The organism is Pseudomonas sp. B2021 (genome assembly GCF_018135665.1).
Taxonomy (GTDB): Bacteria; Pseudomonadota; Gammaproteobacteria; order Pseudomonadales; family Pseudomonadaceae; genus Aquipseudomonas; species Aquipseudomonas lactis.
The window spans coordinates 2,896,718-2,940,932 of the sequence record NZ_SMOF01000001.1 but is presented as its reverse complement, the minus strand read 5'-3'; the positions used below and the strand labels follow the sequence as shown (position 1 = coordinate 2,940,932).

Annotated in this window: 36 protein-coding genes; 25 read left to right on the top strand and 11 right to left on the bottom strand. The window is 60.2% G+C overall.

The annotated features are described in order from the left end of the window. Positions 1-209: 209 nt before the first annotated feature. A complete protein-coding gene (locus tag E1K68_RS12980) occupies positions 210-995 on the bottom strand; it encodes a sulfite exporter TauE/SafE family protein (RefSeq protein ID WP_003190943.1) in 786 nt (261 codons plus the stop codon). Between the two features lie 193 nt (positions 996-1,188). Here E1K68_RS12980 and E1K68_RS12975 point away from each other — a divergent pair, with 193 nt between their 5' ends. The 3 genes from E1K68_RS12975 to E1K68_RS12965 all read left to right on the top strand — a co-directional run bounded on the left by E1K68_RS12975 (position 1,189) and on the right by E1K68_RS12965 (position 2,998). Continuing rightward, positions 1,189-1,710: a DUF3455 domain-containing protein gene (locus E1K68_RS12975; RefSeq protein ID WP_003190941.1), complete on the top strand. Its 522-nt coding sequence runs from the start codon at positions 1,189-1,191 to the stop codon at positions 1,708-1,710. Positions 1,711-1,796: 86 nt separating this feature from the next. Then, on the top strand, positions 1,797-2,327 hold the full coding sequence (locus E1K68_RS12970) for a sigma-70 family RNA polymerase sigma factor (protein WP_032892062.1): 531 nt from the start codon (positions 1,797-1,799) through the stop codon (positions 2,325-2,327). Then, complete coding sequence (locus tag E1K68_RS12965) at positions 2,324-2,998, top strand: anti-sigma factor (protein ID WP_094775456.1); 675 nt, start codon at positions 2,324-2,326, stop codon at positions 2,996-2,998. Before E1K68_RS12970 ends, E1K68_RS12965 begins: the two co-directional genes overlap by 4 nt. Here the strand turns inward: E1K68_RS12965 and E1K68_RS12960 are convergent, their stop codons facing one another. Together E1K68_RS12960 and E1K68_RS12955 are read right to left on the bottom strand one after the other, a co-directional pair. Continuing rightward, entirely contained in the window at positions 2,999-4,300 is a 1,302-nt protein-coding gene (locus E1K68_RS12960) for an ATP-binding protein (protein ID WP_003190936.1), read from the bottom strand. A 3-nt stretch (positions 4,301-4,303) separates the two neighbouring features. Next, complete coding sequence (locus E1K68_RS12955; protein WP_003190934.1) at positions 4,304-5,005, bottom strand: response regulator transcription factor; 702 nt, start codon at positions 5,003-5,005, stop codon at positions 4,304-4,306. A gap of 171 nt (positions 5,006-5,176) precedes the next feature. Here E1K68_RS12955 and E1K68_RS12950 point away from each other — a divergent pair, with 171 nt between their 5' ends. From E1K68_RS12950 to E1K68_RS12930, 5 genes are all read left to right on the top strand, one after another. Beyond that, a complete protein-coding gene (locus tag E1K68_RS12950; RefSeq protein WP_047710733.1) occupies positions 5,177-6,319 on the top strand; it encodes an efflux RND transporter periplasmic adaptor subunit in 1,143 nt (380 codons plus the stop codon). Positions 6,320-6,325: 6 nt separating this feature from the next. Continuing rightward, on the top strand, positions 6,326-9,424 hold the full coding sequence (locus E1K68_RS12945) for an efflux RND transporter permease subunit (protein WP_212614183.1): 3,099 nt from the start codon (positions 6,326-6,328) through the stop codon (positions 9,422-9,424). Between the two features lie 509 nt (positions 9,425-9,933). Beyond that, on the top strand, positions 9,934-10,575 hold the full coding sequence (locus E1K68_RS12940) for a DUF1345 domain-containing protein (protein ID WP_003190927.1): 642 nt from the start codon (positions 9,934-9,936) through the stop codon (positions 10,573-10,575). A 72-nt stretch (positions 10,576-10,647) separates the two neighbouring features. Next, a complete protein-coding gene (locus E1K68_RS12935; RefSeq protein ID WP_057709908.1) occupies positions 10,648-11,487 on the top strand; it encodes an AraC family transcriptional regulator in 840 nt (279 codons plus the stop codon). A 54-nt stretch (positions 11,488-11,541) separates the two neighbouring features. Continuing rightward, on the top strand, positions 11,542-12,135 hold the full coding sequence (locus tag E1K68_RS12930; RefSeq protein ID WP_212614182.1) for a LysE family translocator: 594 nt from the start codon (positions 11,542-11,544) through the stop codon (positions 12,133-12,135). Positions 12,136-12,186: 51 nt separating this feature from the next. Here the strand turns inward: E1K68_RS12930 and E1K68_RS12925 are convergent, their stop codons facing one another. From E1K68_RS12925 to E1K68_RS12915, 3 genes are all read right to left on the bottom strand, one after another. After that, entirely contained in the window at positions 12,187-14,451 is a 2,265-nt protein-coding gene (locus E1K68_RS12925; protein ID WP_003190924.1) for an autotransporter outer membrane beta-barrel domain-containing protein, read from the bottom strand. A 217-nt stretch (positions 14,452-14,668) separates the two neighbouring features. Further along, complete coding sequence (locus tag E1K68_RS12920) at positions 14,669-16,738, bottom strand: hypothetical protein (protein WP_241666035.1); 2,070 nt, start codon at positions 16,736-16,738, stop codon at positions 14,669-14,671. Positions 16,739-16,869: 131 nt separating this feature from the next. Next, the gene (locus tag E1K68_RS12915; RefSeq protein WP_212614181.1) at positions 16,870-18,861 is read right to left on the bottom strand and encodes a hypothetical protein; all 1,992 of its coding nucleotides are present in this window, start codon (positions 18,859-18,861) and stop codon (positions 16,870-16,872) included. 243 nt (positions 18,862-19,104) lie between these two features. On the opposite strand from E1K68_RS12915, the gene E1K68_RS12910 reads away from it, so the two are divergent. From E1K68_RS12910 to E1K68_RS12890, 5 genes are all read left to right on the top strand, one after another. Beyond that, complete coding sequence (locus E1K68_RS12910) at positions 19,105-20,166, top strand: LacI family DNA-binding transcriptional regulator (protein WP_346344342.1); 1,062 nt, start codon at positions 19,105-19,107, stop codon at positions 20,164-20,166. 84 nt (positions 20,167-20,250) lie between these two features. Next, positions 20,251-21,033, top strand: coding sequence for a TIM barrel protein (locus E1K68_RS12905; RefSeq protein WP_003190919.1), 783 nt, complete (start codon positions 20,251-20,253; stop codon positions 21,031-21,033). Next, positions 21,026-21,967 carry a sugar kinase gene (locus tag E1K68_RS12900; RefSeq protein WP_094775449.1) on the top strand — a complete coding sequence of 314 codons (942 nt, stop codon included), beginning with the start codon at positions 21,026-21,028 and terminating at the stop codon, positions 21,965-21,967. The genes E1K68_RS12905 and E1K68_RS12900 overlap by 8 nt, the downstream gene beginning before the upstream one ends. Before the next feature lie 45 nt (positions 21,968-22,012). Beyond that, a complete protein-coding gene (locus tag E1K68_RS12895) occupies positions 22,013-23,305 on the top strand; it encodes an MFS transporter (protein ID WP_014718725.1) in 1,293 nt (430 codons plus the stop codon). After that, positions 23,302-24,279, top strand: coding sequence for a bifunctional glyoxylate/hydroxypyruvate reductase B (locus E1K68_RS12890; protein WP_003190915.1), 978 nt, complete (start codon positions 23,302-23,304; stop codon positions 24,277-24,279). The genes E1K68_RS12895 and E1K68_RS12890 overlap by 4 nt, the downstream gene beginning before the upstream one ends. A 536-nt stretch (positions 24,280-24,815) precedes the next feature. On the opposite strand, the gene E1K68_RS12885 is transcribed toward E1K68_RS12890, so the two are convergent. Continuing rightward, on the bottom strand, positions 24,816-26,441 hold the full coding sequence (locus E1K68_RS12885) for a methyl-accepting chemotaxis protein (protein ID WP_034135476.1): 1,626 nt from the start codon (positions 26,439-26,441) through the stop codon (positions 24,816-24,818). Positions 26,442-26,674: 233 nt separating this feature from the next. Between E1K68_RS12885 and E1K68_RS12880 the strand changes: the two genes are divergently transcribed. Together E1K68_RS12880 and E1K68_RS12875 are read left to right on the top strand one after the other, a co-directional pair. Then, positions 26,675-28,105 (top strand): nucleobase:cation symporter-2 family protein, encoded by a 1,431-nt coding sequence (locus E1K68_RS12880; RefSeq protein WP_003190912.1) that lies wholly within the window; start codon positions 26,675-26,677, stop codon positions 28,103-28,105. Positions 28,106-28,117: 12 nt separating this feature from the next. Beyond that, positions 28,118-28,579 (top strand): LEA type 2 family protein, encoded by a 462-nt coding sequence (locus E1K68_RS12875; RefSeq protein ID WP_057709905.1) that lies wholly within the window; start codon positions 28,118-28,120, stop codon positions 28,577-28,579. A 56-nt stretch (positions 28,580-28,635) separates the two neighbouring features. Here the strand turns inward: E1K68_RS12875 and E1K68_RS12870 are convergent, their stop codons facing one another. Beyond that, the gene (locus tag E1K68_RS12870; RefSeq protein ID WP_212614180.1) at positions 28,636-29,562 is read right to left on the bottom strand and encodes a carbon-nitrogen hydrolase family protein; all 927 of its coding nucleotides are present in this window, start codon (positions 29,560-29,562) and stop codon (positions 28,636-28,638) included. A gap of 91 nt (positions 29,563-29,653) precedes the next feature. Here E1K68_RS12870 and E1K68_RS12865 point away from each other — a divergent pair, with 91 nt between their 5' ends. Further along, positions 29,654-30,574, top strand: a complete 921-nt coding sequence (locus tag E1K68_RS12865) for a LysR family transcriptional regulator (RefSeq protein ID WP_034135473.1) — start codon at positions 29,654-29,656, stop codon at positions 30,572-30,574. Here E1K68_RS12865 and E1K68_RS12860 read toward each other — a convergent pair. Beyond that, complete coding sequence (locus E1K68_RS12860; protein WP_003190904.1) at positions 30,546-30,800, bottom strand: hypothetical protein; 255 nt, start codon at positions 30,798-30,800, stop codon at positions 30,546-30,548. The two genes, E1K68_RS12865 and E1K68_RS12860, sit on opposite strands and share 29 nt — an antisense overlap. Positions 30,801-30,964: 164 nt before the next feature. Between E1K68_RS12860 and E1K68_RS12855 the strand changes: the two genes are divergently transcribed. Beyond that, on the top strand, positions 30,965-31,285 hold the full coding sequence (locus E1K68_RS12855; RefSeq protein WP_019817806.1) for a DUF883 family protein: 321 nt from the start codon (positions 30,965-30,967) through the stop codon (positions 31,283-31,285). Positions 31,286-31,318: 33 nt separating this feature from the next. Here the strand turns inward: E1K68_RS12855 and E1K68_RS12850 are convergent, their stop codons facing one another. Then, complete coding sequence (locus E1K68_RS12850; protein ID WP_003190901.1) at positions 31,319-32,356, bottom strand: Ldh family oxidoreductase; 1,038 nt, start codon at positions 32,354-32,356, stop codon at positions 31,319-31,321. Positions 32,357-32,526: 170 nt separating this feature from the next. Here E1K68_RS12850 and E1K68_RS12845 point away from each other — a divergent pair, with 170 nt between their 5' ends. Continuing rightward, positions 32,527-37,668, top strand: a complete 5,142-nt coding sequence (locus E1K68_RS12845) for a DUF6543 domain-containing protein (RefSeq protein WP_212614179.1) — start codon at positions 32,527-32,529, stop codon at positions 37,666-37,668. Positions 37,669-37,687: 19 nt separating this feature from the next. On the opposite strand, the gene E1K68_RS12840 is transcribed toward E1K68_RS12845, so the two are convergent. Further along, on the bottom strand, positions 37,688-37,957 hold the full coding sequence (locus E1K68_RS12840; protein WP_003190899.1) for a PepSY domain-containing protein: 270 nt from the start codon (positions 37,955-37,957) through the stop codon (positions 37,688-37,690). A gap of 148 nt (positions 37,958-38,105) precedes the next feature. On the opposite strand from E1K68_RS12840, the gene E1K68_RS12835 reads away from it, so the two are divergent. The 7 genes from E1K68_RS12835 (at position 38,106) to E1K68_RS12805 (ending at position 44,111) form a co-directional block, all read left to right on the top strand. Then, a complete protein-coding gene (locus E1K68_RS12835; RefSeq protein WP_212614178.1) occupies positions 38,106-39,104 on the top strand; it encodes a FecR family protein in 999 nt (332 codons plus the stop codon). 314 nt (positions 39,105-39,418) lie between these two features. Then, entirely contained in the window at positions 39,419-39,877 is a 459-nt protein-coding gene (locus E1K68_RS12830; protein WP_003190896.1) for a hypothetical protein, read from the top strand. Continuing rightward, positions 39,877-40,428 (top strand): hypothetical protein, encoded by a 552-nt coding sequence (locus tag E1K68_RS12825; protein WP_003190894.1) that lies wholly within the window; start codon positions 39,877-39,879, stop codon positions 40,426-40,428. Before E1K68_RS12830 ends, E1K68_RS12825 begins: the two co-directional genes overlap by 1 nt. Positions 40,429-40,496: 68 nt before the next feature. Continuing rightward, entirely contained in the window at positions 40,497-41,231 is a 735-nt protein-coding gene (locus E1K68_RS12820) for a hypothetical protein (RefSeq protein ID WP_003190893.1), read from the top strand. 61 nt (positions 41,232-41,292) lie between these two features. Continuing rightward, entirely contained in the window at positions 41,293-41,973 is a 681-nt protein-coding gene (locus E1K68_RS12815; protein ID WP_019817800.1) for a C39 family peptidase, read from the top strand. 37 nt (positions 41,974-42,010) lie between these two features. Further along, positions 42,011-42,754 (top strand): hypothetical protein, encoded by a 744-nt coding sequence (locus E1K68_RS12810; RefSeq protein WP_003190890.1) that lies wholly within the window; start codon positions 42,011-42,013, stop codon positions 42,752-42,754. A 49-nt stretch (positions 42,755-42,803) separates the two neighbouring features. Next, complete coding sequence (locus tag E1K68_RS12805) at positions 42,804-44,111, top strand: hypothetical protein (protein ID WP_003190888.1); 1,308 nt, start codon at positions 42,804-42,806, stop codon at positions 44,109-44,111. Positions 44,112-44,215: the final 104 nt, after the last annotated feature.

Below are 44,215 nucleotides of genomic sequence, written 5' to 3'. Positions count from 1 at the left end.
ACCGAGCCTAAGCGAGGTGCCGAGTGGTGGGGCAAGAGCGTTTTGCTTACTTTTGCGCTTTTCAAAAGTGAGCCGCTGTCAGAGCGGAACCCTAAGTGGCCGTTACCGCAGGAATGGATATGTACTCGGTATAACGGTGTCGACTGTGAGGCCGCCTTCGCAGGCAAGTCAGCTCCCACATTTGGATCGTGGGGTGTCAGGCCACGTACTCAGAACGCCAACTTGTACCCCACCGCCATCAACATCACCGCCAGGCACGGCCGCAATACCCCATCGGGAATCTTACCCGTCATATGGCTACCCACGTAGATCCCCGGCAACGACCCCATCAGCAAAAACCCCAGCAAATGCCAGTCCATATTCCCCATGCTGGCATGGCCCAGGCCCGCCACCAAGGTCAGGGGCACCGCATGGGCAATCTCGGTGCCAACCAGGCGCCGCGTGGCCAGGAACGGGTACAGAATAAACAACGCCACCGTGCCCAGAGCGCCGGCGCCGATCGAGGTCAGTGCCACCATGGTGCCGAGGATCGCACCTGTCACGACAGTGAGCACATTCAGATTGCGCGGGCGCAGATGGTAGGAATCGCCAGCATGACGCTGGGCAAAGGCCAACAAGCTTTTCTTGAACAGGATCGCCAGGGCCGTCAGCAGCAACACCACGCCAAGGGCCTGCTTGATCACCGCGTTCATCGCGCTGGGGTCGGTGTGCAGGCTGGCCAGGAACCATAACGTCAGCAACACCGCCGGTACGCTGCCCAGGGTGAGCCAGCCAGTGATGGTCCAGTCGATATTCTTGTTCTTGCTGTGCACCAGCACGCCACCGGACTTGGTAATGGCGGCGTACAGCAGGTCGGTGCCCACTGCGGTGGCCGGGTTGATGCCAAACCACAGCAGGATCGGGGTCATCAGCGAACCGCCGCCCACCCCCGTCATGCCCACAATAAAACCCACGATCAGGCCGGCAACCACGAAACCAATATTACCTACATCCATTCCAGCTACCCGTGGCCTTATAAATTTCTGGCCGCAGGATAGCGATTTTTCTTATAACCACTTATACCGATGCGATCTGAGTTTATGCATTTTTGGAATCTAAGATTTTTTTTGCCAAGAACTGCATCCAAAGGGCGGGCCTGTGCCGTAGTCATCAGCGTAACCCTGCTGTTCTACCCAATGGAGAAACACCATGAACGCTAAAACACTGCTGTGCTTGACCGGTCTGCTCATCGCCGCACCGTCGGCGTTTGCCCAGGCGGGCCTGCCGGACAGCATCAAGGTGCCGGATGGCCACAAGCTGGCGATGCAAACCACCGGCGTCGGCGAAATCACCTATGAATGCCGCGACAAGGCCAACGCCGCCGGCCAGACCGAGTGGACCTTCGTCGGCCCCAAAGCCGTGTTGAACGACCGTAATGGCCAGCAGGTCGGCACCTATTTCGGCCCACCCGCCACCTGGCAGGCCAAGGACGGCTCGACCATCACCGGCACGCAATTGGCCGTGGCGCCGTCAAGCCCGGGTAACCTGCCCTATCAACTGGTCAAGGCCAACCCGGCCGAAGGCAAAGGTGCAATGAGTGGCGTGACGTATATCCAGCGGGTAGCGCTCAAAGGCGGGGTCGCTCCCGCTACGCCCTGCACCACGGCGAACAAAGGCGCCAAGGAAGTGGTGAAATACCAAGCGGATTACCTCTTCTGGGCCGCCAACTGAGCAAACTCAGCTACGCTGGCCAGGTAGGCGCGAGCAACCTCGCGCCTACCACGCGTAGACGTCTCCTCAGTGGCAGGAATTCTGGTTTGGCTGAAATCATCTTTGATTATGAAGTGTGCCTGTTAGCCTGCGCCCGCGGCGATCAACGCGCCCTGCACCAGCTCTATGAGCAGGACAGCAGCCGTTTGCTCGGTGTGGCATTGCGCATTACCCGCAACAAGGCCCTGGCCGAGGACATTGTGCATGACGCCTTTATCAAGATCTGGCATGGCGCGCGCAGTTTCGACCCCCTGCGAGGCTCCGCACGGGGTTGGGTGTTCAGCGTGACCCGCCACCTGGCCCTGGACGTGGTACGCAGCGCCGGACGTGACGTGCCGCTGGACGATCAGTACGAACCGCTGGCAGAGCCTGCCCAGGCTATCGAGTTTGCCGCACGCTCCGGGCAGATCCACCAATGCCTGGAACGGCTCGACCCGACACGCCGCACCTGCATCCTGCACGCCTATGTGGACGGTTACTCCCACAGCGAAATCGCGCAAAAGCTCAGTACCCCATTAGGCACAGTCAAAGCCTGGATCAAACGCAGCCTCACCGCCTTGCGCGAGTGCATGGCATGAACGACAGCCTGGATGAACTAGCCAGCGAATACGTGCTGGGGACCCTGCCCGCCGAACAGCGCGCGCAGGTGCAACAACGCCTGGCCCATGATGCGGCGCTGCGCGCACAGGTGGATGCCTGGGAGCAGCGCTTGTTGCCTCTGGTGGCGCTGGCGCAACCGGTACCGCCTTCGGCACAGCTGTGGCGGCGCATTGAACGCCGCATCAAAGCCCCCGAAACGAGCGTGCCGTGGTGGAACCTGCTGGCGTTCTGGCGCGGGCTTTCTGCCGCGGGGCTGATGGCAAGCGTGGTGCTGGCGGCTTTATTACTGACGCGCCCGCCCATGCCCGCACCCAGCTTCGTGGTGGTGCTGATGGCGCCACAAAGCCAGGCACCGGGCTGGGTGGTGCAGGCCAGTGATAATCAGCAGATCCAGTTGATTCCACTGGGGGTGATGGAGATTCCCGCTGACAAAGCCCTGGAGTTCTGGACCAAAGGCGATGGCTGGCAGGGTCCCGTTTCATTGGGGCTGGTAAAGCCGGGGCAGACCTTGTCGATACCCCTGGACAAGCTGCCGCCGCTGGCGCCGAACCAGTTGTTTGAACTGACGCTGGAAGGGCCCAATGGCTCGCCCACTGGCAAACCCACCGGGCCAATTCACGGGATTGGCCGTGCAGTCAAAGTGCTTTGATCACGAAAGGTTAGGCAGCCACACACGAAACCGCGCCCCGCCCAGGGGCGACGCAAGAGCCGTCAAGGTGCCGCCCTGAGCCTCCAGGGCGCGCCGGCTGATCGCCAGGCCCAGGCCAAAGCCGCCGGTGGCGCGGTCGCGGCTACGGTCCAGGCGATAGAACGGCTCGAAGATGCGCTCGCGCTGGTCCGCTGGTATACCGATGCCATCGTCGTCCACCCAGATTTCACAGCCTTTAGGGCATACGCGCACGCCCACCTGGATGCGCTTGTCGCAGTAGCGCGTCGCGTTGCGCAGCAGGTTCTGCAAGGCTCGGGCGGTAAGGCGCGGGTCGAGGCTGAAGCGCTCCACAGCGCAATCGAGCACCACATCGATGACGATATCGGGGTTTTCCAGCTCATCGTCGACGCTGCCCAACACGCTGTCGATAAACTCATCGAGCGCCACCTCTACCCGCTCGGGCAACTGCGCCGGGTTTTGCAGGCGGCTGTAAGACAGCAATTCCAGCACCAGCTCATCCAGCTCCCGAATATGCGCCACCAGGCTTTGCAAGCGCTCCCGGCTGGCCGGGGGCATGTCTTCGGAAAGCGCCAGGGCCAGGCCGAAATCCAGGCGGGTGAGCGGCGTGCGCAGTTCATGGGAGACCGCATTGAGCAAGTCGCGCTGCTGGTTCAAAAGACGCTCGATGTCGTCGGCCATCGTGTCGAACACCGCCGCCAGGCCGCCGATGCTGGAGCTGGGTGCGAGCCCCGTACGCGCCTCCAGATGGCCCTTGCCCAATAACGCGGCGGTACCCTTCAAACGCTCCAGGTCACGCCAGTGCGGACGCAGCCACACCAGCAGGCACGCCAGCAAGGCGGCGCCGACCAGCACGTTCATCGACCAGTACAACAGGTTCATGTCCAGCGGGTCTGGCGGCACAGTCAACTTGACTGCGAACTGCTGGTTGATCGGCGAACTGATTTCTTCCATCCAGCCCCATTCGCCCAGGCGGATCACTGGCTTGCCTTGCTCCAGTAGCTGCTCTTCCTCAGGGGTATAGCGGGCGTCCTGGCGCAGCAACAGTTGCACCTTCAGCGGTGCAAAATCGTGGCTCAATTGGTCGGTCACCTGGGACCAGCGCTCCACTGGCGCCCGCTGGTACTGCTTGACCATGAGCTTTTGCAGGCCACGGGACTGTTCGATGTTGTAGTCCATGTAACGGTGTTCGAACAGCTGGATCACCAGCTTGGGAATCAGGTAAATCGCCGCACTGTAAGTGACGATGGTGATCAGGTAGAGGCGCAGCAGTACGCGAAACATGCTTCAGCATTCCCACTCGGAACGGCTGAACAGGTACCCCTTGCCCCACACCGTCTTGATCTTGCGCGCCTCGCCCGCATGGTCGTCGAACTTGCGCCGTAGCTTGGAGATGGCCACGTCCACCGAACGGTCGGTGCCGTTGAACTCGATACCGCGCAGGCGTTGCAGGATCTGATCGCGGCTGAGCACTTCGCCAGCATGCCGGGCCAGCACCACCAGCAGGTTGTATTCACCGCTGGACAGCTCCACCGCCTGCTCGCGCCAGGTCACGGTGCGCTCGGACAAATCAATGCACAGGTTGCCCATGACGATCTGGTCGCTGGCCACCTGGGGTTCGGACAGGCTGCTGCGCCGCAGCAATGTGCGCACCCGGGCCAGCAATACACGCGGCTCGCAGGGTTTGGTCACATAATCGTCGGCGCCCATTTCCAAGCCCAGTACCTGGTCGTGGCTGTCATCGCGGGCGGTCAGCATCAGGATCGGCAGGCCCGCCGAATCGGCGCGCAGCAAGCGGCACACCTGCAGGCCGTCGAGGCCCGGTAGCATCAGGTCGAGGATCACCAGGTCCGGTGGGTTCAGGCGGGCGCGTTCACGGACATGGTCGCCACGGCTGAGCACGCTGACGTGGTAGCCATTGCGCTCCAGGTAGCTGGCAATCAGCTCGGAGAGTGCGGCGTCGTCTTCCACCAGGAGGATGTTGGGCATGGTGTTTCCAAATAATGCGGTTTGTTGGTGTGTTGCAGGATTGTGCAAGGATATACGCCCCCGGCGCCCTGCGCGCCGTACCTTACACTTCTTCACAGACCCGCTACACAGCTTCACAGCACCACGGCGCAGGTGCCCCTAGGATGCGCCAGTCAATATTGGGATAAGAGCATGTCGAAGAATCTATTTGCGCCGTTTTGCCTGTTGGCCCTCACACTGGCGCTGAGCGCGTGTGGTCAGTCGGCAGACGAGGCGCCACAAATGCCCCTGGCCAAAGTGCGGATCGAAACCCTGCAGGCCAAGCCCCTCTCTATTACCAGCGAACTGAGCGGGCGCATCGCCGCACCGCGTATCGCCGAAGTCCGCGCGCGGGTCGCCGGGGTGGTCATGCAGCGGGTGTTCAACGAAGGTCACGATGTAAAACAAGGCGACGTGTTGTTCCGTATTGACCCGGCGCCGTTCAAGGCCGACCTGGACAGTGCCCAGGCCAACCTGAGCAAGGCCGAGGCCAATGCGTTCCAGGCGCGCCTGCAAGAACAGCGCTACAGCCAACTGGTGGAAGGCAATGCCATCAGCGGCCAGGAATACGACAACGCCCGCGCCGCCTTGCGCCAGACCAACGCCGAAGTCGCCGCCAACAAAGCCGCCGTCGAGCGTGCCAAGCTGAATTTGGGCTATGCCACCGTGACCGCACCGATTTCCGGGCGCATTGGCCGCGCCCTGGTGACCGAAGGCGCACTGGTGGGCCAGAACGAGGCGACGCCGCTGGCGATTATCCAGCAACTGGACCCGATCCACGCCGACCTCACCCAGTCCACTCGTGAGCTGAACGACCTGCGTCGTGCGTTTCGTGCCGGCAGCCTGAAGCAGGTCGGCCAGGACCAGGCCAAGGCCACCTTGATCCAGGACGACGGCAGCCAGTACCCGTTGCCGGGTAAATTGCTCTTCGCTGACATCAGCGTCGACCCCGGCACCGGGCAGATCATCCTGCGCAGCGAGTTCCCCAACCCGGACCTCGACCTGCTGCCGGGCAGCTTTGTGCGGGTTCGCGTGGAACAGGCCGTCGACAAGCAAGGCCTCAGCGTGCCGCAACGCGCCATTACCCGTGACAGCGCCGGTATCCCGATGGTGTTGTTGCTGGATGCCGAGCAGACCGTCAGCCAGCAACCGGTGGAGTTGGGTGCGGTGATCGACAACCGCTGGATCGTCACCAGTGGCCTCAAGCCCGGCGACCGCATCATCGTCGAGGGCCTGCAACATGCGCGCCCCGGTGAAAAAGTTGAAGTGGACGACAGCCCGCTCGTAAAGGAATAACCCGTCATGCCGCAGTTCTTTATTGACCGCCCGATCTTCGCCTGGGTGGTGGCCCTGTTTATCCTGCTGGCGGGCTTCCTGGCGATCCCGCAATTGCCGGTGGCGCAATACCCCAACGTCGCGCCACCCAAGGTGGAAATCTACGCGGTGTACCCCGGTGCCTCGGCCCAGACCCTGGATGAGAGCGTGGTCAGCCTGATCGAGCAAGAGCTCAACGGCGCCGATCACCTGCTGTATTTCGAATCCCAGAGCAGCCTGGGTTCGGCGACCATTACCGCCACGTTCCAACCGGGCACCAACCCGGAAATGGCCCAGGTGGATGTGCAAAATCGCCTCAAGGCCGTGGAATCGCGCCTGCCCCAGGCCGTGACTCAGCAAGGCTTGCAGGTGGAAAAAGTCTCCGCCGGCTTCCTGCTGCTGGTCACATTGACCTCCAACGACGGCAAGCTCGATGACGTCGCGCTCAGCGATTACCTGGCGCGCAACGTAATGAACGAGCTCAAGCGCCTGGACGGCGTCGGCAAGGCCCAGTTGTACGGGGCCGAACGCGCCATGCGTATCTGGATTGACCCGCAGAAGCTGATCGGTTTCAACCTCACGCCGGCCGACGTCAACGCCGCGATCAGTGCCCAGAACGCCCAGGTCTCAGCGGGCAGCATCGGTGATCTGCCGGGTACTCACACCCAGGAAATCACCGCGGCGGTGCTGGTCAAGGGGCAACTGTCCACCCCGGCCGAATTCGCCGACATCGTGCTCAAGGCCAACCCCGACGGCTCCACCGTGCGCATCGGCGATGTGGCACGGGTGGAAGTCGGCAGCCAGGAGTACCAGTTTTCCACCCGCCTGAACGGCAAGCCGTCCACCGCCGTCAGCGTGCAGCTGTCGCCCGGCGCTAATGCCTTGAGCACCGCAACGCTGGTGCGGGCGAAAATGGACGAGTTGTCGCGCTACTTCCCCGCCAATGTGGAATACAAGATCCCCTACGACACCTCGCCCTTCGTGAAGGTCTCGATCACAAAGGTGGTCTACACCCTGCTGGAGGCCATGGCGCTGGTGTTTGCGGTGATGTTCCTGTTCCTGCAGAACGTGCGCTACACCTTGATTCCTACGCTGGTGGTGCCGATTGCGCTGATGGGCACTTTCGCCACCATGTTGCTGCTGGGTTTCTCGATCAACGTGCTGACCATGTTCGGCATGGTGCTGGCCATCGGTATCCTGGTGGACGATGCGATCGTGGTGGTGGAAAACGTCGAGCGGATCATGGCCACCGAGGGCCTGTCGCCCAAGGACGCGACGAAGAAAGCCATGGGCCAGATCACCGGGGCCATCATCGGTATCACCCTGGTGCTGGTGGCGGTGTTCCTGCCGATGGCGTTCATGCCAGGTTCTGTAGGGGTGATCTACCAACAATTCTCGCTGTCGATGGCCACCTCGATCCTGTTCTCGGCGTTCCTGGCCCTGACCTTGACCCCGGCCCTGTGCGCCACCTTGCTCAAGCCGATTGGCAAGGGCGAGCACCATGCCAAAGGTGGTTTCTTCGGCTGGTTCAACCAGCGCTTTGACCAACTCACCCACCGCTACGAAGGGTGGGTGGCCTATGCCCTCAAGCGCAGCGGCCGCTACTTGCTGATCTACCTGGTATTGCTGGTAGGCATGGGCCTGTTGTTCAGCCGCCTGCCCTCCTCGTTCCTGCCGGTGGAAGACCAGGGCTACACCATCACGGATATCCAGTTGCCGCCGGGGGCCAGCAAGAATCGTACGGTGCAGGTGGCCGAGCAGATCGAGGCACACAACGCAGGCGAGCCAGGGGTGGGTGATACCACCATGATCATGGGCTTCAGTTTTTCCGGTTCCGGGCAGAACGCGGCGCTGGCGTTTACCACGCTCAAGGACTGGTCGGAACGTGGCAGTGATGACTCCGCTGCCTCGATTGCCGATCGCGCCAACATGGCCTTCAGCGAACTCAAGGACGCGATTGCCTACGCAGTCCTGCCGCCACCGGTCGACGGACTGGGCACATCCAGTGGTTTTGAGTTCCGTTTGCAGGACCGCGGTGGCGTCGGCCACGCCGGGTTGATGGCCGCCCGTACCGAATTGCTGGACGCTGCAGCGAAAAGCCCGATCCTGGCCAACGTGCGCGAAAGCGCCCTGGCCGAAGCGCCGCAAGTGCAGCTGGAAGTCGACCGCAAGCAGGCCAACGCCTTGGGCGTTTCGTTTGCCGACGTGGGCAACGTGCTGTCCTCCGCGATCGGTTCGGCATATATCAACGACTTCCCCAACCAGGGCCGCATGCAGCGCGTGGTGGTGCAGGCCGAAGGCGACCAACGCAGCCAGGTGGCCGACCTGATGAAGATCCACGTGCGCAACAACGCTGGGAAGATGGTGCCGCTGTCAGCCTTTGTCCAAGCCAAGTGGACCCAAGGCCCGACGCAGTTGACCCGTTACAACGGCTACCCGGCCATCGCCATCAGCGGTGAAGCGGCGCCGGGGCACAGCACCGGCGAGGCCATGAACGAAATCCAGCGTTTGGTCAGCCAGTTGCCTGCCGGGCTGGGCCAGGAATGGACGGGTTTGTCGTTGCAGGAGCGCTTATCCGGCTCCCAGGCACCGCTGCTGTTGGGCCTGTCGTTGCTGATCGTGTTCCTGTGCCTGGCCGCACTGTATGAAAGCTGGTCGATCCCCACCTCGGTGTTGCTGGTGGTGCCGCTTGGCGTGCTGGGCGCAGTGTTGGCCGTGAGCTTGCGCGGGATGCCCAACGACGTGTTCTTCAAGGTTGGCTTGATCACCATCATCGGCCTGTCGGCGAAGAACGCGATCCTGATCATCGAGTTCGCCAAGGACCTGTATGACCAGGGCGAGGACTTGATCGATGCCACCTTGAAGGCGGCGCGTTTGCGGTTGCGGCCGATCATCATGACGTCCCTGGCGTTTATCCTCGGCGTGGTGCCCTTGGCAATTGCCACCGGGGCCAGCTCGGCCAGCCAACAGGCGATTGGCACCGGTGTGATTGGCGGGATGATCACGGCGACATTGGCGGTGGTGTTTGTGCCAGTGTTTTTTGTGGTGGTGATAAAGCTGGTGCGCAAGCGCCATAAACCAAACTGATCAACGCCGCAGCCAACCGTGGTGGCTTGCAAGTTGTAGCTGTGGACGGTAACCACGATGCGAAGCGAGCCGCTCTTGATCTTGCTCTTGATCTGCTTTTGATCTTAGGCGCCCCGTCAAACCACGCTGGCCGAACGCAGGCTTGAATTCGTGGGTAACCCGGCAGGACGCCGGGTTAGCCGTCCTGGGCCAAGGATGGCCCATGACGGCGGCCCACGGATTCAAGCCGGAGTGAGGGCACACCGAGCCTAGGCGAGGTGCCAAGTGGTGGGGCAAGAGCGTTTTGCTTACTTTTGCGCTGTTCAAAAGTAAGACGCCGTCAGGGCGGAACCCTAAGTGGCCGTTACTGCAGGAATGGATATGTACACGGTCCAACTGTGTTGACTGTCAGGCCGCCTTCGCGAGCAAGCCCGCTCCCACGCAAGCCCACACAGGGTTATTGAGTGCATTCATGATCAGGTACACCCGAATAAGCTATGGTGCTCACACATAGTTCTTTGTGAGCCACCATGCCCTTCCTCGCCCGCACCCACCCTCGCCTCTCATCAGCCGCCGTACTGGGCCTGGCCGTCGGCCTGCTGGTACCGGCCGACACCCTCGCCAGCAAAATCCTCATCGGCTGGAACGCCGGGGTCTGGACCTACCTTGTTTTGATGCTGTGGCTGACCATTCGCGCCAAGGCCGAGGACGTCAAGCGCATCGCCGAAGTCGAAGATGAAAACGCCGGCCTGGTGCTGTTCATGGTGTGCATCGCCGCCATCGCCAGCCTGGCCACCATCACCTTCGAACTGGTGGGCAGCAAGGACCTGGCGGCTTCCGAGCGTCTGCTGCACTACGGTTTTACCGGGCTGACGGTAATCGGCTCCTGGCTGCTGATCGGGGTGATTTTCAGCGTTCACTACGCCAGGCTCTATTACACCTGGCCAGGCAAGGAACCCGCCTTGCGTTTTGCCGAAGGCTTGCTCACCCCCAACTACTGGGACTTTCTGTACTTCTCCTTCACCATCGGCGTCGCGGTACAAACCTCGGATGTGGGCGTCGCCACCCGTGGCCTGCGCAAGGTGGTACTGGGGCAGTCGTTGATCGGTTTTTTATTCAACACCGCCATTCTCGGTTTTTCGATCAACATCGCCGCCGGGTTGTTTGGCTAGACTGCACAAACCTTCTAGACGCCCACCCGGCGTCTGCCGCTAATAGCCCTTCACTTTTAACCTCGGTGTTGTATGCCCGCGCGCAATTGGATCGACCTGTCCCAGGACGCCGACACCGGCATCGAGACCCTGCGCGCGCATTTCGAAGGCCATGCGTATGACCCCCATTGGCACGACAGCTATCTAGTAGGCGTGACCGAACAAGGCGTGCAGCAATTCAACTGCCGGCGCATGCGCCATGACAGCGTGCCGGGGCAGGTGTTCCTGCTGGAGCCTGGGGAACTCCACGACGGCAATGCCCCGACGGTCGACGGCTTCACTTACCGCATGCTCTACCTCGATCCACAGTGGCTGGAGCGGGAAATTTCCAGTGTCTTTGAGGAGGCACCCGCCCATCATCAACTGAGTTTCGCCAGCACCTTGGCCATCGATCCGCGCCTGGCTCTGGCCACAAGCCACGCGTTTCAAAGCTTGCATCACGGTGAATTGCGGATCGTGCGGCAAAGCGCGCTGGATCAGTTACTGGAACGCCTCACCGGCCAGCTCTACTGGCGCATGCGCTACCGCGATGACCCACGTTTGCCGCAGGTGGCGCACAAGGCGCGGGAATACTTGCACGCCCATCTGCATCAGGACGTGGGCATGGATGAACTCGCACTGGCCTGCGGCGTCGACCGCTTTCGCCTGAGCCGCGCCTTCAAGAGCGCCTTCGGCCTGCCGCCCCACGCGTATCTGGTGCAACTGCGTCTGGCACGGGCCCGGTATTTATTGGCCAAGGGCGACCAACCGGCAGACGTGGCGATGGCCCTGGGTTTTGCCGATCAAAGTCATTTGGGCCGCTGGTTCATGCGTGCTTATGGCCTGACGCCGGCCGCGTACCGCAAGCGCCGCACAAATCTTCCAGACCGGTAACCCGCAGGCTTGTAAAGATGGACTTCCTTGAAGAGTTCACTGGAGTCCCCCGCTATGCTGTCCACCTTCGTGCCTTTCATGCTGTTCGCCTTTGTCGCCTCCATCACCCCCGGCCCGACCAATATCCTGGTGCTCAGCAACAGCGCCCGTTACGGTTTCAAGGCTGCGCTGCCAATCATCATGGGGGCTTGCGTTGGGGCATCGGGGATTGTGCTGCTGGTGGGTTGCGGTGTGGGTCAGTCATTGGTGCAACTGCCCAACGTGCAAACGGCGATGCAGTGGGCCGGTGTGGCTTGGCTGAGTTACCTGGCCTGGCAGATCTTCAGGGCGCCAGCCCAGGCCATCAATGCCGATGACACGCAAAAACCCTTGGGCCTGTTGGGCGCCGCGGCCCTGCAATTGATCAACCCCAAAACCTGGATGATGGCACTGGCGGAGGTCAGTGTGTTCGCTGGCCAGGGTGGGCAGCGCCAGGTGGTGTACCTGTCCCTGGTGTTTTTCCTGATCGCCTTGCCCTGCCTCGGCGCCTGGGCCTTATTGGGTGCCGGGTCTAGCCGCCTCTTGCGCTCCCCCAGGACCGTACGCGCATTCAACCGAGTCATGGCCTTGCTGCTGTTGGGCTCAGCCTGGCTGAGTGTGCTGATCTGAAGGCGAAAAAAAGGGGAAGCCTAGCTTCCCCTGTTCGGGCGGATGAATGAATCAAAAGTCGTAACGCACGCCGAAGTTGACACCCCATGGCTGGTCGACGGTTTTACCACGTGTATGCTCGAGGTCCGCATGCAGCTTGACGTTCTGAGTCACCGACATCGCCACACCACCGGCCATTTCAATGCGCGAACCGAATACATCGTTGTTGAAGCGCTCGCCGTTTACCGTGACCTTGTTGTTGTGATTGAACTCATGGGCCAACGCAGTACGCAAGTACGGTTGCAACACACCACCGCTGTCCAGCTGGATACTCTTGCCCACCGTCACGCCTGCCTTGCCCACGACCGAGGCCGAACGGTCACCTTTGGCGTGCAGGCCATTGTCCAAATCGTAACTCTGGGCCTGGGTGATCGCCGCGTTGAGTTGCCCGTAGGGTTCAACGAAGTAACCGTCATCGAGCTTGATATGCCGACCCACTTCCACCGAAGCCCCCACGGCGTTCTGGGTGTAGTTGCCCTTGGCTTTCTTGCCGTCGCTCATGCTCACGTTGACTTCGTTATGCAAGCGGTTGAGCTTGACCACACCGTCGAAATACAGGCCGCTCTCGTCATCGAGCCACGTGGCATAACCGCCCACGTAGTAGCTGTCGACCGTACCGCCACCGGAACGGTTGAGGTCGATATCGGACGTACTGTGACCGGCCATCACACCGGCTACCCACTGCCCGTCGCCACCGTACAGCGGCGTGTCGATACCCAAGGTAAAGCCGCGCTGGTTCTGCGTGTAGCCACCACCATCCTGATTGCCGCTGACCTCGTACTTGTTGCCGTAGCCACGCATCCAGAAACCTTCGTTGTTGCCTTGGCTGAAGCGCAGCTCACCCATGCGGGTACGCAACAAGGTCATCTCGCCGTACAACACCGTGGGCGAGGTGTTGAACAACGCCATTACCGCTTTGGTGCTGTTGCTGGTGCCGCGACGGTTAGGGTCCAGGTACCAGTCGGTATCTTCCTGCTTGAGCCCGTAGCTGTAGGCACCTGCGTCAACCGATCCACCGACCAGGGCAAACTGCGCATCCCCGCCCTCGGTGCTGACCACGCGTATCGGCTCGGCCGTCGCCAACTCTGACCCCGTGGCCGCCAGCAACAGGCTGTGGTTACCTTCGGCGATGCCATTAACGGCGAGCAAGTCGGTCTGGCCGCTGCCAAAGTCCGTGTGCATCACGAACGTGCCATCGCCCGACAGGCTGTCGACATCCAACCGGTAGAACTCATTAGGCCCACCAAAATGCACGCTGCCACCCGCCATTTTCAGGTCGCCGACTTCGCTGTCACCCACCAGTGCCCAGTGGGAGGCGTTGTTCACGCTTAACTCGGCCACGTTTTTCAGCTGGCCGGTCAACCACGAGCCGTTGTTGAGCTGCAACGTGGCGGTGCTGCCCTCCTCGACCACGACGTCACCGAACAAGGTACTGCCGTCGACATTCATGTTGGCGAAGGAGCCGCCGGTAACTTCGAGGATGTTGCCGTTGCCGCCCTTGAGGGTGGCACCGTTGCGCACATCTATAGTTGCATTAGCCGGTGTACCCGCCTTCGAGCTTTCGACCAGAATGGCTGCGCCCGCTTTCCCTTCTACGTATGAGCCATCAAGTATCAATGCAGCTGGCACCTCGGGGCTGCGGTCCATATCCATCCGCACGCCATTGAGCTCACCGGTGATGGAGCTATCGATCGCAATGGCTTGACCGAACAGATACAGGCCCACGCCATTTTCGCCCGTACCTGCAACGTCGGTTTGGTAGAGCGCCAACGCGCTGTTACCACCTACACTGACGCCACGCGTGGTGCCGGTGATGCTGCTGTTGAATACCGAGGCAATCGCCCCCTCGTCACTGCCAATCGGACGAGAAACGACCAGGCCGGTGCCATTAGTGTGGGTAAGTGTGCTGTTCTTGAGTGACAGCGTCCCGCCACTCATGAACACTGCTGCCGGTTGTGTCGCCCGCGCAGTGATCTCGGCGCCATCAATATTCACGTTCGAATTGAATGCCGTGATGTCTTGGGTTTTGCTGCCTGGGTTAACGGTCAAGTTCGCAGACTGTGCACGGATTTGTTTGGTAGTGGCACCTTCCACGGTGAGGCCTGAGCCGGGCTTCAATTCGAAGCTGTCAGGCGGAGGGCCAGGCCGGACGGTTTCATTCGGCCCGGTAACCACTCGCGCTTCGGCTATACCCGACATCAGCACCACTAAAGAGACCGCGTTTGCCTTCAAAGCGAAGCTTAACGGGTTGAGTTTAAAATTGAATATTGACGACATCAGGACCACCCTCTGGGTTTGGCATTTCCGATTGAAGAAATTGGCCGGTACCAAAAGCGCGGAACCATGCCAATCAAGCGGTGCCCAAACTACCCAGAGGCGTTCCCTGTTTATGTAGGATAAGTCTTAAGTCGACAGTTTCAATATCGACAAATAGGGTGAGAATATATGTGGATCCAGGGAGCAGCTGCTGCTCCCTGGCCGTTGCCGCAACCATTCAGGGCGCCGCGGGTACCGGCGTGTTGTCGCAGTAGGTGGGAGAGGCGCCGGATTTGATCGAGCGTGACAAATGCAGAGCGTCACTCGATGTCAAAGGCCCAGTTGGCAATTGAATGGTGTAATTGATCCTTGCCGCACCCATGAGACGTGTGCCTTGGTGAGGCTGAATCAATTTCATAATGGTTGAGAAAGGCCCCAGGGTCACTTCAAACCCCTGCGAAATCATAAGCGGAGTCAACGCCGGGGAGTTTGTAAACCCCGCTGCGGCGGGCACCTCAGTCGTACCGGTATTGTCGCTATAGCCCTTCCAGTCCACACGCACCACCATGAACTCCTCGAAGAAGCGCGACGGCGGAATAAAAACCGTGATATTCCCATTCGCATTCAAAGGCCTGACGGTATTGCAGTTGATCACGCCTGGAGGACCGCCAATCAACTCTAGGTTTCGGACCTCTGGCATGGCAAGGGACTGAACATTGGCCTGTACATCAACCGACGTGACCTCAGACTCCTGCCGATTCGTACCGGTTGCCGTACCGATGGTGTAATACACCTGTTTCAGAGGCGGCGCGTTGCCATGCTTGGCGATAATCGCCCATGGAATCTGTAGCGGCGGAGTGACCGGATCGCCTGCCACGCCCCCCGTAATTGGCCGAGTGGCGACGAGGTCTCCCTCGTAGTAAAGCCGAATGACAAAGTCCTCGGCGTCCGGGGTCGGGCTTGCATCCCACAACGTGATGTGGGCATTGGCGGGCCGATTGGCGTGTGCAGGCAAGAGTTCGTTGTCATTCCCTTCCACCCCACCAGCGTCTACCCCCTTGATAACAACGGGGTAGAGGTCGGCGTTTGTCAGGTCTGGAGGATTGGTAGGGGCGGGGCCGACTACGTGCAAATTCAAGTTGATGACCGTCGACGGCGCCGCGGGGTAAGTGACGGACCGACGTCTGACAACATAAGTGACCGTCAGCGGCAAGTCGCCCGTCGACGCGCCATACAGGCTTTGCAGAATATGAATGGGAACAGTGATAGGCACTGGAAAGCTTGTACTGCCCAACGAAGTGCCGGGAATGGTTTCAGTCGCAATGCTGGTCGAAAGTGTCAGGTCAAAAATATCACCGTCATTTCCCCGCTCAAAATGCTGATACTCGGAGATGCGCACAATCATTCCCTGGTCAATGGACGCATCGACTCGGTCAAACAGGTTATCTCCAGGGAATGCCCTGCCGATCAAGGGTTGTTTCAGGTTGGTCGGTGCCGACAGCAAGGCTACATCCAACCGCAAAGCCGAGGACAACTGACTGGGATTGCGAGCTGCGTCCAATAGCTGATATCGAATCGCAACGTAACCATCAGGTCCTGCCTCGACAACACTCTTGGGCAATGGGAACCTCAAGTCCGTCACAGGCCAATCCACGTCGCTGGAGGCTGTGTCAACGGCATAGGGCGTGTCTGAATCGTTGTAGAACGCTCGTATCGTGTCGCCCGGCTCACGTCCATCGGCAACATAGTCCGGAATTGACAAAAACAACCGATCATTGGGGGCGGCCGGGAAATCGGCTTCGTCGATAGGCAACGTCACGCCTGCCGGGACAATAGGCGGGGGCGGAAAAAGGATTGGAGATTTTGCATAGGGTGCTTCAGTGTCGACAATCAGCCGCGTCGAAAATGATTCACTTAAGTTCGGAACACGGCGGATATATACCTCATACTTAATATCCCAGTGGCCAGGCGGACGTCGGCCTCGGGCGATATTGGTGGTGACAAACAATTCTGGCAAAGTGGCGTCAAAGTTGTGTTCGAACGTGAGGAACGGGCCCTCATACTCAGCGTCATCTACCGGCTTTATAAACACATAAACAATATCAGGAAGTGCCGGGTCGGAGCTGTAATCTTCCCAGCGAGGTATACGCAACTCCATTTGCTCGGCCAACGCCTGCTCCCGATAAATTAGCCCTGGGTAACCAGGAACAATATCGAATTCTGCCGGCGGCAACTCCGACAAGATAGCCGGCGGTGACTCTCCATCTGGATTGAGCTTGGCAAAATAGTCTCGCGTCTTTTTGTCCATCATTAACCTCCAACATTCACAAGGTGGGCGACGAACAACAGCAATAAACTATTCGTTTAACCCTATTAGGTTTTCACACCGCTTCAGCCATTAAAACCATCGCTTACTCGCCGCACGTTTCGAGTACTAATTTAGTTTGAATCGACACAATCATTTCTTATCAGCGAGGGCACACCGTCACTTGTGCAATGAACGACATCGCCTGCCTGGCAGAACCCACCCGCGGGATAAGCCAGATCAACCCTGAAACGCCGCAGGATCGACTCTCCGATTTTGCTTCTACCGCGCCACACCTCATACCAGGCGACCGCAGTACTCTGAAGGCGCAACGAATACACCACTGGATCGAAGGGCATGACCGTAAAATCCAACCCATTGACTAAATCCGCTGGCGTATCAAAGGTCTTGCTTTGAGTAAACCTACTGTCTTGCACAATGGGATCCACCCAACCATTGTTGTTGTAGCCATGGGTAAAAAATCGCACTTCGTCGTTCACTTGAAAATCGCCATGGGAAACGACTTTCCAACGAACACCTGCAAATATCTCCGGGGATGAGCAACACGTCAGAAACGTACCCGTGCCACCGACAAGCGTGTGCTGAATAACCGGAGTAGGAAAGCTGAGCAGCGGCCCCGTATTCACATCAACTTCAGTATTTCTGGACTGTTGCTGGTTAACCCCGTTATCGGTGGTGTAATGCACAGGCAACGACGAGTTAATGATGCCCTCCATGACGCCCCAAGGAATAACGCTGGAGAATACCAGTTGGCCAGCGACCTCCCCGACTTGGACAGTCTTGGTCGCCACCGGCCCGATGCCATTCCAGAAGAACCGCAACACTTGGCCTGGCTGGGGGTCGTCATAGAGAAACACACGGGCACGAGCGCCAACATCCTTGTCTCTAAGGTCAACCAAATTGGCCTCATCTGACACCAACCCGCGCACTTCAGCCAACGGCAAAGTAGGGTTAAGCAATGCGGGCGCTCCCGCATGGTCTTGCCCCGCCACGGTGAAGTCCTGCCTGATACGCCGCCCAAATGAGGGGTAGCTCACCAGACCACGGATAATCTCGTAACGTATCCGGATCTCTTCTGCCACCAAGACAGGCAATGGCCCCCTCAGGATGGACCAAGGAATGGGTACCTGTGTTTCGACGCCATCTGACACCGGGACATCCGGCACCGGCCGTTCGTTCCAATAAACCCGACATTGATCACCCGCGGCCCAATTGGCATAGGGGGGAACCAGCACCACCACTCCAGCTCGCGCGTCATCTCGCTTGATGAGAGTGTCGTCATAGGCTGGCGGCATGACAGTAGGCGCAGGTAGAGGTACGCCTGGGCCCGCGATCAGGTCCAACACAAAGGGTAAGCCGGCGCTACGCGTACTGAAATTACCAGCCTCGTCGAATACTTGGTAAAAGATGTAGGCTTGCCCGTTGTTCAGGCGACGAAATCCGGCAGCCGGTAACTCGCAGATCAGCGGGTCCGAAGTGTTTACCAGTGCATAGTCACCGTCAGGCGCAGCGGCAGCTGGGTTCGGGCTGTTGGATAGAACCATTTCAATGCGATCATTGCGCTCTCGCCCTCGATAAGGCGGAACATTGAAGCGCACCGGGTCATTGCCCGCCAAGTAGGCCTCATCGACACCCGTGGTGGGCGGACTCACAAAACTGAGTTGGTCATCCGGCCTGAGCAGTTCTGGTGATTCCAAATCAATAGTTAACGTGACCTTCGGATCAAGCTCGCTGGTCTGCCCCTCCGAGTCTGTCACACGATAATAAAGCTCCACCGAGCCTGAACGCTCTCGAAGCATGGCCAATGGCACATGCATTTGCACAAATGCAGGCAGCGGCGGCGGTGGAGCATCAATCAGTTTCAGGTCGGCCTGTCTTTCAATACCGTCTCGCAACCAGAGAAGTTGCACTCTGTGGGGGGTATCCAGCGGCTCTGGGGCCGGGAGCCACATAGGTATCCTGACCAATAGGGGCGCAAGCGTCAGTGAAACCGGTACAAGACCGTTGGGGTCGAGAGGGTCGACACCCGGAATGTCCATGGGTCCCAGCGCAAGTACGCCGCCAATGCGCGCTCCAGAAATATGAGTCAATGTTGAAATGGACATACTCTTTCCTCTTTCGATGATGAGTTCCTGGAGCGCTTCCACCCATCACGTTGTGAGAAAGTAAACGCCAGCCCCTTCTTTTTGGGAACTGTCAGAATTAACAGGTTGCGGGTCCCATTCGTCGGTTTTATCCAAGCGTTGCTGCGTGCCCATAGCGAAGATTAGCTTGACGGCTTCTTGGACTTGGTGTTCCCTGAAACCGGTTTCAGCGCAACCCCAAACTCCAATAAGAAAGGCTTTACCGTGACTTCATTTTCCGCTGCCCAGCGCAGCCGCGTGACCATGCTCGACGTCGCCAAGCGCGCCGGCGTGTCCAAGGCCAGCGTGTCGCGCTTTATCGGCGATGACCGCGCCCTGCTCTCGGACGCCATCGCGCTGCGCATCGAACAGGCCATCGACGAACTCGGTTATCGCCCCAACCAGATGGCCCGTGGCCTCAAGCGTGGGCGCACGCGCCTGATCGGCATGCTGGTGGCGGATATCCGCAACCCCTACTCCATTGCGGTGATGCACGGCGTCGAAACCGCGTGCCGCCAGCACGGCTACAGCCTGGTGGTATGCAACACCGACCGCGATGACGAGCAGGAGCGCCAACACCTGGCAGCGCTGCGCTCGTACAACATCGAAGGCTTGATCGTGAACACCCTGGGACATCACCTCGACCAACTGCTGGAACTGCAACGGGAAATGCCCCTGGTGCTGGTGGACCGCAAGGTCGAGCCCTTGCACAGCGACCTGGTGGGGCTGGATAACCCGGCGGCAGTGCGTATGGCGATGGACCATCTGGAACAGCAGGGTTACCGCGAGGTGCTGCTGGTGAGCGAAACCACCGACGGCACCAGTTCACGCCTGGAACGCCTGGCGAGTTTCAACATCGAGATTGCTAAGCGCCCGGCGTTGAAAGGCGCCGTCGTTGAACTGGATGGCGAACTGGAAAACCGGCTGCAAACCTTTCTCGCCAACCCCGGCCCCAAGGCACTGTTTTGCGCCAACGGCGTGGCAGCACTGGCCTGCACCCGTGCACTCAAGGCCCTGGGCTGTGACCTGTTCGGCGAGGTGGGCTTGATCGCCCTGGATGACCTGGACTGGTACCCGCTGGTGGGCAACGGCATCACCGCCCTCGCCCAACCGACGCAAGCGATTGGCGCCAGCGCCTTCGACTGTTTGCTCAAGCGCCTGCGCGGCGATACCGCCCCCACCCGCACCCTGGATTTTTTACCCGAGCTGATTATCCGTGGCTCGACTCAATCCCCTGTGGGAGCGGGCTTGCTCGCGAATGCGGTGTGTCAGCCGCTTCCAAGCTGACTGACACACCGCATTCGCGAGCAAGCCCGCTCCCACATTTTGTTCTGCGCATGAAAATGAAACCGGTTTCAGAGGTAAACAACAATGCATAAATACCCCGTCTCCATCAGCCTTTCCAGCTACGGCGCCGACCTGGTTCGCCAGCAGGGCCAATTGAGTTTTGTCGCGCTGCTGAGCGCCGCCGGTGCCCAGCGCATTGAATGGCGTGAAGAACTGCTCACCACCGAGCAACCGGCTGAGTTGGCCCTGGCCGCTGCAGAACAAGGCCTGGAATCTGTCTTTTCCTCGCCCTTGGAGCTGTGGGTCGCCGGCCGTGCCCAGCCCAATGCCGAGCTGGCCGCGACCCTGGACCGCGCCCAGGCCTTTGGTTCGGGCTGGTTGAAAGTGTCTCTCGGTTACTTCACCGACACCAACGATCTGGAAAGCCTGCACGCCCTGCTCAACCGCCACCCGGTCAAGCTGCTGGTGGAAAACGACCAGACCCTGCACGGCGGGCGCATTGAACCGATGCAACGGTTTTTTACCGAAGTCGAACGCCTGGGCCTGCCGGTGAAAATGACCTTCGACATCGGCAACTGGCAGTGGCAAGACCAATCCGCGCTCACCGCTGCGCGGTTGCTGGGCCGGCATGTGGATTACCTGCACTGCAAGGCCGTGGCCCGTCGCGCCGATGGCAAGCTGGTGGCCTTGCCGCCGGGCGCCACCGACCTGCATCTGTGGGAACAACTGCTCAAACACATGACTCAAGGTATTACCCGGGCGGTGGAATTTCCGTTGCAGGGCGATGACCTGATCGAAGTCACCGCGCAACAGGTCGCGACCCTTGCCCGCCTTGGCCAACCCCATGTGGAGAACGCCCATGTCTGAGATCGATATCCTCTCGTTTGGCGAAACCATGGCGATGTTTGTCGCCGAACAGACCGGCGACCTGGCCCAGGTCGGGCAGTTTCACAAACGCATTGCCGGCGCCGACAGCAACGTCGCCATCGGCCTGTCGCGCCTGGGGTTCAATGTGGCCTGGCTGAGCCGCGTGGGTAACGACTCCCTCGGGCGTTTTGTAGTCGACACGCTGACCAAGGAAGGGATTGATTGCCGTCATGTGGCCGTCGACCCGCTGCACCCCACCGGGTTTCAACTCAAGTCGCGCGAAGAGGCCGGCGCAGATCCTCAAGTGGAGTACTTTCGCAGAGGCTCGGCGGCCAGCCATTTGTCCATCGCCGACATCAGCCCCACGCTGCTGCAAGCGCGCCATCTGCACGCTACAGGGATTCCACCGGCATTGTCCGATGCCACCCGTGAACTCGCCTTTGAACTGATGAAGCAGATGCGCAACGCCGGACGCAGCGTGTCATTCGACCCGAACCTGCGCCCTTCGCTTTGGGCCAGCCAAGCGCAGATGATCCGCGAAATCAATGCCCTGGCCGCTCTTGCTGACTGGGTCTTGCCGGGCCTGGGTGAAGGCCGCTTGCTCACCGGCTACGAGGATCCGGCGGATATCGCTGCGTTCTATCTCGACCAGGGCGCCGAAGCCGTGGCAATCAAACTCGGCCCGGAAGGTGCCTATTACCGCACCCAGATGGACCAGGGTTTTGTCGCCGCAGTCAAGGTGGAAAAAGTCGTGGATACCGTGGGCGCCGGCGATGGCTTTGCGGTGGGCATGATCAGCGCCCTGCTGGAAAACTCAAGCTTCCCCGAGGCCGTACAACGCGGCAACTGGATCGGCAGCCGCGCCGTGCAGAGCCGTGGCGATATGGAGGGTTTGCCGACCCGTGCTGAATTACCCACCCGATCCGTTGCGTGACCCATTACCTGTTGCCACAACTACAACAAGCTCAGGAGCAACCCCATGGAAACCGTGAAACTCGCCACCCGTCGCTGGTGGTACATCATGCCTATCGTGTTTATCACCTACAGCCTGGCCTACCTGGATCGCGCCAACTACGGCTTCGCCGCCGCGTCCGGCATGGCCGAAGACTTGATGATCACGCCGGGCATGTCTTCGCTGCTCGGCGCGCTGTTTTTCCTTGGCTACTTTTTCTTCCAGGTGCCGGGCGCGATCTACGCGCAAAAGCGCAGCGTCAAGAAACTGATCTTCGTCAGCCTGATCCTCTGGGGCGGCTTGGCCACGCTGACCGGCGTGGTGTCCAACGCCTACATGCTGATCGTCATCCGCTTCATGCTCGGGGTGGTCGAGGCCGCCGTGATGCCGGCCATGCTGGTGTACCTGTGCCACTGGTTCACCCGGGCCGAACGCTCGCGGGCCAACACCTTCCTGATCCTCGGCAACCCGGTGACCATGCTGTGGATGTCGGTGGTGTCGGGCTACCTGGTGCAGCATTTCAGCTGGCGCTGGATGTTTATCATCGAGGGCCTGCCGGCAGTATTGTGGGCGTTTATCTGGTGGAAGCTGGCCGATGAGCGTCCCAAGGATGCCAAGTGGCTGAGCGACGCCGAAAAGCACAGCCTGGAAACCGCCCTCGCCGCCGAGCAGGTGGGAATCAAGGCCGTGAAGAACTACGCCGAAGCGTTCCGTTCGCCCAAGGTGATCATTCTGGCGCTGCAGTTCTTTTGCTGGAGCATTGGCGTGTACGGTTTCGTGCTGTGGTTGCCGTCGATCCTCAAGGCCGGTTTGCAGATGGACATGGTCGAAGCCGGCTGGCTCTCGGCGCTGCCCTACCTGGCGGCGGTGATCGGCATGCTCGTGGTGTCCTGGGGCTCGGACAAGCTGCAGAAACGTAAGCGTTTTGTCTGGCCGCCGCTGTTGATTGCGTCGATTGCCTTCTACGCGTCCTACGTGCTGGGCGCCGAACACTTCTGGTGGTCCTACACCCTGCTGGTGATCGCCGGGGCGTGCATGTATGCACCCTACGGCCCGTTTTTCGCCATCGTCCCGGAAATCCTCCCAGCCAACGTCGCCGGTGGCGCCATGGCACTGATCAACAGCATGGGCGCCCTGGGCTCGTTCGGCGGCTCGTACCTGGTGGGTTACCTCAACAGCAGCACCGGCTCGCCCGGCGCTTCTTATCTGCTGATGAGCGGCGCGCTGCTGCTTTCCGTGGTGCTGACGATTTTCCTCAAGCCCGGCGCCAGTGACCGCTCGCCGGCGCCAACCCTGGAATTGAAGGTAAAAACCTCATGAAAAAGTCTGTCGTGCTGTACAAAAAACTCTCCGCGCCGCTCATGGCTCGTCTGCATGAGCAGGTCGAGGTCACGCTGATTGACGCACTGGATGAAACCGGCCTGGCCAAGCTGCGCGATGCCCTGCCTACCGCCCACGGCCTGCTGGGGGCAAGCCTGCGCCTGGACGCCCGGCTACTCGACCTGGCGCCCCAGCTGGAAGCCGTGGCCAGCGTCTCGGTGGGCGTCGACAACTACGATATCGACTACCTGACCGAGCGCGGCATCCTGCTGAGCAACACTCCGGATGTGCTTACCGAAACCACCGCCGACACCGGTTTTGCGCTGATCCTGGCCACCGCGCGGCGCGTGGTGGAACTGGCTGACATGGTGCGTGCCGGCCAGTGGAACAAAAACATCGGCCCGGCGCATTTTGGCAGCGATGTACATGGCAAGACCCTGGGCATCATCGGCATGGGCCGCATCGGCGAAGCCCTGGCCCAGCGTGGGCATTTTGGCTTCGGCATGCCGGTGATCTACCACAGCCACTCGCCCAAGCCGGCGGTTGAGGCACGCTTTGGCGCGCAGTACCGCAGCTTGCAGGGCTTGCTTAAAGAGGCGGATTTTGTCTGCCTGACATTACCGTTGACGGCTGAAACCGAGAAGTTGATTGGCGCCGAGGAATTCGCGCTGATGGGGCCAGAGACTATTTTTATCAATATCTCGCGAGGCAAGGTGGTGGATGAGGCGGCGCTGGTGCAAGCGTTGCAGCAACGCACTATCCGCGCGGCGGGGTTGGATGTGTTTGAGAAAGAGCCGCTGGATCATGCGTCGCCGTTGTTGCGGTTGAATAATGTGGTGGCTACGCCGCATATCGGCTCGGCCACTCATGAGACGCGGGAGGCGATGGCTAAGTGTGCGGTGGATAATCTGCTGGCGGCACTGGCTGGCGAAAAGCCGGTAAACCTGGTGAATCCAGGGGCATGGGGGCGCTGACACAACACAAGAGCAAATGTGGGAGCTGGCTTGCCTGCGATGACGGCGTGAAAGCCAACGCCTATCTACCAGACAAACCACGATCCAACTGTGTGTGCGGGCTTGCTCGCGAAGGCGGCCTGGCGGTCAACACAGTTGGATTGTGTACATATCCATTCCTGCGGTAACGGCCGCTTAGGGTTCCGCCCTGACGGCGGCTCACTTTGCAAAAGCGGCAAAGTAAGCAAAAACGCTCTTGCCCCACCACTCGGCACCTCGCTTAGGCTCGGTGTGCCCGTAATCCGCCGGCATCCCTGCCGGTTTACCCCCCAAATCCCTGTCGAATTCCGGCCAGCGTGGTTTGACGGGACGCCTAAGATCAAAAGCAGATCAAAAGCAGATCAAAAGCAAGATCAAGAGCTGCTCGCTTCGCATCGTGGTTACCGTTGAGCGCTACAGATACCTATGCTGCGATAACGATAAGCCAACCCATGATGTGCTGACTGTTCGTTTGCTATCGCAGGCAAGCCAGCTCCCACAGGGTTTTGTGGCAGCTGTTAGACGACGAACCTGGCCACCATCCCATTCAAGTCCACCGCCAGCCTCGACAGTTCATGGCTGGCCGCGCTGGTCTGGTTGGCGCCCGCCGCCGACTGGGTGGCCAGGTCACGGATGTTGACCAGGTTGCGGTCCACCTCGCGGGAGACCTGGGCCTGTTCTTCCGACGCGCTGGCAATCACCAGGTTGCGTTCGTTGATCAGACTGATGGATGCCGTGATCTGTTCCAGTGAGGCGCCGGCTGCGCGTGCCATTTCCAGGGTGGTCTGGCTGCGCTGGTTGCTTTGTTGCATGGACTGCACCGCCTCACCGGTGCCGTTCTGGATGCCGGCGACCATTTTCTCGATTTCCTGGGTCGACTGCGCGGTGCGATGGGCCAGGGCGCGCACTTCATCGGCGACCACCGCAAAGCCGCGTCCGGCCTCGCCGGCACGGGCGGCTTCAATCGCCGCGTTGAGCGCCAGCAGGTTGGTTTGCTCGGCAATCGCGCGGATCACATCCAGCACCTTGCCGATATCCCGGCCCTGAGCGGCCAAGCCTTCAATCATCGCGGAGGTATTCTGTACGTCCTGGGTCATGGTCTGGATCGCGCCGACGGTTTCCATCACCCGATCACGGCCTTCCCGCGCCGCCTGGTTGGACTGCCCGGACGCCTCGGAGGTGGAAACCGCGTTACGCGCCACCTCCTCCACTGCCGCCGTCATCTCATTGACAGCCGTGGCGGCCTGGTCGATTTCATTGTTCTGCTGTTGCAGGCCACGGGACGCTTCCTCGGTGACCGCGCTCAACTCTTCCGCCGCCGAAGCCAGTTGCGTGGCCGAGCCGGCGATGTGCTGGATGGTCTGGCGCAGGCTGGCTTGCATGGTCGACAGCGCACTGAGCAACCGCGCCGGTTCGTCCTTGCCATCGTCCTCGATGGTTTTGCTGAGGTTGCCGGCGGCAATGGTTTCAGCCACTTCCACGGCCTTGCGCAGCGGGGTCACGATGCTGCGAGTCAGCAACCAGGCCAGCAGCACGGTGAGCAACGCCGCCACTATAGAGACCGCCACCACACCGGTGATCGCGCCCTCGTAGCTTTGCCCGGCATCTACGTCGGCTTGCTTGGCGTCGGCCGCATTGATGGCGATCAGCTTGTTCAATTGCTCGCCCATCTGATCGGTGCCTTCCTTGATGCGGCTGTTGATCAGTGCGCGCATCTCATCGACCTTGCCTTGTTTGGACAATGCCACCATCTCAGCCTGGGCCTTGAGGTAATTATCCAGGGTCACGCCAAAGGTCTTGTATAGCGCTGCCTCCTCCGGGCCGGCAGGCAGCGTGGCGTATTTGGCCTGCGCGGTCTTGACCTTGTCAGCCAATACGCCAATACGGGTTTCGGCTTCCTGCAAGGCGGCAGGCTCGCGGTTGACCAGCACGCGAAACGACAGGATGCGCATGCGCAGCACGTTTTCGGTGATGGTGCCCAGGTGAGTCATGCTGGGCAGTTGGTTGGCGCTCATGTCCTGGGAGGCTTGGCGCATTTGCGTCATACGGTTGACCGCAAACACGCCCAGCAGCACCACCAGAACCGCAATGAAGGCAAAACCGATAAACGCGCGAGGGGCAATATTCAGGTGACGGAGGGACATAGGGCTGCTCTCAGAAGTAGTGTTTGCGAGCGTCCTTGCCGCGAAACGATCCGTCAGCGTCAACGCGCTGCCCAGACCTTGGTCACCACTGTTGTCGTTGTAGTGTGGGCCTATGCTTGATATCGGCTGGGCCATGGCTTTAGCGCAGGGTCTTTATAAATATTTTTTTACACTTCAGGCGCCTGGCACTTTCTGGCATCCTGCGCCTCCATTTTCTGACCCGAGCCATCATTTTGTCTGACGCTCAAGCCCCCCGCCCGCGCTATAAATCCGACCTTATGTACGGCCTCGAAGACCGCCCGCACTTCACCGCCGCGATTTTTGCCGCGTTGCAGCATGTGTTGGCGAGTTTTGTCGGCATCATCACGCCCACGCTGATCGTGGGCGGCGTACTGGGGCTGGAAAGCGAAGTGCCGTACCTGGTGAGCATGGCGCTGTTCGTGTCGGGGCTTGGCACCTTTGTACAGGCACGCACCTTCGGGCCGGTGGGCTCGGGGCTGTTGTGCCTGCAAGGCACCAGCTTTTCCTTTATCAGCGTGATTTTGAGCGCAGGCTTCATGGTCAAGGCCCGGGGCGGCGGCACCGATGAGATTCTCTCGACAATCTTTGGCATCTGCTTTTTCGCAGCGTTTATCGAAGTGGTGCTCAGCCAGTTCATCGGCAAGCTGCGCAAACTGATCACCCCGGTGGTGACCGGCACCATCATCACCTTGATGGGCTTGTCGCTGATCAAGGTGGCGGTCACCGACATGGCCGGCGGCTATGGCGCCAGCGACCTCGGCGCGGCGGGCAACATGGGCCTGGCGGCGTTGGTGCTGCTGACCATCGTGGTGCTCAACCGCTTCAACAACCCGTTCCTGCGCCTGGGTTCGATCGTGATCGGTTTGACCCTGGGCTTTGTAGTCGCGTGGTTGCTGGGCCGCGTCGACATGGCCGCTCTGCCCCAGGTGCCGCTGATCAGCGTGCCCGTGCCGTTCAAGTACGGTTTCTCGTTCGACTGGGTGGCGTTTATCCCGGTGGCGGTAATCTTCCTGATTTCGCCCCTGGAAGCGGCCGGTGACCTGACCGCCAACTCGATGATTTCCCAGCAACCGGTCAAGGGCCCACTGTATATCAAGCGTATCAAGTCTGGCCTGCTGGCCGACGGTCTCAACTCTGCGATGGCGGCCACCTTCAACAGCCTGCCGATGGTGACCTTCGCCCAGAACAACGGCGTGATTCAATTGACCGGCGTGGCCAGCCGCTACGTGGCCTACTTCATCGCCGGCCTGCTGGTGCTGCTGGGGCTGTTCCCGATGATCGGCGCGGTGTTGCAACTGATGCCCAAGCCGGTACTGGGCGGCGCGACCCTGATCATGTTCGGCACCGTGGCCGTGGCTGGGATCAAAATCCTCGCCGAAGCAGGCCTGCATCGGCGCAATGTGCTGATCGTGGCGATTTCCCTAGGCATGGGCCTGGGCGTCGCCGCCGTGCCGGAAGTGCTGCGCGAGCTGCCCAAGGCGCTGCACAACATCTTCGAATCGCCGATCACCGTGGGCGCATTCTGTGCAATCCTGCTGAACATTTTCCTGCCCGAAGAGTTCATAGAGCTGGAAGAAGATGAATTCGAGCCGGAGTCCTCTACCCTCAAGGTCATGCAGGACCCGGACGTCACCCCAAAGTAGGAGCATTTCTTTATGCGCAAGCTCATGGTTCTATCGCTGTTGCTGCTGACCTTGAGCGCCTGCGCACTGTTCCCCAACCGCGACCCGGTGAACATCAATGTAGTAGGCATCGAGCCGCTCCAAAGCCAGGACCTGGAAGTACGCTTTGCCGTGAAACTGCGGGTGCAAAATCCCAATGAAGCGGCAATCGACTACAACGGCGTGGCCCTGGACCTGGAGGTCAATGGCCGGCCACTGGCCGCAGGCGTCAGCGATCAGGCTGGCAGCATCCCACGCTTCTCCGAGACCGTGCTGATGGTGCCGGTCAGCGTTTCGGCGTTTTCGGTGTTGCGCCAGACCCTGGGCCTTAGCCAGACCCAAAGCCTGAACAACCTGCCCTACGTGCTGCGCGGCAAATTGGCGGGTGGCCTGTTTGGCACCATGCGTTTTGTGGAGCGTGGCACCCTGGACTTACCGAACACTGCCACCTGGTAAGTGGCTGAAAACCACATGTGGGAGCTGACTTGCCTGCTCCCACAGGTTGATTGCGTTCAGTCAGTGATATAGCGAACGCCTGGCTTGGCGCGCTCGTCGACCACCAATTCAAAAATATCCGGCCTGGCGTAATGCCCCACTACGTCGTAGTCGTAGCGGGCCCGCACCAACTGATCAGTATCGATCTGCGCCGTCAACAAACCCGCTTCGCCCACCAACGGCCCCGCCAGAATATCGCCCATGGGTCCAACGATCACGCTGCCGCCGGCAATCAACGGACGGTCCACCGGCCAGTTGGCAACCTCCACACCCAAGGCTTCAGGCGATGCCTGCACCTGGCAGGCGCTGACCACAAAGCAACGCCCTTCATGGGCAATATGGCGCATGCTCACCTGCCACATGTCGCGCTCGTCCACGGTGGGTGCACACCACACCTGGACGCCCTTGGCGTACATCGCGGTGCGCAGCAACGGCATCATGTTTTCCCAGCACACCGCGCCGCCGATACGCCCAACCGCGGTGTCAATCACCGGCAGGGTCGAGCCGTCGCCCTTGCCCCAGATCAGCCGCTCGGTGCCGGTCGGCATCAGCTTGCGATGCTTGGCCACCAGGCCGCCCGAGGGTTCGAAATACAACACTGTGCAATACAGCGTACTGCCACTGCGTTCGATGACGCCCAGCACTAGGCTGGCACCGGTACGCGCCGACAACCCGGCCAGCGCCTCGGTCTCCGGCCCCGGTACGTCGATGGCATTGGCAAAATACCGCGCAAAGGCTTCCCGGCCTTCGGGCAGACGATACCCCAATTGCGTGCCAAAGCTTTCGCCCTTGGGATAGCCGCCCAGCAACGCCTCGGGCATAACCACCAAGTGTGCGCCACTGCGCTGGATTTGCTCCTCATAGGCCAGGATCTGCGCCAGGGTGTCAGCCTTGCCGCCAGGCAAGGCGCCGATTTGCAAGGCTGCGACAGTCGATACAGGCATCGGGCTCACTCCGATAGATAGGGGTTGCCTATTCTCCGGCCAGACTCGATCATGAATAAAGCCCACCTCAGTGCTAAATGATATGAGCCAAATGAATATCGCCCAGGTTGACCTGAACCTGCTCAAAACCTTCGAAGCCCTGCACGACGAGTCCAGTGCCAGCCGTGCGGCGCTGCGCCTGGGTGTGACGCAGTCGGCGATCAGCGCGGGCTTGCGGCGCTTGCGTGAGCTGTACGGCGACCCTTTGTTCGTGCGCACCGGACGCGGCCTGGCGCCCACATTGCGGGCCAACCAGTTGAAACCGGTGATCAGTGAGGCATTGGATCGCTGCCGCCAGAGCCTGGCGATGATCAGCCCTCAAAACCTGCACTACGAGGGGCGCTCGGTGGTGCTGGGGCTGTCGGATGACTTCGAGATTGCCTATGGCCGAAGCCTGATGGAGGCCATCGCACTGCGCCTGCCCAAGTTACGGGTGATCTTTCGCCAGACCTACAGCCAGATCGTCGCCGCCGCCCTGCTCGACCGCACGCTGGACCTGGCCATCACCGCCGGCGGTTTTACCGAGCGCCGGCTGAGCCGACAGGTGCTGGGGGAAGGTGACTATCGTTGCCTGGTAGACCCCCATAGCCTGGCGCCGGGCCAGGAGGTCATCGACCTGCAGGGGTTTGTCACACGCGAGCATGTACTGGTGTCGTCAGGCGGGTTTATCGGCATTACCGATGAAGGCTTGGCGGCGCACGGGTTGCGCCGCCACGTCTGCGCGTCCACCAGCCACTTTGCCGCGCTGCCGTATCTGCTCAAAGGCAGCACCGCAGTAGCAACCATTCCCGGGCATGCGGCCCACGCCATTGCGCAAATGACCGGCCTGCGCGTGCTGCCCTGCCCGCTGGCGCTGCCGCATTACCCGGTGGAGTTGGGCTGGCGTACCCAAGCTCAGCTGGACCCGTTGCTGCTCAAGGTGCGCGAAGCGATTGTGGCGTGCTTTACTTCGCCGCCGCCATCAGCTTGTTGACTTCACTGCGCACCATGTTGGAAAACTCCGGCGGCGACATGCCGTCGAGTTCGGCACGTACCCATTCGGCCCACTTGCCCTTGCGCTTGGCGCGCTCACCGAACAAGCGTGCGGCTTCGCCCTTGGCCTTGCCCAGGTTGGTTTGCCACAGGTCGTAGAGGCGCGACTTTTCATCTTCCAGCTCGGCGCGTTCGGCGAGGGTCTTGTTGGCGAGATTGAAGCTCATGTTGAATTACCTGCTGCACAAATAGGTGACATCTTACACTGTAGGCCCAACGTTCCCGATCCGGATTTTGCCTCGGATGAGCGCATGGGGAAAAAAACTGCAACTTTTGCCTCCCCCCGATACTCCATTGTTCACTGCCACATCCACCTGCAAGGAGTCACTCAATGGCCCGCAAAACCGCCGCCCAAGCTGTCGAAGATCAAATCAAGGACCAAGCGTTCAGCGAACTGAGCGCGTTGATCGAAGAGTCGGACAAACTGCTCAAAAGCAGCGCATCCCTGGTGGGCGAGGAAGGTGAAACCCTGCGCGAGCAGGTTGCCATCAAACTCAAGCAAGCCCTGGAATCGGTGTCCAATGTGCGTGAACGCAGCAAGCCGGTCGTGGATGCCACCGAGACTTACATCGGTGGGCACCCATGGCAGACCGTGGCCATTTCCGCAGGCTTTGGCCTGGTGGTCGGCCTGTTGCTGGGTCGCCGTAACTGATCCATTCAGGCTGCGCCCCCCGCGCAGCCTGTTTCACCCCGCCGCCAACGCCCTCAACTCGCGCAACGCCTGCGCGTCCAGTTCGATCCCGGTTTCCTGCGACTTCGCCCGCGTACGATGGCGTCGGTCCCCCGGCAATCGACGCAACCCCGCCGCATGCATCTGCCGCACCAGCTCCTGGCTGCGTTGGGCGAAGCTTTGCCCAGCGGTTTTACTCGGGTCGATCACGATCAGAAGCTGGCCTGTCCACGGCGTGCGCGCACCTGGGTGGTCCGTCCAATCGAATTCAAAAGAGAAGTTGCCGCCCGTCAACGCTGCCGCCAGCAACTCCACCATCATCGACAGTGCCGAACCCTTGTGCCCGCCAAATGGCAACAGTGCGCCGCCTTCCAGAATGGCTTTAGGGTCCTGGGTCGGCTGCCCGAGGCTATCGACGCCCATGCCCGGTGACAACCGCTCGCCTTTGCGCGCGGCGATTTGCACGTCGCCATGGGCGATGGCGCTGGTGGCCAGGTCAAACACAATCGGCGCACCGTCGGCCCGGGGCGCCGCAAACGCGATGGGGTTGGTGCCGAACAACGGACGATCCGCGCCGTGGGGCACCACGCAGGTCATGCTGTTGACCACGCTGAGTGCCACCAGCCCCTCCTCGGCAAACGGCTCGACGTCCGGCCACAGGGCAGCAAAGTGATGGGAGTTATGGATTGCCAGCAACGCGATGCCGGCGCTGCGTGCCTTCTCCACCAGCAACGGGCGCGCCGCCGCCAGGGCCGGCTGGGCAAAACCATTGCCCGCATCGACGCGCACAAAGCCTGAGGCCACATCGGTCACGCTGGGGACGGCGGTGCCGTTGACCCATCCACTGGCCAGCGTCGAAAGGTAACCGGGGATGCGAAAAATACCGTGACTGTGGGCACCGTCACGCTCGGCACTTGCGCAGTTGTGCGCAAGAATCGCAGCAACCTGCGCCGATGTGCCGTGCCGAACGAACACCTGATGAAGTAACTCCTCCAGTTCAGCGAAGCGGATCGAGGCACAAGCGGTGGCAACTGTCGGGGACTGCGCAGACATTTGAAGCTCCGTTTTTATGATTGGAAGGGGCAACGAATGGGACATCCAGACCCTCGATTAAACACCACGCACGCTCTGCGTTGTCAACGTGCGCAGCGCTGAATATTTACCGCCTTGCACCACGGACGCCTGCCTACCCTGTGCTTTTCCTGGCACGCCGGAGACAGGCTGTGGTTCGCTTAACGCCCCCGTATTTCTTCCCTGAGTTTCTCAAACCCCAAGGCAAAGCCTCGCCCACTGCTCGTGAACGTACGCTGGGGCTCACCGCCAAAGACCTTGATTGGCTGTACAACCTTTACCTGGCTACCGACGAGTCTCGGCAGGACACAAGCCGGCATGATCACCCCATGCGTGTTGAAAAGGTCCTGATCAACATTTCCGGCAAGCCCCCCATTCCCCTTGCCGGCGCGTTCGCGATCAGCCCGACACCCGACGCCGCCAAGGCATTGCTCTACACCCCGGATAACGGCATACAGGTCTATGACAGCCACGCTGCCCTGCTGAGCGAATTGATCGAGCAATTGGAAGACCCACTGCAGAGCGCCCCTTTGCTGAGCTACCTGTCGATGGACCAACGCAATGCGCTGGGCGCTGAAACGCCCATGGTGTTGACCACTCAGCTCATCGAAGGTGAAGTCATGCCGGAGCAAGCACGCATGCTCCAGGCCTGCCAGCTGGATAACGTCAAGGCCATGCTCGTCCACCTGCAAAAAACCCCGACCTTGCCTGACATGCTCGACACGCTGCTGAGCGTCATGGCCCGCCCCCATTTCAAACACCTGGATCAACGGGACACACGGGTCAATGTCTTAACCCGCGAAGCTGAGCAAGCAACGCCACGTTGGGTCAACTCGCAGACCTTGAGCGAAGCGCTGCTGCAATTTTATGTGCGTCACAGGTGGCCCAAAGGGCAGATACGCGAATACTCGAACCCAAAACATGACACCACTGGCTTCACTGCCTCCGAACAGGAAGAAGATCACCGGCGTTGGGAGGCCTTGATCGAACAAAGCTCCAGTACTTTCTCGAAGCTGTTGGAAAGCCTGTTGCAGACCTACTGGAATGAAGATATCGACAGCGGCACCTCGCGCGTGGATTTTTTTGCTCAAGGCGTGGCGCAGAAGTTTCGCCTCGATGTGTTGCTCAAGCGCCAGGGCGAGATTATTACCGCCGAGGAAAGCCACGCACTTCAGGCCCTGTTCCTCAGCGACCAAAGCGCCCGCAGCGCCCATGCCGAAAACCTCAGCGTGGAAAAGGTGCGCCTTTATGCCCCTCATCAACATTACGTTGAACCAGCGAGCACCTTGATGATCACCGAGCACCACGCGTACCTCTACACCCAATCGCGCGGGTTACAGGTGCTGGAAAACCTCGACGACCTCAAAGACCGGTTACTGAGCATGCTCAAGGCCGAAGGCTACGAGGACGAATGGCTCAACTTCCTCTCATTGGATGAGCGCGACACGCTGCTCGGCCTGGACCCGATCACCATCGCGGCAAGGCCGATACCCGGCAATGTGTTCGTGACCTTGGTACAAGACATTGCGCGCAAGCAAACGGACAACCTTAACCACGCCCTGGAAATCTACCGGCGCAGCGATGGCCAAGTGGACCTCACAGCCCTGCTGGACAGTGCCCTGGACGTACGTGCCTTGCTGGACAATCAACTGGCCACACTAGAGACCAACGGGCGCTGGACCTTGCATCCGGTCACCCGTGGTAATGGCCGCCCTACGACCGTCAAGGCCGAGCGCGCCCGGCTGCAGCTTCAGAACCTGCGGGCGATTGAGCGTGCGCTGGCGATGGAGCGCGCGCACCACCCGACCTTACGTAGCATCGTCGCTGACACGCTCAACGCTGAACTGCAACTGCAGCAACAGTCAGTCAAAGCCGAAGAGGTGTTTATCAATACCTACGCCACGCGTGCCCAGGAGCGTGAAGAGCGTGCGACAGTGCAGTCATTGAGCATGCTTGAGCACTTCATTGAACGTCTGGCCCAAGAGGCGCCTGCGGTGCCCTTCTCGTCCAGGACGAAGTTCTATACGCGGGGCGAAGGCAATGTCTTCGTGCAATTGCCAAGCATGACGCTCAAGACGTTCAACACCGTCATCGAGCGCGTCCTGCTGCTGTTTTCCAAGCACGCCATGCGCCAGCAACCCCATGAGTTTCTGGTCAAGACTCACGCCAAACACGCCCACTCGATGCTGGTGGGGTTACGCAGCGAAGCCGAGCTGAGGTCGCTGGATAAAACCCTGGCGCCCACAAGCCAGGCCATTCTCGACACGCTACTTCAGCCCGACAGTCTGTCGCGCTTGACCCGCCATGGCCTTAACGGTTTTTTGCCGGATGCCTATGGCTTGACGCTGGACCTGAACGCCGTCGATACGCCACAACCGCTGGCCAATATTTTTGTCATCACTGAGCGCGGCGGTCTCGACCCGCAGCGCTCGGGCCAGGCGCTGCTCTGGACCCCGCGCCTGGGCTACGAAGTCTTTGCCTGCGTCAGCGACCTGCGCGATGAAATCACCCAACGCCTGGCGCACCCGCTCAACAGCTTGAGCCTGCTGGAGAACCTGCCGTTCTGCTTGCGCGAGCCCCATCAGGCCTTTCGCCAGGGGCCGCTGCAACGTATCGATCAGGACCTTTTGAATGACCGAGTAAACAGCTACAACGACGCGGTCATGGCGGGCGTTGATCACTTGCTATCCATGGGCCTTGGGGCCCGCGCCTTGCAAGACCGGTTGGACGCCGTCATCGAACAGCCGCCGCCCACCAACCTTGGCAGGGCGATCACGCTGGCCGATGCCATGGTCAACCAGCAGGCACTGCCGGTGTGGCTCGGCATGGCGCCGCCTCAGGAGCAAATCCACCAGGCCGAGCTTCTGGAGCAGTACTGCAACAACGCCGGCGAGGAGCACGACTACCTGCATGACATCCAACCCATCCGCGCGTATGCCTTAACCACGCTGACGGCGCTGCTTGAGGCGCGCTTTCCCGGCAAGGGGCTCAACCCCGATGACATCCTGATCCCCACCCATGCGGTGCTCGATGTGAATGTCGACAACCTGACCGACTTTGCCTTGCGGCACTGGCCAAACCTGACGGCGCAACACATCCGCCCGCGCTCACGCACCGCCAAGCCATTACCAAAAGCCCTGGACGCCAGTGCGGTGATACAAATGGTGCGACAGCTGGACCTCAAAAGTGCTTATCAACAACGGGTGCGAAGCCAGCTTGAAACAAAAACCGACGATGCGCGCCAACGCAGACGCCTGTTTTGCCGCCAATTGCCTTGGCAAGCGTTGCAGTGCGCCCACGAACACAGCTTGCAGGAACGCCTTTCCACCCAGGCGTTAAGCCTGGTGCAACAGATTTTCGATATGCCGGACGCCGTGGCCCGCGCCTCACTCAGTGGCGCCACGGCGATGATTCGACCGCTGGAACTGATCGCCACCGAAGGCGCCAGTACCGCCAAAGTGCTGGGCGTGTACCTGATCGGCCCGCAGAGTCCCGGCGATGGACCATGGGTGCTTTACGCGCCGTACAGCGAACAACATGTGTTCAAGGAATATACGGATGAAACGGCCCTGCTCGATGAGATACAAAGGCCGGGCGCACTGCAGGACTGGGTGCTTATGCACCTGGAAGATCCGCACCAGGCCACTTACCGCCACTTGCTCAAAGACAGTCGCCATCGCCCCTCCGATATCAGCCTGGCCGCATCGCCAGTGGCGGGCAATGTGCTGCATTACCTGTTCAGTGAAAATACATTGATGTTGCTCAAGTTGCTGGGAAGCCAATTCGAAGAAGGCGCCAAGACCTTGTGGGACCATGCGACCCGCTTGTTCGGCAAGGAAATCCCCACGGCGGTACAGTTCATGGCGGGCAAACTCGCCTACCCGCTGGTGGTATGGCGCAGCTACACCTTATTCAAGCGCTCGGCCGACGCCTTGCAACTGCACCAGTGGAAGGCTGCGCTCAAGGATTTCGTCAGGGGCGTGGCGCAGATGGCCGCCCTGCGCAGTGCGCTGGACGGCACCGCCCTTGCACCGCCCACCGAAAAGGAGCGCTCGCTGGCCGAGCTGACAGACACGTCACTGCCCGCCGCCACCACCCTCGACACCTGGCATATCACCAGCCCTTCGCGCACCCGGCTGCAGCCGTTCGAGGCACAGGATGTGGCATTGCAAGACCTGAAAAAAAGCAGGCTCAGCCAGGTGTATGAAGACCGCAAAGCCTCGAAATACTACGTGCCGCTGGCCGGCAAGGTGTATAGCGTCAAGAAAGCCGCACAACGCTGGCGCCTCGCCAACGATGAGCAGGTTGGGCCGTACATCGGTCGCAATACGCAGGGCATATGGGTACTGGAGCTGGGCGACCAAGAGCCGCGCTTCGGCAGGGCTCAGTCATACCTCAAGACATGGCGAAACGAAGCACGGGATATCAATATTGAAGCGGTGGGCATCCGCGATATCGGTGCGTTGACCTACTGGAAAGCCCAAGCCATCACCGAAGCGCTGAACTTTGCGACTTATTACGCGCTGAACTGCCGCCGCAACGTCGCGCAATTCGCCACACAACGCGACCCGAACAGCCGGGTTGGGCGCTTTTTGGGAGAAATGTTCGGTGTCGTCACCCTGACGCCGGACCAGGTTTCGAAAGTCACCAAAATAATCGACGAGATAATCAATGAGCTCACCGACCCCAGCTTGACCGGTCCAAATTCCATGCGTTTTGTGGTGGGCACCAGCCGACAGGATCCCGCATCGGATTATGCGTTCATGATTCCCGCCGACAGAGAGCGAAAACTGTATCTGCTGAGCCGCTTCTTCGACCCCAATCTGGACGTTTATCAGAACCGCTTGCTGGAAAATGTGGCCTTCAACATATCGACGCACGCCAGGGCCAGTACGCTGATTCACGAATTGACGCACTTGAAGCTGGACACCGTAGACATCGCCTACCTGGACAGCATGCGGCCCTTCCCGGACTTGATCAATATCCAAAGGCCCGGCGCCGCAGTGCTTAAAACCACCCTGGAAGATCTGCGCAGCACGGCGTTATCGACGATGACGCCTGCAACCATGCTGTTCAAGACTCAAGACAGTCTCACCGAGCTGTGGGAGGATTTCCAGCCAGGCTCGGCAACTGAAAAGAAAATTTTCAAGGCGACGGGCGCCAAGACCTTGCAGGACGCCAGGGTCATCTTCATGTCGGTACCTGACAAACGCATTGATACCATCCTGGCCAACGCAGACTCAGTGACATACCTGATCACCCACCTTGGGCGCTACCTGGAGCCGGGAGCCTGAGCGGCCCCCGGCAGGAACATCAGTCTTTCTGGTCACGCAGCACATTGCCAGAAGCGCCATCGATGCGGGCTTCATATACGGTGCCATCGGATTTGCGGCCTTTGACTTCCCAATAGCCATTGTCATCGGCTTCAGCGGCGTAGACTTCAACGTAGCCGGCCTTGGTTTTCGCCACCTCGATGGCTTTTTCAATGGTGATCCAGCCTGCACCCGGCTTGTCGGCCATGGCGGCGCCAGCGCTCAACAGCGCGGAAGTAGCACACAGGGCGATCAAGGTTTTCTTCAACATTTTCGTACTCCATAGTGGACGACAGGTTAATTCCTGATTTTTTAGGCGCACGCAAACAAGAATAAGTTCCAATTGATGTGCAATCGCCATGATGCGGTTCTCGCCGTCTACCTTGGGAGGTTAGAATGTGGGAAATCAGGATGAGTTAATGAGCGAAAAGCCCCTTTCAGAAACCGAATATGACGCCATCACCGACGCCGCCGCGCATTGGTGCATGCGCCTGCATGCTGCAGATTGCACAGCGGGCGAACGTCAGGCTTTTACCCAGTGGCACGATGCTCATCCGCTGCACGCCTTCGAATATGCGGCCATGCTCGAGATCTGGGACGTGGCCGATCTTCTGCCTCGCGAAAAGCCTGACGCGGTGGTGGTGCCCCTCAAGAAGCCGCGCAGCCGCCTGCGTACCTACGCGGTAGCCGCAGCGGTGTGCCTGGCGGCATTGCCGCTTGCCGCCTTCACCGGCTGGGAAGCGGGCTGGTTGCCCAGTTCCTATGAACGCTTCGAAGCCGCCAATGGCTTGAAAAAAGTCACCTTGGGCGATGGCAGCCAAGTGGAGTTGAACCTGGGCACCGAGTTGGTCTACAGCCACTACAAGGACCAGCGCCGGGTCACCTTGAAAAAGGGCGAAGCGTTCTTCAAGGTCGCCCACGACAGTAACCACCCGTTTATCGTACGGGCCGGCGAAGGCCAGGTGCGAGTGACCGGCACGCAGTTCAATGTCTGGGAATATGAAGACCAGGTGCGGGTGCTGTTACTGGAGGGCTCAGTGCAGATTTCCAGCGACGGCGAGCATGCCAGTGTGCCGCTGAGCCCTGGCATGCAAGCCAGTTTCCGCCAGGGTGACGCCACCCCGCAGGTCGCCGCTATTAATCCCGATGACACTGCGCTGGCATGGCGCCAGGGCAAACTGGTGCTCGACAACCTGACCCTGACGGACGCCCTGCCCCTGATCAACCGCTACCTGAAAAAGCCGGTGATGCTCGCCGACGCCAGTACTGGCGCGATTCGCATCGGCGGTATCTACAACATCAACGAGGTCAACAACCTCGTGCCCTCCCTGCCCAAGGTGTTGCCGGTCTACCTGACCCAAAACCAGGACGGCAACCCGGTGCTCAATTCCATTCCGCGTAAAACTCCCAAGGGCTGAGCCCGCTCGCACGAACGGGTACGTTTGGGCCGCGGGTGTCCATTTTTGAAACACCTGCCTCGCCTGCATCGCACGCCGTGTGCGGATTCATGGTTCTGTCACAGGAAGTGTTACATCGCTGAGACAGCGTGAGGTGAGTACAGGCATATCTCAAGCGCTCAGGGCTGTTTCAAAGCTGAAACAGAGTTGCCATCACTTTGCCTCGACTTAAGCCCAACCCCTTGAATAACAACATCTAATAAAAAGCGGCACGCCTCCTGCTCCTTCCCTGATAACGCTGTTTAGGGTCAGCGTGAAGAATAAGGACTGCCGCCGTGAACACACTCACACACGCCTCGTCGATAAACGTACTTCTGATCAGCTGTGTGCTCAGTGCCGGTGTCAGCCTGACGAGCCAGGCGGGTGACGGCGTGATCGTGACCGGGCGCACCGTGCAGGGCCATATGTATGGGCGTACCTCGCTGCCCGACCCCTACCCCAACACGGCCAATGCCAACCCCAGCAAAGAGATCAACAGCGCCCTGACCGGCGAACTCAGCGACAGGGACATTGGCGGCATCAGCAGTGGTTCCAGCCTTGCCCGCACCCTTCAGCCCAATGGCAGCTTGTCGGGCCTGGGCGCCACCCAAAACAGCATGTCGACAATTGGCGCTGGCGCAGCGGCCGGCCACGGTGCGGGCAGCGGCAGCAGCATGGGCGGGCAGATCAGCGACTCGATCCAGCGTGGCATGGCGCCGCTCAACAATCTCGGCAGCATGATGGGGGGCAAGTGATGAAGCGCGCCCTGTTGATAGTCGCCCTGCTGGGCAGCGCCACGGCCATGGCCGACAACACTGCCGTGATCAACAACAGCGGCCAGCAGTACGACGGTGTGCTGTCGGTCAACCAGGCCGCCGGCAACCAGCAACAAATGTCCAACAGTCGCGCCATCGCGCTCGGTGGTCAGGCCACCAACGTCGACATTCAGCGCGTCGACGGCAAGGTCGACCCGTCCCTGAACGCCAAGGCAGCGATCCAGGGCAACTCATTCAGCAGTGGCAACGGTGTGCTGGGCATCAACCAGGCGGCCGGGGCCAATAACCAATCCATCAACGCTGTGCGGATCAGCCTCAACCCTGGCCCGCAGAGCATCGATGACAGCGTCCTGTTGCAACAGAACACGACGACGCTGGCAACCGACTCAGGGCTCACCCCCACCACTGGCAGCCGCCAGGTCGTGACCAGCGACCAGGCCTTCACCGGCAGCCGAGGAGTGACACAGGTGAACCAGAGTGCCGGGGTGGGGAACCGAGTGGCTAACACCCTGGGCATCACTATCAAGTAACCGCTTGGTAGACGTTCGTTAGACCGTACCAACACTTAACCAACTAATTAGAAGCAAGGAGAAACACCATGAAACCTCAAATGGCTCTGAAACCAATGGTTTTCGCTCTCGCCGCACTCATGGCTGCTGCTGCTCAAGCGGGTGGCTGGCATCCAACCCCACAACCCACCGGTACCGTGGCCGCTGTCGTCACCGATGTGCAAAAAAGCGAACACAACAAATTCGACGACACCAACACCGAGAACAACGCATCAGCCGACAACTCGGTAAATAGCAACAGCGGTAATGTCGGGGTCAACGCACAATCAGGTTCCGGCAACCAGGCTGACAACGCCGGCGCCATCTCCAGTGCCAAAGGCGACTTCGCCACCGTGTTTGCCGTGATTGATGTCGACCAAGGCAGCTCGCATAACAACTTCGTCAATAAAGGCACGCAAAACAACGCCTCCCTGGACGGCTCCATCACCGGCAACTCCGGCAACGTGGGTTACAACGGCCAGGCCGGCCAGGGCAACCAGGGTAAAAACAACCTGGCCATCACCACCGCTGACGGCAAGAACATCGCAGCGGCCTCCAACACCGAGCAGAACTCTCTCAACAACAGCTACCTGAACACGGCCGCCAGCAGCCATGGTTATGGCAAGCCTCAGTACGTGTCCAACAACGCAAGCCTCGACAACTCGGTTAACCGCAACTCCGGCAACGTAGGTGTCAACCTGCAATCGGGTGCGGGCAACCAAGGCAGCAACAGCCTGTCGATCGGCCAAGGTTGCAGCGTCTGCGCCAGCGGCGTGCGCTTCTGATCCAACGGGGCCTTGGCGACAAGGCCCTTTTTTATTCCAGTGTCCAACAGGTCATTCGATCATGCGTATCGCGACCCTTACCCTCTTGATGTTGCTCACCGGCACGACCTGGGCAGGCACCATGGCGATTTCCGCCATGCCCGGCGGTGCGGTGATTTTCAAGAAGGTCGAGAGTATTCGCGAGCGCCGGTTCGCCAACCTGGTGGAACAGAAAACCGATTTCAGCTGCGGTGCCGCGGCACTCGCCACCATCCTGCGCCAGGCCTATTGGCTGGACGTCGACGAAGCACACATCATCAAAGGCATGCTGGTCACTGCCGACCAGGACCTGGTACGAACCCAGGGCTTTTCCATGCTGGATATGAAGCGCTACCTCGAAAGCATCGGCATGCGTGCCCGGGGCTACAAGATCGCGCCCGAGACCCTGCTGACCGTGAAAATCCCCGTGGTGGTGCTGCTGGAAATCCGCGGCTACAAGCACTTCGTGGTGTTGCAACGGGCCGACAAGGACTGGGTGTACATCGGCGACCCCGTATTGGGCCACAAGCGCTATTCCCATGACGATTTCGTCAAAGGCTGGAATGGCATTGTCTTCGCCGTACTGGGCGAGGGTTACGACAAGGCCAACGTGTTGCTCGACCCGCCCCTGCCGCTGACCGCCAAGAGCCAGATGAATGAGTTCCGGCCCGTGGGCGATGCCGAGCTGATGGATTTCGGTTTTATCCAGAGCGACTTCTTCTAGAAGCGCAATAAGGGGCAGGACGCCCCAGGAGCAGCAGATGAACACTTCCCGTTGGCTGACGGTCTTGTGTCTGGCCGCCTCAATGCCTGCTTATGCGTCCTCGGGGTTCAAGCCCATCGAACTCAAGGACGCCGAAATGGCCGAGCTGCGTGGCCGTTACGTGATGCCGGGGCGCATCATCAGCTTTGGCATTGTCATGAGCAGCACCTGGACCAATGCCGAAGGTAGCAACATCACCGGCACGGCCAACATGCAGATCGATAAAACCACCATTACTCCTCAGTTCTATGTGCAAACCACCGGCTCGACCGGTACCGGTACCCCTCCCAACACGGGCACCGGCAATGTGGTCGGGGGTGCCGGCCTCGGCAGCGGCCAGGGCGTGACCCAAAGTGTACGCACCGCCGGCGATGGCAACGCCGCCTACAACAATGTGGGCATCAACGTCGAGAATGGGGTTACCCCCGCCAATAACCTGCAGTCCGGCCAGGTGCTGGTGGCTGGCGGCACAGTGACCGGCGACAGCGCCGCGGGCCGTGTCAGCGTTTCGGCAAACAATGCCGGCGTGCAGATGGCCATCCAGGCCAATCACAACCAGGGCAACAGCCTGCAACAGATCGGCGCGGGGAACGTGCTGCAGGGCACGGTTTTGACCGGCGATAGCAACCTTGTCAGAAACATCACCCAGATCAATGTTGTGATGAACAATAACGGGCTGAACAACGCCGCGTTGAACTGCAACCTGGATCAACTTAAAGGCCTACGCACGCTCGGTTATTGAACTACGCTGACCCTCGACACTTACGCATTAGAAAAGGACGGCTTATTTCATGCATCGATCGTTATCGCTACGTGCGGTGGTTTGTTTGAGTACGCTCTTGCCCGCATCCGTACTGTATGCCGCGCCAGACGCTGACATCGAAACCCTGAAGAAGGAACTGCTGGAACTCAAGCAACGTTACGACGTGCAGCAAAAAGCCCTGGCGGTGCTGGAGCAACGTGTGCGCCAGGTCGAGGACCAACCGGCAACGCCTGCCCCCAGGCGCCTGGCTAAATCACCTGCCGACTTCAAGAACGGCGCTAACGCTGTCGCGGCCAGCGGTACGGGCGCAGCCGCGGCGTCCGGAGGCGCTGGCGGAGGTGGCAGCTCCTACGGCCAGGCCCTCAAGGACGACTCGGCCCCTGCGCAAAGTGTGAGCAACCTGTACAACGAAGCCAGCGGCTTTTTCGGCAACGGCAAGTTCAGCGTGGAAACCGGCATCACGTATGCCCGTTATGACGCGCGCCAGTTGACGCTCAATGGTTTCCTGGCGCTGGACTCGATCTTCCTGGGCAACATCAACCTGGACCGGATCAAGTCCGACAGCTGGACCCTGGACCTCACCGGGCGCTACAACGTCGACAACCGCTGGCAGTTCGACCTGAACGTGCCGGTGGTGTACCGCGAGTCCACCTACCAGTCGGGCGGCGCCGGCAACGACGCCACGGCCACCTCCGAAGGCTCCGTGACCCGCGACCCGACCATCGGCGATGTCAACTTTGGCGTGGCCTACAAGTTCCTCGACGAAACCCCGACCTTGCCGGATGCGGTGGTGTCCGTGCGCGTCAAGGCACCGACGGGCAAGGAGCCTTTCGGCATCAAACTGGTCAAGCAACCGAACAACGACAACCTCTACGTGCCCGAAAGCCTGCCGACGGGCAACGGGGTCTGGTCTGTTACACCGGGCATCTCCCTGGTCAAGACCTTCGACCCGGCCGTGTTGTTCGGTTCGTTGTCGTACACCCACAACTTTGAAGACTCTTTCGATGACATCAGCAGTGAAGTCAATCAGAAGGTGGGAGGCAAGGTGCGCCTGGGCGACAGCTTCCAGTTCGGGGTCGGCGTAGCGTTTGCCTTGAACGAGAAGATGAGCATGTCGTTCTCGGTGTCCGACCTGGTGCAACGCAAGAGCAAGCTCAAGCCGGATGGCGGCGACTGGCAATCGGTGGTGTCCAGCGATGCCAACGCCGGTTATTTCAACGTGGGCATGACCATTGCCGCCTCGGATAACCTGACCATCGTGCCGAACCTGGCGATTGGGATGACCGATGATGCGCCGGACTTTACGTTCAGCCTGAAATTCCCATATTACTTCTGATTGGCTTGCCCGCAGGCGTTGTGTCAGTTGCTGCATCTGTGACTGCACTACCGCTTTCGCAGGCAAGCCAGCTCCCACATTGGCCATGCATTGCCCACAGAATC

Bases quoted from the DNA above. Each gene is read 5' to 3' on its own strand.
- E1K68_RS12975 (WP_003190941.1), top strand. From the start codon at position 1,189: ATGAACGCTAAAACACTGCTGTGCTTGACCGGTCTGCTCATCGCCGCA.
- E1K68_RS12965 (WP_094775456.1), top strand. From the start codon at position 2,324: ATGAACGACAGCCTGGATGAACTAGCCAGCGAATACGTGCTGGGGACC.
- E1K68_RS12870 (WP_212614180.1), bottom strand. From the start codon at position 29,562: ATGCCTGTATCGACTGTCGCAGCCTTGCAAATCGGCGCCTTGCCTGGC.
- E1K68_RS12805 (WP_003190888.1), top strand. From the start codon at position 42,804: ATGCATCGATCGTTATCGCTACGTGCGGTGGTTTGTTTGAGTACGCTC.
- E1K68_RS12850 (WP_003190901.1), bottom strand. From the start codon at position 32,356: ATGTCTGCGCAGTCCCCGACAGTTGCCACCGCTTGTGCCTCGATCCGC.
- E1K68_RS12855 (WP_019817806.1), top strand. From the start codon at position 30,965: ATGGCCCGCAAAACCGCCGCCCAAGCTGTCGAAGATCAAATCAAGGAC.
- E1K68_RS12820 (WP_003190893.1), top strand. From the start codon at position 40,497: ATGAAACCTCAAATGGCTCTGAAACCAATGGTTTTCGCTCTCGCCGCA.
- E1K68_RS12815 (WP_019817800.1), top strand. From the start codon at position 41,293: ATGCGTATCGCGACCCTTACCCTCTTGATGTTGCTCACCGGCACGACC.
- E1K68_RS12915 (WP_212614181.1), bottom strand. From the start codon at position 18,861: ATGTCCATTTCAACATTGACTCATATTTCTGGAGCGCGCATTGGCGGC.
- E1K68_RS12860 (WP_003190904.1), bottom strand. From the start codon at position 30,800: ATGAGCTTCAATCTCGCCAACAAGACCCTCGCCGAACGCGCCGAGCTG.
- E1K68_RS12875 (WP_057709905.1), top strand. From the start codon at position 28,118: ATGCGCAAGCTCATGGTTCTATCGCTGTTGCTGCTGACCTTGAGCGCC.
- E1K68_RS12935 (WP_057709908.1), top strand. From the start codon at position 10,648: ATGCCCGCGCGCAATTGGATCGACCTGTCCCAGGACGCCGACACCGGC.
- E1K68_RS12950 (WP_047710733.1), top strand. From the start codon at position 5,177: ATGTCGAAGAATCTATTTGCGCCGTTTTGCCTGTTGGCCCTCACACTG.
- E1K68_RS12960 (WP_003190936.1), bottom strand. From the start codon at position 4,300: ATGTTTCGCGTACTGCTGCGCCTCTACCTGATCACCATCGTCACTTAC.
- E1K68_RS12825 (WP_003190894.1), top strand. From the start codon at position 39,877: ATGAAGCGCGCCCTGTTGATAGTCGCCCTGCTGGGCAGCGCCACGGCC.
- E1K68_RS12835 (WP_212614178.1), top strand. From the start codon at position 38,106: ATGAGCGAAAAGCCCCTTTCAGAAACCGAATATGACGCCATCACCGAC.
- E1K68_RS12885 (WP_034135476.1), bottom strand. From the start codon at position 26,441: ATGTCCCTCCGTCACCTGAATATTGCCCCTCGCGCGTTTATCGGTTTT.
- E1K68_RS12810 (WP_003190890.1), top strand. From the start codon at position 42,011: ATGAACACTTCCCGTTGGCTGACGGTCTTGTGTCTGGCCGCCTCAATG.
- E1K68_RS12945 (WP_212614183.1), top strand. From the start codon at position 6,326: ATGCCGCAGTTCTTTATTGACCGCCCGATCTTCGCCTGGGTGGTGGCC.
- E1K68_RS12930 (WP_212614182.1), top strand. From the start codon at position 11,542: ATGCTGTCCACCTTCGTGCCTTTCATGCTGTTCGCCTTTGTCGCCTCC.
- E1K68_RS12925 (WP_003190924.1), bottom strand. From the start codon at position 14,451: ATGTCGTCAATATTCAATTTTAAACTCAACCCGTTAAGCTTCGCTTTG.
- E1K68_RS12905 (WP_003190919.1), top strand. From the start codon at position 20,251: ATGCATAAATACCCCGTCTCCATCAGCCTTTCCAGCTACGGCGCCGAC.
- E1K68_RS12865 (WP_034135473.1), top strand. From the start codon at position 29,654: ATGAATATCGCCCAGGTTGACCTGAACCTGCTCAAAACCTTCGAAGCC.
- E1K68_RS12900 (WP_094775449.1), top strand. From the start codon at position 21,026: ATGTCTGAGATCGATATCCTCTCGTTTGGCGAAACCATGGCGATGTTT.
- E1K68_RS12890 (WP_003190915.1), top strand. From the start codon at position 23,302: ATGAAAAAGTCTGTCGTGCTGTACAAAAAACTCTCCGCGCCGCTCATG.
- E1K68_RS12980 (WP_003190943.1), bottom strand. From the start codon at position 995: ATGGATGTAGGTAATATTGGTTTCGTGGTTGCCGGCCTGATCGTGGGT.
- E1K68_RS12895 (WP_014718725.1), top strand. From the start codon at position 22,013: ATGGAAACCGTGAAACTCGCCACCCGTCGCTGGTGGTACATCATGCCT.
- E1K68_RS12955 (WP_003190934.1), bottom strand. From the start codon at position 5,005: ATGCCCAACATCCTCCTGGTGGAAGACGACGCCGCACTCTCCGAGCTG.
- E1K68_RS12920 (WP_241666035.1), bottom strand. From the start codon at position 16,738: ATGGACAAAAAGACGCGAGACTATTTTGCCAAGCTCAATCCAGATGGA.
- E1K68_RS12940 (WP_003190927.1), top strand. From the start codon at position 9,934: ATGCCCTTCCTCGCCCGCACCCACCCTCGCCTCTCATCAGCCGCCGTA.
- E1K68_RS12840 (WP_003190899.1), bottom strand. From the start codon at position 37,957: ATGTTGAAGAAAACCTTGATCGCCCTGTGTGCTACTTCCGCGCTGTTG.